Below are 57,671 nucleotides of genomic sequence, written 5' to 3'. Positions count from 1 at the left end.
AGTAAAATCCAAATAATTAAGTCCATATTCAGGGAATTTTCCTTTTTCTATATTTTCGTAAAGTTCAACGGCGTTTATTAATTCAGTTCTCCAATTTTCTGAATATTGTTCCCAAGTAAAATACGTGTTTTCCATTTGTGCTTTAGCACTAAAAATGTTTAAAATTAAAAATATGAATATTGTTGTGTGTTTCATTTTTCAGCTTGTGCCTAACGGTCTTGTGTATGATTTCGTTGCGTGTTTCTGCAACTAATTTACTAAAAAATAACTGGCTTTAATTCAGCGCGAGGATTTTCCGAAAGGAAAATCAGAAGCAATGAATTATACACGTTGTTAGGCAAAGTATTTTATTTTTTGTGATAAACTTTTATTGAATCGTTTCTAACTGTCAGTATGTAACTCATTACTTTTATATTTTCTCCATCTTTGTCTTTAATAGTTGCTACATAAGTGTCCTCCATTAATTTAGAATACCCAATTTCTTCTTTACAGTTTTCAAAGACTTCATTTATAAATTTCTTATGTTCGTTACTTCCAATTAAGTATAGAGTTTCATTATCAGAAGCAATTTTTTTCAAGTGATTTTTATAAACTCTTTCTCCATCACGATTTATTACAATACTTCTCCCAATAATTCTAATTCCAAATTTGCAATAAGTACCTGAAAAATCATTTACAATATCTTCGCGTAACTTTCTATTTGCGTAGCGATAAAGAAAATTAACTAACTCTGTAACCTCTTTATGAATGTTTTGAGCATCCCTTTTTTTTGCAAAGACTTTTTCTCCTAAAAACGTCAATTCTTGAACTAATACTGGATAAAATATACCGACATCATCTATGTCTGAATACTTTTCAAAAAAGTCAGAAATTTTTTTGTTATCCATTTTGTCTTTCATAAAATCCTGTACAAACTGGTCAAGAATTTCCGATTTTTCCTCTTTTAGCAAATCGTAGCAAGCAAATAAATCCATTGATTCACGTTGATACTTCGCAATGTAAGATTTCGCTTTTTTTAAAAAGGCATATGATATAAACGCCATTGAAGCCTTAACTATATTCTCGTTTTGGTGTTCGCCTTTTTTTAAGCGAAGAATTAATTCACCGTTTTGTATAAATTGTGTTTCGGTTTGTTCACTAACATCAATCCATTCGACATTAATTTTTTTAATGTCAAGATGTTTTGTTCGATGGGAAACTTTCTTTAAATAGTCATTTATTTTACCTTGTAAATCATATTTAACATAGGTTTTATCAAATTTGTTTGAAACGTATTTTAAGAATTTACTTATTAGAGCAATTAGTTTTTCGAATTTTTCTGGGTTTCTTAAATAGTAAATGAAAAGCCCTACTAAAGTCAAGGTCGAGATTGTCCAAAGTGAGAAATTGAAGTCGAAGTAAAAGTTGAAATCCACTTTGTTAAAGATTTTTTTCATTTATATGTTCTGATAAAGATTTGATTGCTTCTGGTGAGTCGCAAACGACTTTTATAGTTCCTTCTTCAGGGAAGATAGAATGTAAATTGTCAAGTGTAATTATTTCTTTAGTGAATTTACATTTTATTTCACCTTGTTTGATTTTTTCTAAAAGATTTAGACTTTTTAGCAAAGCTATCAAATCATCATCGTGTACTGCATTCAATTTTGCTTTCATCGTTTCGTTTATATTTTGCCTAACGTGTTTGTGTATGATTAGTTACGTTTGAGCCTTGCGACTAGTTAGGCTTGCCGAGACAGCCTGAAAGGTAGGCAAACGCGATGGAAAAGGAGCAAGGCTTAGTTACAACGTTTCCAATTAGCAACTAAGTTAATTAATTCCGTAGAATTTCCGCGTAGGAAATTCGCAGTAATTAATTATACACGTTGTTGGCTAACGTTTATCGTGAGAGTTGTTCTTTATACAACATTTTGATAATTTCATTTTGTAATTGAGAATCGACCAACTGTTCAGGAAAAAACAAATACTTCAAGCCTAAGTTCCGATATTCACAACTTAAAATCCCGTAATCTTCATTAAATAAAATAAAATTGTTCACGACTTTTTTTGATTCCTTTAATTCATATAAATCAAAATTCAATTCTGATAATTTTTTGCTATTAAGAAAATTAGCTATTGTTTTTTCGTATTCATTTTCACCATAAAATAGTGTATTGGTCTTTATGTTGAAATAAGAGTTCTCATTTTGAAAGGAATCAGGAAGACTTATGTAATTATAGATAACTAAATCGTCTTTATTTAAAACGTTTAGTTTGAAAGGAATTTTATTAGTAAGCATTTCTGCATCAACAGAATCTTCTGCATGTACATAAAAAATTCGCATACTTTCCATCTGAGTAGAATTAGTTTGCTTTTCAAAATATTCTGAATCAGTTTTTGTTCCGATAATAGAAACTCCAGCAAGAGTAATTACAACGAAAGCAATTATTGCAATTGAAACGACTATTAATAATATGTTTAGTGCTTTTTTCAAATGTTTGCCAACGTGTTTGTATATGGTTTGTTGCGTGGTTAAGAAACTAAGTTAACAAATAAAAACCGAATAGAAAATCCGCAAGGATTTTCGTAAGTAGGCTAGAACTAGCAATAAATTATATACGGTGTTAGCAAATGTTTTTTATTCCTTTTTCCGAACTTTGCTTAAATCGTCATAAACAATTGGAAAGTCTTTTTCGTTCCCAATAAGCCAAGGCCATAATGGATTTATTCTATTGGTTTCTTTATGTGCATCGTAGAAAAACCTTATTACTAACTCACTACTTTTACAAATATCATTAATATTATTCTTGAAATAAAGTTTAAAAAAATCAGCTCTTTCAACTGACTTTTGGTGAATAATTGCATTTCTATATTGTTCTAATTTTTTGAAATTATTGAATATAGATTTATTTTTAATTGATTTTGTATTGTATGTATCAGGTAATATAGTTGATACTTTCTCTACTAAAGGTGTCCACCTTTCAATGGCTTTCTTTTCATAAATAACACCTGCTTTATCTTTAGAATGATATAAATAATTGTGAGGAATTGAAATATTTGCAAAAGCTTCAATTGCAGTATATGAGAATACAATTGCAGTTTCTACTTCTTCAATATAGTCACAATAATATTTTGACTTGTCTTTTAAAAAATTTACTCTTTCTTTTTTGTCAACAATTGAAATATTGTTCTTTGGTTTGTCAGGGTTCAAATTTTCCTTATAAATGGCAAGAGCTCTTTTCAATGCTTTATCCGAAATAGATAGAAGTAAAGCAATATTGTTTGGTATAAAATATTCTAAACTATGTTTTGAGTTTAATTTTATTTCATCAGTTTCTTGTACAATAAAATGCATATCGAAATCTGAATTATCCTTTGGGTCTTTTACAGCAATTGGCTTATTAATTCGATATTCAAAAATGTCATAATCCTCTGGTCGAAATGCCATAATATAATTAGCTCCGACATCACTTTCTTTTACTTGATATGTGATTTTTTTCTTAGTCATATTTTTCAGAGTGAGTTTTTTAAATATTTGCTAACGGTTTTGTATATGATGCGTTGCGTTGGTTTAGCACGTAATTTAGCAAATAAAAACCGAATAGAAAATCCGTGAGGATTTTCGTAAGTAGGCTCTCACTAGCAATGGATTATATACGTTGTTGTAAGCAGTTTTTTATTGTCTATATATCGCTGCTAAAATCAAAGGAATGGTTATTAAAACAGAAATAATAGCTGGCTTTACCCAACTTCTTTTTCGATATTGAAATTCCTTCCCAATGAATTTATTCCAAAAATATTCGATTAAAATTCCTGCTCCTCCAAAATTAAATAATAAAGCAAGATTTGTTTTTACATTCAGTGACTCAATAATTACAATAGACACAACTGTATATAAAATTCCAAAAATCAAAACCTGAATTCGACCTTTAGAATTTCCAGTTTGTTTCATATTATACATCAGCAAAACTGCTCCAAAAATTGTTGAAAATATAGCTGAAAAAAGAAAAATTACTTTTTTAGAATGAAGTTCAGGTGCATTTGGGTCGTCAGTTATATTATTTTTCTTTTTGACTTCTTCTATAATTTTTTTTCGAGCGACTTCCTTTTTCTCCTTTTCGATTTTAATTTCGTTTTCAACAGATTTCAATTCAGGTGTTTTTCCGTTTCTTTTTTTCAATATTTGAATTGAAGCTGCAATAGCTTGTTCGTTATAGCTTTTTTTGTTTTCTAAAATGTATTCTAATTCCGAGACAGTTTTATGTTGGAATTTTTCAATAAATCTATTTTCGCTCATTATTTGATTTGGTTCAATTTTGTTGGTCAAATTGCTTACAACGGTCTCGTATAACCGTCAGTTACGGCTAAATTAGTGTTAATTTTCGGTTAAGCACTGACGTTAGCAATTCCGAGTGGATTCGGACGCAGTCGAATCCGCCGTAATTGCGGTTATACATTGTTGGCAAACGTTATTTTTTATTTATGATTTGTTTTATTGCTTTTATTCCACAAACATTTATTTTCCACCAATATTTTTGAGTTTTTATTCCGTCTTTCAATTCATAATCTACGATTTCTTTAAAGATTACTATTGATGTTCTTCCATCAATTGTATAAATCAGAGTCGGAATGTTATTTTCTATAAGTGTTTTGTCAAATATTTTGTTGAATTGCGATTTGTTTGACAAGCAATAAGTTTCATCGCTTAAGTCATAAGGTTTAAAAAAGAAATTGTCCTCAATCAAGTCAGATAAATCAGATTTCACATTTTCGTTTTCAGATGGCGAATATGAAAATTCCAGATTATAATTTCTCATATCTTTCTTTTTGTCAAACTCAAACATTTTGTTCAATTCGGAATTAGTCAGAAATTCGATAATTTCAATATCTTCATAAAATTCAGTCAAAAACTTTATTTCATTTTTGACTTTGTTTTTCCTCTTTAATAACTCTATTTTTCTTTCTCTATCGCTGTTCATTCTAATGTTTGCCAACGGTCAAGTATAAGAATAGTAGCGGATTAAAAAACACTAACTTTTCGGTTAAACACAGACCTTATTTATATTTATTTACTTTCGTTTTAGCGATAAAACCGCTATTATTTTTATACATTGTTGTAAGCTGGCTTTCCACGTCCTGCTTGGTTTTCCATAGTTTTAATGCTTGTTCCGAAAGTATGCGCTGGCAAGACATACTCTTTTGCAATTTTTGGCGTAGCATTGGCTGGTGCGAATTGCAAATGTGTATGGCTTTTAGCGTTGGACTATATATTTTCATTTTTTTTCGTTTTCCACCATTGTCTTAATTCAATCATTTTCGGTTCGCCAATGTTTATAAGTCCTTTTCCTGATTCAAGTTTTTTGATTTCAGTTTCCAATTTATATTTACTGCTTGGTGTTCCAACAAAGTTACTAATGGCTTTATAGTCCTTATTTTGAACATTCAAACAAATAGGAAGTTTTACTTGTGAAGCAAAATCAAAGTCTTTTGTTTTGTAGTCTTCAACTCCTTGTGAAAGCATAACGATTATAACGCCTTTTGACCTTAATAATCTCAAAAGTTCCTCAAGTGCTTTTCTAGCATTTTTATTCTTTAAGTATATATGAGCTTCATCAATTACAATTACATAACGTAATGGAAAAATATGGTCTTTTGGTTCGCAATCATTTGTAGAACTAAAATAAGAATTGAAATATCTCAATAATAAAAATACAACTAGCTGTCTTAAAGTGTCAGATAAAGCAGGTGGCAGATTAAGATATAAACTTTTATCTAAAATGTTTGGATTATTCGGGTTACAATTAAATATGTTTGTGGACAAATCACGAATGATTGAATATAATGTGTCTTGCCTAATATTGTTTTCCTCATAGTAATTTTCTAATTCCTCAAATAATTCTAAAATAGTAGGATATCCACCATTTTTACTGTCTAATAAATCATTAATTAGAGTAATTAAAATATTCTCTTGGCTAACTCCCATTCTCGGAACGAAAGTAGATATTGTATCAACAAAAGCCCTTATGCTAAAAGGTCTCTGTCTTTCGTCAAGATTTATAGATAAAAATGGGTTAAACTCAATACCGCCATCATTTACAATATCAACAAACTCACATTTAGTAGCATCTAGAAAAGGCTTTAATTGTTCTGGGTTTCCTTCTCCTTTGTAATCAAAGAAGATAAACTTCAGTTCATTATTAGTGTTTTTAGAAATTTGATATAAAATATCTTTCATTAATTGCGTTTTACCAGAACCAGCCATTCCAGCAATTGCTATATTTCTATTGTCAAACTCTCTTAAATCATTAATTCTTATAACAACATTTTCGCTTTCTACTGTTTGACCTAATTCAAAAGTTAAAAGGTCTTCAAACTCTTTGACATCAATGTTTTTTGATGAAATGTTTGTTTTAACAACGTTTTTCCTTAAATCCAGTCCACTTTTAACAACTTTTAAAAGAATATCAATGTGGTCACCTTTAGATATGTTGGCTTTTTCAATTTTACCATTCCAAATTTCTAATCCGTGATTTAGATGAAGCTTAAATAGTTTTATAAATTCATCTTCAAATGTATTTCTGCCATAATGTTGGTCAAGAATAGATTTAAAAATTATTGTATTTGAACCATTCCCTATAACAGTTCCAAAAATTGCTTTATCATCTCTAAATTCTTTACCATCAGAGCTTGGAATAATATCATTTTCAATGTCAAATATTTTGCCTGATAGCAAACTATTAGAAAATGCAATACGAGGGACTATACCGTCATTCTTAAAATTGTATAAGGTTTTTAGCTTATATAATAATTCGTCATTTTCTTTGCTTATTTTAATTCTCATAACCTTGGAAATAACCTGTTTTTAAATTTGTGTTTGCCCCATCATTAAATAATAAATAGGATTTAGAAATATTTGCTGAAATGTCTTTATGCCTTTTAGGTGTAATCTCGCTATTTGTAGAGAATAATACAACTTGTTCAGAAAGTGCAGGATAGTATTTTTTAGTGATATTATCTCTATGTTCTTCATCAAGTCTTCCAAGTGGCGTATCGATAAATATTGGTAAACTCTGTATAGATTCGTTCAAAATCGCTTTTATTAAGCACGAAATATAAATTTGTTTTTCACCGGAAGATAAACTCTCTTTTCTAATTTCATTATCGTCTTGGTCCAAAAGAGTTATTTTCATTCCTTGGCCAGATGCCAAAATGGTGACTTTTACATCTTCAATAAATTTGCTGCTATTTTCTTCACTTCCAAGTTTGTGCATTAATATTTTTAGCTCGCTTAAAATTGTTTTTTCAAGACTGTCTTTATGTTTGTTTTTCTGTTCTTCGAGGAATGAATTTAAGACGTCAATGTACTTTTGACTTTCTTTAATCTTAATTTTGTTTTGGGCATTAACATCAACTTTTTTAACTAAAACAGATAATTGTTGGTTTAGTCGTACTATGTCACCTTTAAGTTTGTTTATTTGTTGATTATTCTCTCCAATTTTTCTATTATTTTCTGTGATGTTGTAATCTGCTGTTTCTTTTTTTGATGAATAGTCTAAAATCAATTCATCTTCCATATCAGCATCAACTTTGCTCAACGTTTTGTTTAATTCTGCAAGTTTGATTCTTGTCTTGTTGAATTCTTCAATTGTTGTTTCGAATAAGTCTTTTGATTGAGAACTTACAAGATTAATTGCATCATAGATTAAGCTTTTTTCAGAATTGTTTAAATCGTGTTCAAATTCTAAATCCTGATAATATCCATTAGAGGCAAACAATTCTGAACCTAAATTTTTGGCCTTATCGTAATAAAAAAGCTTGTCCTTGAATGACATAGTAGAATTTTCAGGTTCAGGTGGTTTATTAAAAAGTAGTTCAATAAAATTCTCTATTTTTTCAGAATTTTCTTTTGAGGAATTTTGGGATATTGTGTTTTTATCTTGAATTTCAAGATGTTCACTTACTTCTTCAAGTTTACCTGTTAAAATAGCTAACGGAATTATCTCGCTTAATTCATTAAATCTTTCAGATAGTTCAAATTCCTTTGCTTTTAACTTATTTATTTCTGATAAAATTGAATCTCTATCAAATGTTGAATTGCCTTGTTTACTGTGTTGCGATATAAGATTATCGTATTGTCTTATGGTTTTCTTTAAATCATCAATCTCTTTTAGTTTTTCAGCATTTTCTTCTTCAAGCTTTTCAATATCTATTTCAGAGAGTTCAATTGCTTTTTCTTTATCAACTATTTGTTCTTGTAAATTTTTGGTTGCTCCTTCTTTTTTCAAGGTATTAATGTAAAACTCTATATCTTCAATTAGAGTGTCGTATGTATCAAGACCTAATATTTTTCCTAATGCATCATTTATAAAACTACCTTCTTCCTTAATAGATAAGTTTGCTATTTCAGAGATTTTTTCTGCATCAAAAAACACAAATTTTGCAGCATCTATTGGAATTATATAATCATTGATGAAATTAATTTTATCAGCTTCATCATCAAATATTTCCATATTCGAATTAGTATCTGAAATAGAAAGTGTTTCATTCATACTAGTAACATTAAATGTTCTAGTTATAATAACACTAGCAGAGTTTGAATTTAATTTACTCAATTCGGGTAATTCTATTTCTGAAACTTTAATACTAACCGAAAATGTATCTTTATTTTCTCTTTTTGCTGTCCAATTTATAGACTGTTGCATAAAAGATGAATAGTTTTTTTCTTTTTGGATTTCCTTTTTAAAGTTATCATCAATTTGTGAAATTTTTTCACCATAAAGACACCAAACTATTGATAATAGGAAATTTGTTTTACCATAACCATTTCTACCACCTATCACAACAATATTTTGGTCGGTATCAGTTGTTAAATCAATATTTACAGCATTGTAATATTGTCTGAAATTGTTAATTTTTATATTTGAGAATTTCATTTTATTGCGTTTTCAATAACATCATTAATTTTTTGCTGATGGTAATTATTTCTTTTCAGCAACTTCTTTGTTTTAACTGAATCTAATAATGTTTCAATAGATTCATAATTAACTTCCTTATCATTGCAAATCTCTTTGAGTCTTTGATTTTGCAATAGTTTAGTTTCTTTAATTTTCATATTTTATATTTTGAAGAAGTTTAGCAACTTCAATAAATTTATTTTGTTCTTTGCTGTCAAGTTCGTTTTTATCAAATAGCTTTCTCTGTTTGTAAAAGAATTGATATAAATTTTCCTCACCATTTTTATTAGCTGAAGGCAATCTATGATTATTCGTAACAAATGAGATTAATTCTTGATACTTCTCATTTGAGTTCAATCTTCGTCTACCATTAATACTTGGATATTTCGCTAATAAGCTGTTTAGCTTATCCTCTTTATTTTCAGTTAGTTTACCCTTGTTTTGCTTACTTTTTTGAACATTAAGCCAACGATAAAGTTTTATTTCTTTTTCAGGCACACCATTTGAAAATGGTAGCCTTTTTTCTATTGAGACAAAATTTTGAAGCATTTCAAACCTTTCTTCCCAAGTTTTCTTATCGGTTTTCTGGACTTCCGATATTCTCTTAAAGTCAGATTCGTATTTTTTTGTTGTTAATCCTATATGCGAACCTTTAAAAAATATGTACAATCCAGATTCATCAAGTTTTAAATTTTGAAGAATGCTATATTGATTTGATTTTGGACGATATTTTAAAACGTGTTCTGTTATGTGTGAAATATGTTTCGGTACAGAAAATTGCATTAAATATTCTTCAACAATATCTCGTATTGTACCTCCTTTGAAATTGTCCAATTCACTTTCCCATTTTTTCAAACCAAATACACTTTTTCTACCAATTGGCACAAAACCATTTTTCCGTTTCATTGAAACTCTGATTTTTGCTTCTTCAGTGTCATAGTTGGGATGCAGTTCTACAACCTTTTCAAAAATCTCTTTAACCTTTGAAGGTTTTCCTAAATGGTCAAGTGCTTCAAAAGCATATTCGTGTGCTTGTCGAGTAGTGTTTCTTTTGAAATTTATGCTTTCATCTAAATCAAGATATATTTCAAATTCTTCATTAATTATTTTCTCACAGATTGGTAATAATAAGTCTAAAATATCAATATTGTTGTTTGATAGAAACTTTGATAAATAGCTTTTGAAATTAAAGAAATACGATTCTTCAATTCTATCGCTTAACCTGTTTGAAATATCATTACTAAAAGAAGTGAAATCAAATTCCGAGGATAATTCTTTTTCTACTAAATAGAAGTTATTCCAATTGTGTCTGTTACGTGAATTAAAATATTTTGGTTGTAAAACATCTTCATAATTCCCAACTACAGAAAAACTATCTTTTAGATATGCAGAAAGTATGAAAGTGATAAATTCTCTAGAAAAATTAGTGTTATTTGATTGGTTGATTTTATTTAAAATATCTGTGTTTATTTCAATATAAATTGATTCAACATCTATGCTATATTTTTGAAATAAATCGTCATTAAAATTAGAAATAAAAAGTAGCTTATCAAATAAAGCTTCAAGACAAAGTTTTCTTATCTGTCTTACTCTTTCTCTTGAAAGGTCAACCTGTTCAGCTATTTCGTCAAGCGTAAGTTCTTTTTGATTATTGAATAATTTCAAAGCTAGTTTAACTATAACCGTTTGAGTTTCGTCAAAAAATGCATTTTGATTTAAGAGAAATTTTGTAAGTTGAAAAATAGATTCTGATTCTAATATTTCACTTGGAACCAATGGAATATCAAAAGTACGTTGTATTAAAAATTTATTTTTTAATGCAATTAAATACTTTTCATCTCTTGTTTGGTTTACTTCAAATATGAAATCTTTAATAATTGAAATATAAATTTCTATTTCAGGAACACATTTAGCACCTACGTTTTTTATATTTTGAACATTGAAACTTTCAGAGAGTAAAACTTTTTCTGTAAAGTTTTTAACCTTTAGATTGTTTTTTAAATGTAAAGAGATTGCATTCTTACTCCTTACGGATAAGCTATTAGTATTTACGAAAATAAAGCTATTTATTACCTCTCTTTGAACTCTAGTTAAGTTTGTAATTATGCTTTTTAGAGGATTTTCTTTTTTGACTTCTATCTCTTTATTTTCAAAATTGTCATCTGGATATTTATTACATATCTCAATTAGTTCTTCATTTGATTTCCTACCACAATTTCGAAGTTTTTCGAAGGATTTATTTTTGTAGTAATATTTCTTTAAATCAGAGATAGAGTTTAATTCGTTGTATTTGCAAACGTGGTAAGACCTAACACTTATTTCTTCTTTTTTATAGATTTCGTCAATTGTCATTTTTTTGCAAATCAGTTTTTCTAATAAGATTCTAAAATACAGTTATTTTACTTATTCATTTTACGGTTTACCTCATTTTTTTCGAGCGTTGGCTAAAAACAGCTCTTTTGGTTTTTTCTGTGTTGGCTTTTGTTGCGGCAAAAAACCAAATGTGCTGTTTGTGCGGCTGGCTTTTCAGCTTGCTTACAACGGTTTTGTATATGATGCGTTGCGTTGGTTTAGCACGTAATTTAGCAAATAAAAACCGAATAGAAAATCCGTGAGGATTTTCGTAAGTAGGCTCTCACTAGCAATGGATTATATACGTTGTTGTAAGCAGTTTTTTATTGTCTATATATCGCTGCTAAAATCAAAGGAATGGTTATTAAAACAGAAATAATAGCTGGCTTTACCCAACTTCTTTTTCGATATTGAAATTCCTTCCCAATGAATTTATTCCAAAAATATTCGATTAAAATTCCTGCTCCTCCAAAATTAAATAATAAAGCAAGATTTGTTTTTACATTCAGTGACTCAATAATTACAATAGACACAACTGTATATAAAATTCCAAAAATCAAAACCTGAATTCGACCTTTAGAATTTCCAGTTTGTTTCATATTATACATCAGCAAAACTGCTCCAAAAATTGTTGAAAATATAGCTGAAAAAAGAAAAATTACTTTTTTAGAATGAAGTTCAGGTGCATTTGGGTCGTCAGTTATATTATTTTTCTTTTTGACTTCTTCTATAATTTTTTTTCGAGCGACTTCCTTTTTCTCCTTTTCGATTTTAATTTCGTTTTCAACAGATTTCAATTCAGGTGTTTTTCCGTTTCTTTTTTTCAATATTTGAATTGAAGCTGCAATAGCTTGTTCGTTATAGCTTTTTTTGTTTTCTAAAATGTATTCTAATTCCGAGACAGTTTTATGTTGGAATTTTTCAATAAATCTATTTTCGCTCATTATTTGATTTGGTTCAATTTTGTTGGTCAAATTGCTTACAACGGTTTTGTGTAAGCGTCAGTAACAGGAAAATGCGCGAGTATTTTCCGCTGACGCACTAAAGATAGCAAAACGAGTTGAATTTCCGATTAGGAAATTCATTATCTTTCCTTTGTTTGTTATCTGCCTATTAATCATTAGTTTATATAATGTTTCAAGTTCTTTTTTGTTGCTAAACTGCCTTTATTTGCTTATATTTGTTGCCGTATTGTTGCCCATACAACACTCATAAAACGCATAGTCTAACACAGTAAATATAAGTAAAATGAAAGTTACTTTACGCCAACGTAGAAAAGGGAAACGAATTAGTTTATATCTTGATTATTACGAAAACGGAAATCGTAAGTACGAGTACTTGAAATTATATTTAACGCCAGAACCCGACAAAGGGTCCTTAACTAAAGCACAGAAATTAGAAAACAAGAAAATCTTACAACTTGCTGAAAGCATCAGAGCCAAAAGACATTTAGAGGTGCAGAATAATATTTATGGTTTTGAAAATAAAGAAAAGAAACAAGGAAATTTTTTCGTGTATTTAGAACAATGGATTGAAAGACGTTCAGAAAGTAAAGGCAATTTAGGTGTATGGAATAGCACACTAAAACATTTAAAAGATTATCACCCAACAGGTATTTCTTTTGAAAGAATAGATGAAGAATGGGTAGAAGGTTTTAAAGAGTATTTAGACAAAAAAGCACTTTCCAGAAGTAAAAGACCATTAAGCCAAAACACAAAATCAGCATATTTTAAAAAACTTTTAGCGGTATTACGACAAGCTGTTAAAGAAAAGGTAATACAATACAATCCTGCTATTTCAGTTGAAAACTTTAAAGAAGAAGATACACATATGGAATTTTTAACTTTAGAAGAAGTAAGAAAGCTTTTTAACACAGATAGCCGACATCCACAATTAAAAAATGCGTTTCTTTTTTCCTGCCTTACAGGTTTGCGTTGGTCAGATATTACAAAACTTCAATGGTCTGAAATCCAATATTCAGAAACCTATGGAAATTTTATTAGATTTAAGCAAAAGAAAACTAAAGGAGCTGAAACCTTACCAATTTCCGAACAAGCATTTGAATTGTTAGGAGAAAAAGGCGAATCGACTAAAAAAGTTTTCGAGAATATTAATAACGTTCAGAGAAATTATGACCTACTAAAAGAATGGGTTGGTGAGGCAGAAATTAAGAAGAATATCACGTTCCATTGTGCGCGTCATTCTTTTGCAACATTACAACTGACTTTGGGTACTGATATTTATACAGTATCAAAAATGTTAGGTCATAAGAATTTGAAAACAACTCAAATTTACGCTAAAGTAATTGATGACAAAAAGAAACAAGCAGCTTACAGAATAAACCTTAACCCAAATGGCTAAAGACCTATTTATCGACTTACTGTATGTGGAAAAGGTTACTGATGATAAAAGAACCGAAAACCAATTTAAAGAGCTTTTAAAAGGCTTTAAAAAGCAATACCTCAATACAACGCCTAAATATGAAATCGACTTCAAAAAGGCGTATTCTAACAAGCGTAAATACTATTTAAAATTAATAGAAAACGAGTACATCAAAAATTTTAATCAAATTAATGATGTACTTGATGCAAACTCAACAGCTGATCATTTGTCTTTTCTATATGATAATGCTCACCGTAAATTTTTAAATTATTTAACCCAGATTAAAAATTACATTTCAGATAATGTTATTGATGAAAGTTTGTCTTTAAAGCCAATTCAAAATGATAAATCTGATGAAGCCTATATCATTTCATTTTTAAAAGCAAATGCGATGATGCTTTTTATGGAACTTCAAGAACGATTTTCAGAATTAAGTGATGCTGAAATTTATACAATAGAAGAACTGCACGAAGTATTTTTTAATGAAGAACCACCACAAGAGTTAATTGTAAAATCCTATTCCGGTGCAGAAATAAAAACGGTCAGGAAACAAGTAAAACAAAGTTCAATTTTCAACGCTATACAAGGTGATTTTAGAGAGGAAAACAATGATGTCTTATCCTATAACGAACTTATTAATAAGATTAAACAAAGAGAATTTGCAAAATTAGAGGAGCTATTAAATGAAAAAGGCATTATAGATGATGAATATAACTTCATAAAGGATAGAGGTAATAAAATATTACTTGCAGCTTTTATGGTTAAGTTAACAGAAACTAAATATTTTAATGAAAGAATATTTTTTGACAGTAAACCATCTAAAAAAATAGAGCCTAAACACATTTATAAATTCTTTGCTTATCGGTATGGACCAAGTAGTAATGCAGGTAAAGAATACCGTAGATTTTTAGGTACTGAAAAAAGAGCCTATCAAAAATTAGTTGAAGCCAATTTTTGGCTTGACCAAATCAAATAAAACTTCACTTTTTAAAAGTGGTATTTTCTCTACTTAATACCAAATAGATAATACCAAAAACGGCGTAAAACATTGTTTTACAATGGTTTAATAATACCATTTTTTCTCTTTTCTGTTATACCAAACACCTTTTTCAATATTTGTTATGTCCTTGACAATCAAGGGTGACTTTTGCGCAGAAGTCCATTTTTAAATTAAAATTTATAATAAGATGGACGTTAAAATATTTGAACGTTTAGAACGCATCGAAAAGTTGTTAGTAGAACAACAAACGTTGCAAAAGCAAGTATTGAATTTCAATGAAACTTGTCAGTATTTAGAACTATCACAATCGCACTTGTATAAACTTACAAGTACGGGAGCCATTCCACACTATAAACCGAATGGTAAAAAAATCTATTTCCAACGTCAGGAGTTAGACCAATGGTTACTTCGTAACCGTATGGATTCCCAAGATGAAATTGAGCAACAGGCAGCTAATTACTTAATCAAAAAAGGAAGGATTTAGTTATGACTGAAATCATCGATTTACTCTTGGCACTCTCACAAGAGATTAAGGAATTAAAGGCACGTATCGAATTAATAAGAGCTACGAGAGCAGAACGCTTAAAAGATACGTGGATTGATAATCAGGACGTAATGCAAACGCTACATATTAGCCAACGGACATTGCAAACATTCCGTTCAAATGGTACGATTCCATATAGCAAGATTCAAGGCAAGTTTTATTACAAAGTATCTGATATAGAGGAACTATTACAAAGCAATTATTATAACCCAAATTTTAAATGCGATGGAAATAAGTAAAGAAAGCATCTTAAAGAAAACGCATTATGGGTTAAATATTTACGCTTATGTATTAAGGCAGTATTATCCTAAATCAACAGTCCTTTCCTTAAAAGGAAGGGACTGCGGGATAACCCGAAATCCTTTTAACGGTGGTAAATCAACATTACAAATTAATGTTGTTGAAAATAAAGCAATGCATTACGACACAGAATTAACCGATTTTAAAGGCGATGTATTCGATTTTGCATCCTATCATTTTAAACTTATCGAAGAAGAAGAATTGTTACTTAAAATTAATGAGGTAATGAATCTAAATTTTGAAGTTAAAAAGGAAGATGAATTATCCTGGTTAGATGCACCCGATGATACTTGGTATGCTTACAGCAGTTTTTATAAAGCACCAATTAGAAATGTGTTTCCAACTGAAAAAGTAAGATTACATCAAATATTTGAGCGTATTACAAGCGATAAGTATAAAAGTATCACAGAGCAATTTAGAGCGATTAAAGACCCTAAAGAAGCACGGAAATTTAAAGCAAATCATTTTGATTATGTAACATTTTCAGGTGTGTTTTCTAAACGTAATGATGATAGTTTAATTGAGCATTCATCATTATTAACAATCGATTTTGACCATTTAGAGAATCTTGAAGAACTAAAACAACAATTATTAAACGATGAATATTTTGATACCGAATTGTTGTTTACATCACCTTCAGGAGAAGGTTTAAAATGGATAATTAGAATCGATATATCAAAAGTGTCACACAGCGAATATTTTATTGCGGTGGCCAATTACATAAAACAAACATATAATATTGAGGTTGACCAATCGGGTAAAGACATTTCCAGAGCGTGTTTTTTATCCCACGATCCATTGGCATACCTACATAAAAGACATCAAAAGATATGACAAAAATATTCAACCCGAAAGATTGGTTAGCTGTTCCAGAGCAAAAAGAAGTACCTAAAAAACCAATCAACAACAACCCAACAACGGTTGTTGCAAATGATATTGAAACATATATCAACGCTTTAGAACAATCAAGTATCGATATTACTGATACTTATGAAAAGTGGCGTGATATTGGTTTTGCTATTTCAGAGGAATACGGAGAAGCTGGACGTGATTACTATCATAGAATTAGCAAAAATTATTCAGGTTACGACCATAAAGAATGTGACGAACAATATAACAAGTGTTTACAAGCAAAAGGGCACGGTATAAGCATAGCAACCTTATACCACTATTTGCATCAAGCAGGTATTAAACCAAAACAGCAACAACAAGTTGTTGAAGTGTTGCAACAGCCAGAGGAAGTAAAACAACCGTTGCCAACAATACCAACAACGGTTTACAACAATATTCCAACATTTTTGCAACAAGTGGTACAACCATCAAGCAGTAATGAAGAACGTGATATTTTGTTGTTGGGAGCATTAACAGCGTTTAGTGCTTGTTTTCCTAAATTGTTTGGTGTGTACGACCAACGTAAAGTGTTTAGCAACTTGTATTTATTTGTTACAGCACCAGCTTCAGCAGGAAAAGGGAGATTAAACCAAATTAAAAATTTGGTAAATCCTGTTCACAAAGAAAAGCGCGAACAATCCAAAACCCTAAAACAACAGCATCAAGTTGAAATGGCTACTTATAATATGAATAAGGGCAAAAGTGAAACTATGGAAAAACCGAGTAAACCACCTGAAAGAATGCTGTTTATTCCGGCTAACAATAGTGTAACAGGTGTTTATCAATTAATATCGGATAATGAAGGTAGAGGGTTAATTTTTGAAACCGAAGGAGATACTTTAGCACAAGCTTTTAAAAGTGATTACGGTAATTATTCCGATGGTTTTCGTAAAGCATTCCACCACGAAACCATTAGTTACTATCGTAGAACGGACAGAGAGTATGTAGATATTGAAAGACCTTGTTTGTCAACGGTGTTGTCTGGTACACCAAAGCAGATTCAGGCATTGGTTCCAAGTGCTGAAAATGGCTTGTTTAGTCGTTTTATGTTTTATTATATGAATATCAAACCTACTTGGAAGAACGTTTTTCAAACTGATACAACCAATGGTTTAGATGAATATTACGACCAATTAGGAAAAGAATTTTTTGGGTTATACAAAACCCTAAAAAACAATCCTGATATTGAAGTAAGGCTAACAACCGAGCAACAACAAAAGTTTAATGTGTTTTTTGAGAAGCTTCAAACCAAATACCTCAATCTTCAACCCGATGACTATATAGCAACTGTTAGACGTTTGGGGTTAATAGCATTTAGAATTATAATGTTGTTTTCTGTATTTCGCATTATGGAAGATGGTGATGTAAACCAAGTAAGATATTGTGAGGATATAGATTTTGAAAATACATTGGAAATGATAAGCGTATTAGTAAAGCACAGTAGTAAGGTGTTTAACGATTTACCTATCGAACAAAAAGAAGTAAAAAGAGCCAATCGTAAAGAACGTTTTTTAGAAGCACTACCTTATCAATTTTCAAGACAAGATTACCTAAATATAGCCGACAAAAACAAGATTCCTCATAAAACAGCAGAAGGCTATATTACTAAATTTGTTGATGCTGGTCTAATACATAGGGAAGCACATAACAATTATACAAATCCCACAAAAGCACAATAAGGATTTTGAGGATTTTAAGGAAACGAGGATTTATAAAAATACTTTATATCCTCAAATCCTTAACTTCCTCATTTCCTGTTTAAAATTGTTAATATCTTTTTGTTAGTTCTTATTTTCTTTTTCTTACATTAGACAAATATTGACAAGTCAAAATATCCCCAAAATGACGTTTGGAGAATACATCAGAGAAATACGAGAAGAAAAGCAATTATTATTAAGAGAAGTTGCTTCTCAAATGAATATTGATACGGCACTTTTAAGTAAAATTGAACGTGGTACTCGTTTAGCTCGTAAAGAACAAGTTGAAGCATTAGCTAAAGCATTAAAGCAAAACAAAAGCGAATTACTTCAATATTGGTTAGCAGATAAAATTGTCTTTATGTTAAAAGAAGAAAAAAACATTACGGAAATCCTCAAAATTGTAGAACAAAAAATTAATAGATTGAGCAAGAAGTAGAATTAATAAACCCAAGTCTTATGAGTCAGGAACTATATTTTAATATCATAACATTTGATTTACCAGACAAACCAATAACTTTTTATTTAAGTAAAGAGAAAATTGGAAATGCGCAAAAGTTGTATAAAACAAAGTTTCCAACCAATATAGAAGATTTGTTTCCTGGTATAAAAGAAGAAAATCCTGATTTTATCTACACATCATTTATTTATGAAAAGGAAGGTTATTTGCCTTTAAAACTCAATCTAAAAGAACAACCAACCGACTTAATAAAGCATTACTATAATTGGCGAATCAAAAAATTCTTTAAAAGCATAAAAAAACTTGTTGGTCAAAACTTTGTGAATGATAATCAAATTTGGATAGGTAATAGATCATATCAAAATAAAAGTTTTGCACAGTATTATAAGTTTACTGTCAAAGTACAAATTAAAGAAGTTAGTGTATATGGTGAGTTAGTTATTTCTTATGATGGTATGGCTAAAGTGTTTAAAAAACCTATTTCTGAAATTATAAAACATACCTCAACAACAAATCTTAATAAAGTTGTATATAAAATGAGGTTATTAAAATATCATAAGGAAAAGGAATTTATTGATGATAATACAAAGGCTTATGCCATTTTGAATAATGATTTACGAACAGCATTTAATATTCAACCAGAACCTAAAGATGATTCCAATAAATACATAAGTTATAAACACAAAATCGATAAGTTTATTCAACATTTCATTTTAAGTGAAGAATTTAAGAAAGTTATCCCTGTTAATAATGACGATTACTTACCTGTAGAAATAAATCGAATAGGTGAAGTTACTGATGAAAGCAATGATTTAGTGTTTCAAAATGGTGTTGGTAGAAACCCCAAAATAGATTTTAAAAATTTAAAGCCTTTAAACCCTTGTCAGTTAGATAATGTGCATTTCTTCTTTATACATCATACAAGTTATACTAAAGAAGTAGAAAAGCTTCAAGAGTTATTAGAAGATGGTACAAGTTGGTATAAAGGTTTAAATATTTATGCAGGTGTTTTAGCACATTTCGATAATAATGTCAATATAGTATTTGATGATTTAGAAAATCCATTACCTCAAATTTCAAAAGGCATAAAAGATTTTAAATCTGACCCTAATATTAATTATGTTGCTATTTATTTAAGTCCTTTTAACAAGCACGAACCTAATCTTGAAAAAAGGTTAGTGTATTATAAGGTTAAAGAACAGCTTTTATATAAAAGAATTATATCTCAAGTAATAGAGTTTGATAGATTTAGAAGAAATCAACATAAGTTCATATACGATTTAACAAACATTTCATTAGCCTTATTAGCAAAATTAGATGGTACACCTTGGCAACTAAATGTTAAACCTAAAAATGAATTAGTTATAGGTGTAGGTGCATTTAAAAATACCGAAGAAAATATACGATATGTAGCAAGTGCATTCAGTTTTAAAAATAATGGAAGGTTTAATGAATTTCATTATTTCAGTAAATCAGATACAAAGGGATTAGCTGGAGCAATTAGTGAAGCAATATGGCAATATGTTCCAACCAACAAAACACCTGAAAAAATAGTTATTCACTTTTATAAGGATATGAAGGATGAGGAAATACAACCTGTATTGGAAATGATGGATAAACTTAAATTGCCTTGTCCTCTATTTGTTCTAAATATCAATAAAACAAAATCAGAAGATATAATAGCTTTTGACCAAAATTGGAATGGTGAGTTAATTCCAATGAGTGGTACATATATAAATATTGGTCCCAAAGGAGTATATAAATATTTACTCTTTAATAATTTGAGGTATAACAATACTGTAAAATATCCAAGTAATTCAAGTTACTCATTTCCAATAAAACTTAAAATATCAAGTCCAACACCAGAGGCTTTAAATGATAGTAAAATGATTAGAAAACTAATTGAACAAGTATATCAATTTAGTAGACTGTATTGGAAATCATTAAGACAACAAAATGTACCTATAACTATAAAATACCCTGAAATGGTGGCAGAAATAGCACCTCGATTTAATAGCAAGGAAATACCACCTTTCGGACAAGAAACATTATGGTTTTTGTAATAAAATATAATTTCAGTTAAGCAATATGCCAAACACAAAACACGCCATAATCCGATATCAAGCATTAGATAAATGTTTCAGAAATAAATCTAAAAGGTATTTTATTGATGATTTAGTAAATGCTTGTCAATCTGCTATTGAAAACTTTACAGGAAAAGCAGAAGGTGTTCAGAAAAGGCAAGTATATGACGATATAGCTTTTATGATGAGTGAGAACGGTTATAACGCACCCATTGAAAAGGATAAAATGGGTAGAAAGGTATATTATTACTACAGTGATGTAAATTTCTCTATCAATAATCAACCACTAACCGAATCAGAAGCATTAGAATTAAAGGAAACATTAATAACATTAAACAGGTTTAAAGGCTTACCTCAATTTGAATGGATTGAAAATATAACAACCAGATTAGAAGCATCCTTTCAATTTGGTGAACAGGCTAACGAAATTATTGAGTTCGATCAGAATGAATTTTTAAAGGGTAAAGAATTTATTAATACGCTATACCACGCCATTATTAATAAAACGGTTTTATTAGTTACTTACAAGAGTTTTAAATCAGAATTAAACACCATTATAGAGTTTCATCCGTATTACTTAAAGCAGTATAATAACCGTTGGTTTTCATTTGGTAAAAACCCAAATTTTGATAACATTACTAATTTGGCATTAGACCGTATAATTAATATTGAAATATCAGATAAGGAATATGCAAAAACCCGTATCGATTTTAAAGAATACTTTGAAGATATAATCGGTGTAACTTTTGACGAAAATCAAACCCCTATTGAAATAACCATAAGAATTGAAAAATCATTATGGCCATATATTAAAACAAAACCATTACACGGTTCTCAAAAAATTAAGCAAGAGCAACAAGACCATATTGATATAAGCTTACAGCTCATTCCAAATTACGAATTAGAAAGTATGCTATTACAATACGGTGAAAGACTAACAGTATTAGAACCCGAAACATTAAGGAAGTCTTTAAAAGAAAGAACTAAAATGATGATGGGTAACTATAACAGTGTAGATACAATGCACTAATAAGAACAATATTTGAAAAAATGAATAAACAAACAAAAGGTATTGCCTTTAAAAATTTCAGACGTTTCCAAAATTTCCCAATGCTTCAATTAGGAAATATTACCTATATGGTAGGACGAAACAATTCAGGTAAATCTACAATGGTAAAAGCATTACTATTAATTACCGATTACTTACAAAATCAGTTGTCAGATAGTTTTTCTTTTGATAATGTAGTTCTTGAAGATGCTAATATTGTAACCTTTGGTAGAGCTAAAAACAATATATCTAAAGAGCCTACCATTACATTTGAATATGAATTGGATGAATTTGATATTCAAATCATTATATCCGGACAAGATGAAAACACGAAAGCAAAAGTAAATGTATTAAGTGTTAATGATGCTAAAACGGGTATTAACTTAAATATCAATTATTCAAAAGGTAATATTACGGTAAGTAAAGAGCTTATTGAAGATGAAAAAGTTGATGATAATAAAATTGACGTAATCAAACAACTTGAAGATTCAGTGTCTGAATTACAGGAGGAATTAGACGCTATAACAGATAAAACTTCTAAAGAGTCAATTGAATTAATGACAGCTTATAGAAAGGCAAGTGAAAAGCTTAAAGACGCTAAAAAATTACTTCCAAAAGAAAACAAGTTAAAGGGTGATAAGCAGTATACCTTAACATATCCTTTATCCGATGTATTACCATATGACAATAATGATGATAATCTTTTAAGAGCCACCATCGAAAAATTTATAAGACATAACGAAGTACTATCAACCAAGAGTAAAAAGGAAATTAAGAATTTTGATGATGTATTAGAGTTAAAAAGAAATAGTGGTCACTTAACAGATTTTTCTAATAACATAACACAATCAATAAACAGACAATACTTTTATTTTATAGGTGCAAACCCATCTAAACAATCAGCACTTTTTTATTTAAGAGACAAGAACAATGCACTTGCTCAAGCCATTCATAATTTTTATCAGTTAACAGCTGGAGAAAAAAATAATGAGGAGACAAGGTTTATCAAAGAATGGATGCAAGTATTTGAAGTTGGTGTAGATTTCACTATTAATATGCAAGCAGGAGAAGCTTATGAATTTAAAATCTTTGAAAAGGATTCTCAAATAGCAGTATCACTTTCAGATAAGGGTATGGGGTCTTTACAAGCAATGACACTCATTTTAAAAATAGCAAGTTTAATTCGTTCAAGTAAAAAGAATAAAAAGTTTTTCACTGTTTTAGTTGAAGAGCCCGAATTAAATCTACACCCTGCTTTACAGTCCAAATTATCAGATTTTTTCCACTATGTAAACAAAGAATATAAATTCAACTTTATCATAGAAACACATTCTGAATATATTGTTAGGCGCTCTCAACTATTAGCTTTAGAGAATGATTATTTATCTAATCAAGAACTGAATCCTAACCCTTTTTCAATTTTTTACTTCCATAAAGAAGACGGACCTTATCAAATGGAATATAATAGTCAAGGAAAATTTAATAGAGATTTTGGTCCTGGTTTTTATGACGAAGCTGGAAGTCTAACACTAAAAATGATTAAAGAACTTCGTAAAAATAAAGCACAATGATAACACTCTATATTGAACCCAATAAAATAGAGGAATTTGCTTTGTTTGAAGAAGAAATGCCTCATTGGAATAAAATTATTAAAAGTGGTATTCATCTATGTTTAAATATTTCCGATGAAGAACTTGATGCTAAAATTACTGATGAGTTAGACCCACTTTATATTGCCTATAATAGTTCAGGTACAATGAAGCTTCCTGTTGCTTTAGGTGGTTATATAGAACAGGTTAAAAAAGATTTGTCTCAAACAATAGAAAAACCTAATGGTATTTTTGTTTTAGATATTGATAATGATGCAGCTATAGATGTTCAAAATAAGATGGGAATGGCTGTTTTTTCAAGCGCAAATGTTCCAGAAGATTTATTTTCTAAAACTTTTTTTATAGAACTTGATAAAAATGCTGAAATAAAAGATGGATGGCAAGGCATCATCCATTTTAACAAACCACTTTCTAACAGTCTTGTAATTTGTGATAATTATTTCTTTACAAATGAAGATAATGGCTTGAATAGAGGTTTAAGTAATTTGGTTCCTTTTATAAATGCGTATTTACCAGACCAATTAGAAATTGAATATCATATCACTGTCGTTGCACCTAATAGTAAAGAGAAATCTAACGATTGGTGGATAAAAGAATATGGTAAGTTAGTATTAGCTATTAAACAATTACGAGAATACCCAATAAATATTGAACTTGTTTTAGCGAAATCAGAAATTCATAAAAGAAGAATTGTAAGTAACTATGTAGTCAATAAATCAGACAAGGGTTTTGATGTCTTTTATTCAAATAATTTAGAGAAAGTTAAAGAAGAGAACGATTTTGAATATTTAGAGATATTCTCAAATTTAGATAATTCAGGCACAAAACATTTTCAATCAGCAATAAAATTGATAGATCAGATAAGTAAGCATTGTAATGGTATTGCGGGTTATGTAGCAGTAAATAAAAACCAAATAGATAGAAGTCTTTTTGGGTGTAATGGAGATAAAACAATTAAAAATAGACTATTAAATTAATTAAAAATATATGTGCACTAAAAATGCACACATTATTCCCATATTTGCAATGTCAAACAAAATAAAAGACAACAAACACTAAAAATGAGCAACCAAAATAATAAAGTAGAAGTAGGATTTATTTGGCAGATTACAGACGATGTATTGCGTGATGCCTTCAAAAAAAATGAGATTGGCGATGTTGTATTACCATTTGTAGTTATCCGTAGGTTAGATTGTATTTTACAACCTGTGAATGCAAAAGTACGTGAGACCTTCGAAAAATTTCACGACAAACTATCATCAGAAAAATTAATTCCTGTATTGCGTAAAGCGGCAGGTGGATTAAAATTTTATAATACGTCTAAACATACCTTACAATCTTTAAAAGACGAACCGCAATACATAGAAATCAACTTTAACAACTACTTGCAAAGTTTTAACCCAGAAGTACAAGAAATTTTAGAGAGTTTCCAATTCGATAAAATTGTGTCACGATTGGTTAAAAACAAATTACTCTATGAAATGATTGATGCTATCTGTAAAATTGATTTACATACAGAGGCTATCGACAATCACGGTATGGGTTATGTGTTCGAGGAGTTAATTCGTATTTCAAACGAGCAATCTAACGAAACCGCAGGAGAGCATTTTACACCTCGTGATGTGATTGAAATTATGAATAATTTCTTGTTTGCAGGTGAAAAAGAAAAGCTATCGCAACCAGGTATCATTCGTACCATTTTTGACCCTGCCTGTGGTACTGGTGGTATGGTAAATTTGGGTAAAAAGTTTATTCTCGATAAGGTATGTGCCGATAGCAATCATAAACCAACATTGGTAACTTACGGACAAGAAATTAACGAACAATCGTATGCCATAGCGAAATCCGAAGCCTTAATTACTGGAGAAGATGCTAATAATATTAAACACGGTAACTCATTTAGCGAAGACCGTTTTCAAGGGAAATCCTTTCATTATATGATGGCAAATCCACCGTACGGCGTTACGTGGAAAAAAGACCGAAAATTTATAGAGAATGAAGCCTTAAACCCTTCTGGTCGTTTCTATGCAGGTACACCACGAGTAAGTGATGGGCAATTACTGTTCTTACAACATATGTTATCTAAAATGGAGCGTGAAGGTTCACGTATTGGTGTAGTTACCAATGGTTCACCTTTATTTACAGGTTCTGCGGGTAGTGGCGAGAGCGATATTCGTCGTTGGATTATAGAAAACGATTGGCTAGAATGTATCGTAGCATTACCTAAAGATTTGTTTTATAACACTGGTATTAACACGTACATCTGGTTTTTAACCAATAATAAAGCACCAAATCGTAAAGGGAAAGTGCAGTTGATAAATGGTGATGCTAAAGAAACCATAATTACAGAAGGTAATGGTAAAGACAAAGAAAAACACCTATTCTGCCAACCCAATAAAAAGAGTTTGGGTAACAAACGAAACGAAATCACATCGCAACACATTGCGCAGTTATTGGAAATGTACCAAAACTTCGAGGAAAACGAACACTCTAAAATATTCGATAATGAATACTTTGGTTACTACCAATTAACGGTAGAACAGCCTAAAGTAGATACTAAAGGAAATATTGTTAAAGACAGTAAAGGCAATCCAAAACCCGATACCAAAAAACGTGATAATGAAAGCGTTCCCCTTACAGAAGATGTAGAAACCTATTTTGAAACAGAAGTAAAACCACACGTACCTAATGCCTGGATAGACTACGATAAAACCCGTATTGGTTACGAAATTAACTTTACCAAGTATTTTTACAACTACACACCTTTACGACCTGCGAGTGAAATTAAAACTGAAATTATAACCTTGGAAAATGACATTGCTAACTTATTAAAAGACTTGATTAGCTAATGGAAAAGGCATACGAGAAATATAAGGACAGTGATGTAGAATGGATTGGTGAGATTCCAGAAAGTTGGGAAATAGGTAGATTGTATTATTTTACTGAATCAATTGGAAGTGGTTCAACACCAAAAAGTGATAACTTAAAATATTACAATGGAGATATAAGTTGGTTAAATACAGGTGACTTAAATGATGGAGAAGTACTTGACTCTTCAAAATATATCACTCAATTAGCATTAAATGATTATTCTGCTTTAAAAATATTTCCAAAGAACTCGGTTGTAATTGCATTATACGGAGCGACAATAGGTAAATTAGGAATTATCAAAAAGAATATGGCAACTAATCAAGCGTGTTGTGTAATTAACCCTGATGAATCTCTTAACAGCCAGTTCCTGTTTTATTTTCTTTTAGCAAGTAGAAATTTTTTGTTGAGTCTTGCTTATGGTGGTGGTCAACCTAATATCAGTCAAGATATTATAAAAAAACTTCATATTCCCTTTGTTGGAATAAAAGAACAAACGCAAATCGCAGCCTATCTCGATTACCATACCCAATTAATAGATACCTTAATTAGCAAAAAAGAAACCCTTATACAAAAACTACAGGAGCAACGACAAGCCATTATTAACGAAGCAGTAACTAAAGGCTTAAACAAAAATGTAGAATTAAAAGATAGTGGCATTGAGTGGTTAGGTGAAATTCCAAAGCATTGGGAAGTGGTGAAATTGAAATTTCTCGGTGAATCAATTACGGGTATCACTTATAGTCCAAATGATGTTTCCGAAAAGGGTACTTTAGTTTTAAGGTCATCAAATATTCAAAAAGGAAAGCTAGACCTTCAAGATACTGTTTACGTCAATAAGAAGATTGCAGATAAATATATTTCACAAAAAGGAGATATTCTTTTGTGTTCAAGAAACGGAAGCAGAAATCTTATAGGGAAAAATATCATTTTGGATGAGCGAGTAGAAAATGAAACTTGGGGAGCATTTATGACAGTTTATCGTTCTAATTTTAATGATTTTATCTATTATTTTTTTAATTCAGATATTTTTTCTGCATTATCAAGTCTTTTTCTTTCTTCTACAATAAATCAATTGACAATTGGTGTATTAAATAATATGCAAATTGCATTTCCTAAAAAGCAAAAAGAAAGAGAACAAATAGTGCATTATTTAAAGCAGGAAACTGAAGAAACAAACACAACTATTTATAAAATTCAAACTTCAATCCAAAAACTCAAAGATTATCGTGAGTCTTTAATTTCAGAAGCAGTAACGGGTAAAATAGATGTAAGAGATTGGCAAAAACCAAATAGCTAATTATGGAAGCAAAGTATATATATCTTATTGTAGGTCTAATTATAGGTGCTGTTATAGCTTACCTATGGTTAAAGCAGCAGTTTTCAGCACAAAATGCAACCTTAAAAGCACAAACAACGCACGCTCAAGATGAGCAAACAGTCTTACAAAAAGAAGTAGATGCTTTAAGTGAAGAAAATAGTACGCTCAAAAATGAGATAAGTAACCTTAAAACAACTATTGCCGAAAAAAAAGTAGCATTGGATGGTTTAGAAAAAGACCTTAACAAACTACAATTGCAATTCAACAAGTTGGAAGAAGGTTTTAATGCTAAAACAGAGTCTTATAATGCCTTAAATAGCCAATTGGCAACTGCCAATGCAGATAATAAGTCGTTAAAAGAAAAATTAGTATCTCAAAAAGAGGAAATGGATGCAATGGGTAAAAAATTCAATGCAGAATTTAAAAACATTGCTAGTGAAATATTAAAAGATAACACAAAGTCCTTTTCAGAAGTGAACGAAGCTAAAATTAATGAGTTACTAAAACCTTTAAATAAGGATATAGCAGCATTTAAAACCAAAGTAGAAGAGGTTTATGATAAAGAAGCAAAAGAACGTTTTTCATTAGGTGAAAAAGTAAAAGAATTAGCAGAGAAAAGCGATAAAATTAGTCAAGATGCTATCAATTTAACCAATGCACTAAAAGGCGAAGTAAAAACACAAGGGCGTTGGGGAGAAATGATTTTGGAGAATATTTTAGAGATTTCTGGACTTGCTAAAGGGCAAGAGTATTTTATGGAGCATCAGTTATTTGGTCCAGATGGTAAAGCCTTACGTTCAGAGGTGGAAGGTAAAAAAATGCGTCCTGATGCTTTAATTAAATATCCTGATGAACGCAATGTTATCATAGATTCTAAAGTATCATTAAATGCATTTACACGTTATTTTGAGGCAACCACACCAGAACAACAATCAGAAGCTATAGAAGAGCACGTAAAAGCAATTAAAAACCACATCATAGGTTTAAGTGCTAAAGGCTATGACGATTACGACAAAGCACTCGATTTTGTGATGATGTTTATCCCAAGCGAACCTGCCTACATTGCAGCGATGCAGTCAGATCCAAACTTATGGAATTATGCTTACGATAAGCGTATCCTATTAATGAATCCAACCAATTTAATAACGGCTTTAAAATTAATAGTGGATTTATGGAAACGGGAGTACCAAAACCAAAATGCCATAGAAATTGCAGGTAGAGGCGAAAAACTATATAAAAAATTTGTTGGCTTTGTAGAGAATATGGAAAAAGTGGGAGATAATATTGATAGAGCAAAATCAGCCTATGATGATGCTTATGGTCAATTAAGTACAGGTAGAGACAATTTAGTAACTCAAGCAACTAAATTAAAGGAGCTTGGTAACTTTCAACCTAAAAAAGATATTAATCAAACCCTTATTGATAGTGCGCAACAAAACGGACAAGAATAATTATGGCAGGAGGAACTAAAGAAATACATTTTGAAGACCATATAGTAAACTATTTAACTCAAGAGGTTAAAGAGTATAATTTGGTAAACAAAAATAAGTATGACAAAAAATTATGCATCATACCAGAAGATGTATTGGCATTTATAAAAGAAAGTCAACCCAAGAAATACCAAAACATACAAACCCATTTAGGGGTAACTACAGATACTAAAATTGTAGAAGCTGTTGCCAAAAGTTTACGCAATAACAAAACCTTAAAAACCTTACGCAGTAAATTACGTATTTCTGGTGAACGTTTAGATTTGGTATATTTTCAACCTGCTAATAACAAAACACCAGAACACGAAACTTGGTATAAACAAAATCGTTTATCTGTCATTAGGCAACTAGCTTATTCTACTAAAAATAATAACGAGTTAGACCTATGTTTCTTTATTAATGGTATTCCAGTAGCTACAGCTGAATTAAAAAATGCTCTTACAGGGCAAAACCACCACAATGCTATTAAACAGTATATGCAAGACCGAGACCCTAATGGGGAACCCTTGTTAGAGTTTCAGCGTTGTTTGGTACACTTTGCTATCGGTACAGAAAAAGTGTTTATGACCACCAAATTGGATGGTAAATCAACATTCTTTTTACCATTCAATCAAGGGTTAAGAAATCACAACCCCAATGGTTTTGCCACAGCCTATGTTTGGGAAGATATTTTACGTAAAGATTCAGTATTGGATTTAGCACAAAACTTTGTCAATCTACAAGAAGATGTTGAAAAAGTTTACGATGCTAAAAAGAAAGCTATTGTAGAAAAAAAATCTACCAAATTATTGTTTCCAAGATTTCATCAATTAAAAGCGGTTAGGCGTTTATTAGACCAATTAAAAATTGATGGCACAGGCACTAACTATTTAATACAACATTCAGCAGGTTCAGGTAAATCCAATACCATTACTTGGTTAGCATATCGTTTGGCTAATTTCTACCAAAACTATACAGACCAAACAGCCTTATTCGATTCTATTTTTGTATTAACGGATAGACGTGTATTAAATACTCAAATTCAAGAAAACATCAGGCAGATAGATAACATACCAGGTATGGTTGCTTATTTAGATGAAAAAACAACGGCGAAAGATTTAAAAAGAGAAATAGAACACGGTACGCGAATCATTATTACTACCATTCAGAAATTCCCTGTAATTTCAGATGAAGTATCTCAAAAGTTAGATAAGAAATATGCAGTAATTATTGATGAAGCGCATAGTTCACAGTCTGGGGAAACTTCAAGGCATATGCGTAAAGCATTAAGTTTAGAAGAAGCAGCAGAAAAAGATACACCTGAAAAGGATTTAGATGAGGTAATAGCAGATGAAATTAGTAAAAAAGGGCAACAACCTAATATTTCACAATTTGCCTTTACCGCAACCCCAAAACCTAAAACCATTGAGTTATTTGGTACAGTACAACCAGATGGTGGTAAGGAACCTTTTGATGTGTACTCAATGGAACAAGCTATTAAAGAAGGTTTCATTTTAGATGTACTAGAAAACTATATGTCATTTAAACGCTATTACAAATTAATTAAGCGTAGCGATATAGAAGATAAAGAATACGAAAAGAAAAAAACAGTACGTGTTTTAGGTAATTATGTCGATTTACAAGACCACGCAATTGAAAAGAAGGCACGTATTATTTTAGAACATTTTGCAGCCGAAACTCAAAATAAAATTCAAGGAAAAGCAAGAGGGATGCTCGTTACTAAATCTCGTTTACACGCTGTAAGATTTAAGCGAAAGTTTGATGATATAATGCGTGAAATGAAGTTGCCATATGAAGCTTTAGTAGCTTTTTCAGGTACTGTAAAAGATGATGAAACTGGTGAGGAATACACCGAAAATAAAATGAATGATTTAGGTGGTAAAATAGCAATAGTAGATGCATTAAAATTACCTAAATATAGATTGTTAATTGTAGCAAATAAATATCAAACAGGGTTCGATGAACCAATGATGCACACAATGTTTGTTGACAAAAAATTAGGAGGCACAAGCACAGTACAAACCTTATCGCGTTTAAATAGAAAAGCACGTGGTAAAGAAGCTACAATGGTATTAGATTTTGTAAACGACCCAGAAGATGTACAAGCCGATTTTCAGCAGTATTATGGAAAAAACTTTATTCAGGAAGAAAACTTAACAGACCCTAATGCTATTTATGATAGCTTAAATCAAGTGGAAAGTTTTGAAGTGTACTATCCTCAAGAAGTAGAAGCTTTTGCCAATATATTCTTTAGTCCAAAAGATGACTTTGAAAAGTTACAGCCTATTTTAGAGGAGATAGCAAGTCGTTTTGTAGATGATTTAGAAGAGGAAGACCAAGCTGCTTTTAAAAGTGCAGCGAGTTCTTTTGTGAAACTGTATCGTTTTTTAAGCCAAATCATCACATTTACCGATGTAGAATTAGAAAAAGTATATGTGTTTTTAACAGCTTTAATTAAAAAGTTGCCTTATGCCAAAACATCTTTGCCATTAGATGTAGTAAACGATGTAGAGTTAGATAGTTATAAAATTCAACATAAATACACAACCCAATTAAAGTTAGAATCAGCAGATGGTGAACAAGAAGGAATGAAACCAAGTGGAGCTATGGGTGGTAACGAAGATGAATTAGATTTTTTAACAAAAATAATAAAGGTTTTAAATGAAACCTATGGTATAGAATTGACTGATGAAGACAAAGTCGAGTTTAAAAAAATGAAAGAAAACATATATTCTAACCAAGAGTTAATGTCTTTCTTTAATAAAGGAAACTCAAAGGATAATATCAAAGATAAGTTTAGTGAAGAAGTAGATTCAGAATTATTAAACTTCATTGATAAGAAGTTGGATTTTTACAATAAAATGACAGAAGATAAGATTAACGCCTTATTCAAAACAATGTGGTTTAACGAATTATATGATGCTCGTGTTAGAGGCATTGGTAAATAAAATTAAAATTTAAAAAATGAGAAATCCTAATTGGTCAAGAATACACGAGCTTTTCGATGAATTTATCAATTCATTTATAATCAATAAAAACAGTATTTTAACGGATGACACGAATATACTTTCTATTGAAACTATAAACAGTATTCAAGGTAGGTTTATTGAAAATTACAATGATGAAAAGGACTTAAAATTTCAAGAAAAGTTAGCAAGTCAATTTGAAGGAGCATCATATAATGAAAAACTTGTTTTTGCACACGCCGAATGGTTATGGTCTTATTCGGTGAATGACTTGCAAACAGCAACAAAGAAAAATTACACAAAAACAATAACCGGTTTAGAGGATTTAAAGATAAAAGATGAACCATATAAATACGGTTTTGGTAGTGCTGGTCAATTTCATAAAACCAATAAATATTGGGAAATAGCATTTAATATAGAATTGATTAAAACACTTATTGAAAAACAATCTGAAGGTGCAGATTTAGAAGAATTAAAAAAATGGGTAGAAGCTATTTGCTTATATCTTAAATACTATCAAGAGAAAGAGAAATATCCTGTAGATGCAAAATTCAGAGAAAGATTTCAAGATAAGGCTCTTACGATGTATAATATATTAACATATTGTGCTTTCCCAGATCGTTACGAAAGAATTGCTTCTAATGGCCATAAAGCTCAAATCTACCATACATTTAGGTCACTTATTAAGGATGAAGAGGGTGAAAACACCAATGCTGATGAATGTATTTTATTAATAAGAGAAAAGCTAAATAAATGGAGAAATAATGGTTTTGACTTCTACGAAAATGACCTAAAAAAGCTATGGAATTATAGTGCAAGTGATATACCTTATGATGAATTACAAGCAATATTATACAAAAAAGCGATTGTTTTATATGGCCCACCAGGCACAAGTAAAACCCATTCTGCAAATACAATAGCAAATGCACTTATAAAAGAAAGCTATCTAAAAAATAAAGGGAATCTTGATACCTTCTTTTCAAATAGTGAATCCATTGTTAATAATAGAATACATAGACTTCAATTACACGCAAATTATACATACGAAGATTTTGTTGCAGGTATGCAATTAGTTGAAGACCAAACCAAACCCCAAAAAGGCAAACTATTTGAGTATTGCAATTTAGCAAAAAACGATAGTGACAATCTACCTCACGTTTTGATATTAGATGAAATAAATCGTGTTGATTTATCAAGAGTCTTTGGGGAAGTTTTTTCAGCAATGGAAAATAGAAATGAAGATATTGTAACAGCAGTTGGTAACTTTAAATTAAACATACCAGATAATTTATACATTATTGGTACAATGAATGAAATTGACTTTTCTTTAGAGCAAATAGATTTCGCTTTAAGACGTCGTTTTTTATGGTTCCCTTACGGTTACAATGCTGGTATCTTACAAGATATTGTTTATTTAAAAAATGAAAAACAAAAGGCAGGCTTATCACATAGAGATATTGAACGATTAATAAATGCTGCAAATGCTTTAAATATTGCCATATCTAATGCTGATGAATTAGGAAAACAGTTTGAAATTGGTCATACATTTTTTGCTGAAATAGTTGATATATATTCGTCTTTTAAAGCTATCAACAATAAAACAAATAGAATTAAAGATAAATTATTCAGAGCCAATGGTCCTGCATCTATTCTTTGGGATATTTCTATTCAACCGATTTTAGAAGCTTATTTAGGTAACGTTGAAGAAGATGAAAAGAAAAAAACGATTAATGATTTAAACAACACCTTCTTTAAAGCATCACTTGATTAATACTAATAAGCATATAATTCATTTAAAAGAAAGCACTTGTATTGATAATGAGTTGTCTTATGATATAATTCAATTTGTTAACTCTCAAGTTGTTTCTAAAAATTCATTTTTCCATTTTTCTGATAAAGAAAGAGATGCTGAACCTGTTTTTAATTATTATAATAATCAATGGTGGGTGAATAGATTTGTAGGAGAAATTTCATTTACATTTCAAGAGGAAGAATATCAAATTATTATTAAACCAAGATTTGGTGAATTATTTTTATTTGAATTATTAGAAGTCATTTTTAATTTCAAATTCGCAAAGAGTAAACAATCATTAAGTAAATCTGACACCACAGATGATTACATAAAACGTATAATAGCTAAAATTTGGTTATCTAAATTAATACAGGCAAATAAGTATGGTTTACCTCGTACAAATAAGAAAAGAGTTTTTTCTGGAGCACAAATAAAGGGTAAGTTAGAAGTTAGAGATAGTATATTACCTTATAAAAACAATAATAAGTTAATATCGTCAAGTTATGAAAAAACGATTAACCCAGATATAGCATCATTGTTATATGAAACATTTAAAAAACTATCAAAAAGTTACGGTTTACCACAAATAAATAAACTACCAAAAAACGCAATTCAAATTATACATCAACTAGAATTAGCGAGAGATAAATCTTTAAATCGCCAATCATTCTACGATACTTCTAAATTGCCAAAAATATACCAATCATTCAAAGAAGTATTAGATTTATCAATATCCATTTTAGTCAACAAAACAATGAATAATCAAGCTTCAAATAAGCACGGTTACGCATTCTTTTTAGATATGGCCGAAATTTGGGAAATGTATTTGTTAAAAATATTCCAAGTAAAGTTTAATCTTGAAGGTTGGCAAGTAGAATCTGAAACAATACAATCCTATAAAGGAAGCTTTTATTCACGTAAATTAATTCCAGATATTGTATTAACCAAAGGTAATAAAGTAGCTGTTTTTGATGCTAAATATAAACTTATGAAAGGTCATTATTTAGATGTTGATAGATCAGATTTCTTTCAGATTCATACTTATAAGGCATATTACAATAAGAGGAATCAATTAGTAATTTCAGGTTTATTATATCCTATTACTTCAAATAATATCAAAAAAGAACCTGTAAATAGCATTTTGAATGATTATACAAAGTTTTTAATTAGTGGTATTAATATTGAAGATATAGAGAGTACGGAAGATTCATTGTTTAAGTTTAATCAATCTTCAAATGAACTTCTATCATTTATTGATTGTGAAATTAATAATTGAAATAATAAGTCCCCACAAAACAAAACCCAGTTTTTTCGTACCTCAAAACCCTCTGTCTTTTGTTTTGTTCCGCTATCCAACGCGCTTGTAGTTTTTGGTTGCCAACCCACACACAGCACATTGCTTATTTTGTCTAATCAACTATTGATTTTAATTGGTACAACAAAAAAGCAAAGAGCTGTTGCCAACGCGCACACCAAAAACTACCCCAAGCTATGTTTACATAATACAAGTTATAGTAGCAAACGGCACTTTTCAAAGGTTTGCTATCGCAGTGTTAATGCATTTTGTAGCTATAACTGGTATTATGTAAAATATCCGCTATTCCAACGCGCACATCAGAACATATAACCACATTTTGAACAAACATTAAACATCTGAATATTTTGAGGGTTACGTTAATTGATAATAATATTCGTTATCTCATTCAAGCTGCACAAAACCATCGTTAAGTCCAAGTATTCCTTACCTCAAGTCTTTGTTTGTTTCATTTCGTTAACAAATTTAAAAGTCCACTTTTCCCCACCACCCAAGTCAGCGGTTATAAAAAAACAGGTTTATAATATGCAGTAATACGCCATAGCATATTGCTTTTTTTCGTGCCTCAAAAAAACAAAAAGCTATTGCCTAAAAGTCCTGTATAAGTAGCTTGTTTAAATGCTGTTTTATCAAACAACTATTTAAAACGCTACCCATACAAACGCTTCACCCCACGCTCAAATTGGAAATAACCTATTTTTTTAAGAGTTTATGCCCCAAAAAGTGTTGTTCAATTAATTAAATACATTTCAAGATGATTACAAAAACAATCCAAATTACAGAAGTCACAATTGATGAATTAGCCGATAAGGTAGCTGATAAATTATTACTTAAAATTGAAGATTATCTTAAAGAACTATCAAAATCAAAAAATGATGAATTACTAACAAGACAAGAAGTAGCTGATTATTTAAGGATAAGTTTAGTAACAATACATTCTTGGAATAAACACGGTATTTTAAATCCAATTCGTATGGGCAACAGAATCTTATACAAAAAAAAAGATATTTTAGATGTTTTAGAAGAACAGTCAATAAATAAAAAAAGGTAGCAAATATATGTGGCTACCACAGCCAACGCGCAAGGCTATAAAGGTCAAGCCCTACGGGTTTTGAATAAAACTTTTTTCAAAAGCATTTTTCAAAATGATTAAACATTTAACCTCAAAAAACTTTTATCCAAAAACCTTGACAGCCTTATCCACGCCACAAGAGCATTAGGCTTTCTTTTTTTATTGTTTTTCTTTTAAAAAATTAATGGTGCGAAGCGTAGCGAAGCAATTTTAAATTGGATAGCTATGTCAACTTTTGAACTGAAAACACACCAAATCGGAAGAACCTACTCGCAACCTCATTTTTTTATTCTGAACAAAGGGCAAAACAGCGGAAAGCCTTTGATAAATCCCTGTCCTAATTGCTTTGTGGTAACTGTGCCAACCGAAGAAGAAAAAAACACCCTTTATCATTTATCGATGATGCTACAAATAGGCGGTTTCTATGCAAATCATCTAAAAGGTAGTGTTATTCCATTCATTTCAATAGATGATTGTAGAAAAACCTTAAATAATAGTTACACCTTATTGTTAAGTGATGAATTTGAGTTACAAAAGCATATTAATATAGTGTCAGCAATTTGTAAAAAAGAAGCTGAACTTCAAAAAGTAATTTCAAAAATGGCAGATTTAAAAGTGTCATATATACAAAATCTATTTTCTAAAAAGCATAATCGGGCAACAAAGGGCAACAAAAACCGAATCAATCTATTAGCATAGTATTTGCCATATATTACTTGTGTTGGTTAAAGACCGTACCAAGTCCGTACCAACTTCGAACAAGTATTAATTTTAAATTTTATATACAATGGGTGTTATTTCACAAGGAATCCTGGGCGGTGTATCAGGTAAAGTAGGAAACGTAGTTGGTGCTTCTTGGAAAGGTATTGACTATTTGAGAATTAAGCCTTCAAATGTGGCAAATCCACGAACAGAAGGACAAGTTAACCAAAGAAACAAGTTTACTGTTACTTTGGAGTATCTTCAACCGAATTTAGGTTTTATCAAGAAAGGGTATAAATCTTATGCGGTACAAAAAACAGAGTTTAATGCAGCAATGTCATATGTATTGAATAATGCTATTACAGGAGCTGCACCAAACTTTACTGTAGATTATTCTTTAGCTTTATTAAGTAGAGGTAATCTATCTGGAGCATTGAACCCTGCAACAGATTTAGCAACTGCGGGGCAAGTAGAATTTACTTGGGATGATAACTCTGCTGAAGGTAATGCAAATGCAACTGATAAAGCAATGATTTTAGTTTATAATCCAAGTAAAAAAGAATCAATGTATATTCTTGATGGTGCTGATAGAACTGTAGGATCTCAAATCATTACAATTCCAAGTACCTACGCAGGGGATACTGTTGAGCTTTTTATGGCATTTATTACTGCTGATGGTAGTACTGTGTCAAATAGCGTTTATTTAGGCTCTGGAACAGCTAATTAACGGTTGATGTTTAAATTATAAAACCGTTCTACACGAACGGTTTTATTTTATCGTTTAATAAGTTCTTAATTTTATCTATTATTTCTTTCCTTTGATTAGTTCTTATAATCAAATATTTGTTGCCTTATTGTTGCCTTTTTAGCTTAAACCCCTTTTAAATAAGGGTTTTTTAATTTCCGATAGGAAATTCAGCCGTTATTGCGCTTACACGTTGTTACCCAACGTTTTTTATAAATATATTTTATCTCCTTTCGGATTTTCTTTAGTTGTCCATCTTCTATATTCGTTGGTGTATTTTCCACGAAATCTGTCCATAGAAGCTTTAAATTGTCCAATAATTAAAATCGCATCACTATTTGTCGGTAATGTTTCTTCATCTAGTAAATCTAGAAAGTCAATCGTTGGCTCATTTTTAAGACCTTCTTTAATTTTAATTAAAAGTCTATTTACATTTTTTACCTTAAATGCATTTAAAGGCTCATCAGGTTTCTTTTTAGAGAATTCTTTCATTTCAAGATAAACAGATTCCAATAACTGGTTTAACATTTTGAAATGTTCAACTTCAGCTTCTGTTGGTAAATATTTTTTAGCCATTATTTTTTGATGTTTTTTGGTGGATAAGTTTCACGTTTGTTAGATTTTTTCCAATAATAGTAAATTTTAGCAATTCCTCCACTAGAAGTCCATTCTACGTGTGAGTATATATTCTTTTCTCTAAAACTTTCCATACAGTTAAGGTATTGCGAAAGCACTAATGTAACATCACTATTACTCGGAATTTCTTCTTCTAAAAAAGCCTCAAAATCATCAAATGGTTTATATTTCTTTCCAAGAATTTTATTACTGCTTTTAAGTACTTGATTAACTAATTTTAGTTTAAAGTTATTTAGTGCATCATTATATGATTTTTTGGATAATGTCGATACTTCAACGTGAAGTCCTTCTAACTGATTTAAGGTTTTTTCAAATATGTCTATTTCTTCTTCTGTCATAACTTCTAGGATGGGCAAGCCCTTATAAATTCAATATATTTTTTCTTAATTACTTCAATAGGATTTCTTTGTTTACTAATGAAGACTTGTGTCATTAATTTTAAATCAGAATCGTCCAAAATTAAAATACATCTTCTTTGACCTGACCAAAGGTCTATTGTATTTTTAAAAACTTTTTTTGGCGGTGGTTTTCTAGTAATAATTATTCCAAATCGACCAAATTGGTCATTTAAATATCTGTTTAGTTGAAAAATATGTTCTCTACTAACCTCCGCAACATTTTTTAATTCAAATACTATTTGCTTGGAATCATAATCGTTATAAATTTCTTTTAGAAAATCAGTCGAAGTGTTATTATAGAAAATCAAATCTCTTATTAATACTCCTGAATCAGTTCTGCTTTGTTCTTGTGCAAAATCTAAATGTGGATATAGTAATGAGGCTAAAAGTTGGCAAGTGTTATCTTCAAACTTTCTATCTGCATTATCTGTCTTTCCAGTAGGTAGTTTTGTTATGGTAGAAATTTTTCTTTTAGCGGAAGTTATAGGTATTTGATTAAAAAGTGGGTCATTTTTACAATCCTCACTTTGTTTTTCCTTTATTGCAGTATAAGCTTTTACTATATCATAATTATGTCGATTAAAATTCAAAAGCTTGATTCTGTCTGGAAATTCATCTCCTTTATTATGAATATTATTAACGTAATAATTTTTAAAATAATCGTCTGGATTTATCCAAGGAATATGTTTCAACCATCTTTTTGGTGTAAATAGAATTGGTTCTTTTGTAATTGGGTTAATGGGTAAATGTGTTTCCTCTTTTCCAAATTCTAATTTCTTTGGATTATAAATATTATTAAGTGTTACTTTTTCAATTGGTATTCCATATTTTTCGCATTGTTCAATTGTGAAATCAACCAAAAAGGATTGAATAAAATTACAAGAAATATCACTAACTCTATCTTTAGAGAAATTTTCAACTAACAATTGTAATTCCTCAAAATGGACAAATCCATTTTTTTGAATTTGTGGAATTGAATTAAATTGATTTAAAATTTTAGCAGATAATTTTTCTCCAATTCTTTTGCCTTTTTTTGTTTTTGAATTCCCAAGTCCAACTTCATCACATTCTGAAGTTCTGATTAATAATTCAATCGCTTCTTTTTCTTTTCCTTTATTGAATAAATGACCAATATGGTTAAAACTATTTGTAATTAAAAGATGCAAAGAAGTATCTTGAAGTGATGGCGATTTCCACATCAAAAATGGGTCAACGTATAAAGGAATATCTTCATCAATAAATGGAATTGCAAAATCGACCTCTTCTTGTGTTATTGGAATATTAAAAAAGTCATTAAGTCTTGGTCGTATTATGCTCATTTTCTAATGTTGGGTAACGTGTTCGTGTATGGTTTCGTTGCGTCTGCACTAAGGTAGTAAATAAACAGAAACCTATTGTTCAGAAGCGACAGAAATTCCGATAGGAATTTCCAAGCAATGAACTATACACGTTGTTGGCAATAGTTTTTTTAATCAAATTGTTTATTTCTTGTTCCGAAAACATAATTTCCTAAAATTATAATCAAACCAATTCCGATTATTAAAGTCAGATAATAATTAAGACCGATATTCACTACATAACAGAATAAAGAAAGAGTTCCGAAAAGATAAAATACTGTCATAATTCTACTTATTAGATTCAGTTTTGGCTTTAAGTCCGTTATTTTTTTAATAATCCGATTTCCCATTTGAAAGTACAAATAGTGAATTCCAAAAATAGCTCCAAGAATAACATAGAAGATATTTTTTTCTAGTCCTTTTATATCAATATTCAACAATCTCAATGTCGAAAGCACATTGAAAAAAAATAGAATAGAAAGACAAAATAAAGTTGACCATTCAGGAATAGATTTGTTCGTTCTCGAAATTGATAAATAAATATTCATGTAAATTATTTCGTAAAAGTTCATTTCTCAAATTATTGCCAACGACTGCGGATATGTTTCGTTGCGTTTGTGAAGGGATTTAAAGCTTGCTTTAAAATACCGAGAACAAGTAAGCGACGAACAAAGAAAAGAACCCTTGCGAAGCAATGAAATATATACATTGTTAACTACTGTAACAATCTTTGGTTATCCACTAGTTTCGATGACAAGTTAAGAAGATTGTAGAAATAAAATAAATATTAATGATAAATAAATTGAATTATGAAAACAAAAACTAAACTAAAAATAAATATGATTTTGTTAATTATCAATCTTTTAGTGCTTGCCACACAACTATTCCTATATTTATGAGAGCAAATAAAACGTTAAGCCAAGTAGCAATCATATTTTTGCTTTCATTTTTCTTGTTTATTTTAGCAACTCTTTTATTTAGCTTATTCGCTTCAATATTTGATTTAGCTAATCTAACTTCTAAATCTAATAGTTTTGTTTCTTTTTCTCTTTGTTTAACATTTTCTTGTTTCTTAATAATAAGATTTTTTTTAATTAATCTAAAACCACCATCATCTAAAAATAATTGTGTTAACCCATTAGGTTCTATTGGCTTATTACGAGCTTTGTGTAATCGATTAAACACTTTAGAATTTATAGATTCCATTTCATCTATAAGATTATTTATTTGGTCTGTATTGAGTTCTGGAAACAAATCTCTTTTAATTAAAGAAGCATTGCATCGAGAATTTACATTCTCTTTTCTTAAAATAAATTCAAGAATTAAATCATATTTTTCAGCATCCATATTTAAAATATTAAGTCAAGGCGTAGCCTTGCTGGGTTCTTTTTTTTGTTATCCGCAGTCGTTAGCTACAATTAGCGGAACAAGTGAAATTATGACTTGTCATTGTTTCGTTCTGCGTATGCGATACCGAAGCGAACATTGTGTTAAGAAACCGTATTTTTTTAGCGCAGCGAATCAGAAAAAATCGAGTTTCAGCAATGGAGCTGAGGTTGAGTTTATTGTAGCTAACGGTTTTGTGTATGATTTCGTTGCGTATTTCAGCAACTAATTTAGCAAATACAAACCGAATAGAAAATCCGCGAGGATTTTCGTAAGTAAGCCTAAACTAGCAATGAATTATACACAATGTTAGCTACAGTTTTTACTTTTCGTATTTGATTTTCCTTGTCAAGACCTGATATTTTTTTCTTTTTCCGTTTACTATTTTGTAAATCACTTTCTTTTTCCAATTCAGATTCTTGTCGTATTGATATTCGTATTCGTAATTCTTTGACTTTATTAAATTTCCGTTTTCGTCATATTCTAAACCATCTAAATCTTTAATTGAAAAGTCAATTTTGTGTTTACTTTCAGATATTGTTTTTCCATTATCATCAAAAACTTTGGTTATAACAAAATTATTCGGATAGTCATATTCAGCGATTTCAGTTCCGTAAGAGTTGGAATTTCGGGTATTCAACTTTAGTTCGATTGGATGTCCATTTTCATTATTCTTTAGAAACGTTTCTCTTAAAAGCTGATTGTTCTGATTTCGGTCAGTAATTTTTATCATATATCCATTTTCATCGTATTCGTAAGTTGCTGTTTCAGAGCTATAACCAATAACTGGATGCCAACGTTCTATTTTTCTTTTTAAACTCCGAATTCCAGTTGAGTCAAAAATTCGGGTTAGTCGAGTTTCCAATTTACCATTTTCTCCATACCTCAATTCGGATGTTATTTTGTTCAAATGGTTTACTATGATTATATCTTTTTTGGTTTCAGTTCCGCTTTTGTTATAGAAAACTGTTGTCTTTGATATTTCCTTTACTTTAGAATCTGTTCTTAAATCAATAGGATTATCGTGACGCAAAGCAGAAAATATGCTTTGAGAATAAGATTCAAAGCAAATTAAATTGAATAGTATTATGAAAGTAGTTCTAATGTTCATTCAAATTGTAGCTAACGACTGGCGTGTATGTTTTGTTGCGTTTGTGAAGGGATTTAAAGCTTGCTTTAAAATACCGAGAACAAGTAAGCAACAAACTAAAAAATAGCCCTCATTGCTTTAGCAATGAAATATACACTGTGTTAACCGCAGTAATTAACACGTATGATTGGTCATACGCAATAGCAATTTAATAAATATATAGTTATGAAAATAACCAATAAGGATATTGCAAGATTTATTCTTTGTGAGAAAAATCGAGAACATCTCTTACGAAGTCGGTTTTGTGCCATTGAGAAAACTTGTCCGTCCAAGCCAAGAGCTTTTCGTCAACGACTTCTTCTATTTCGCTTGGTAGCGTTCCTTTACTTAGTTCTAATATTTCTAGTTGTGTTTTTAGTATTGCTCTATTGTAATAGTCATTGTATAGGTTTTTTGAAATAAAGTGAAGAATTAACTGTCCGTTATCAAAATTAAGTTTTGGATTGTTTAATTCATTTTTCAGGTCATCAAAATTCATAATATGGTTTTTAAATTGATACTATATAAAATTTTAAGTCACCAACGCAGTTGGTGCAAGGGCTATTTTTTAGTTACACGCCAGTCGTTAACCGCAATTAGCGAATCTTTAGCCTTTTGGTTAACCAAATTGCGGATTTGCGTATGTGAAACCTTGTCATTGCGTTTAAAAATTTTTAGCGTAGCGAGGCAGAAAATTTTAGCAATGATGAGGTTGAGGTTATTGCGGTTAACGTGTTTGTGTATGGTTAGTTGCGTGGTTAAGCAACTAATTTAGCAAACAAATACGAACCCGAGAAAATTCCGAAGGAATTTTCCAAGTAAGCACTTGCCAAAGCAATTAATTATACACGTTGTTAGCCATAGTATTTTTAATTTCCGAATGGACTTTTGGCGTTCATAAACGGACTTTCAAAGGTTGTCCAATCAGTTGTTTTTAATGATTTCCCATCAGTATTCATTGGTGTGAACCTAACTTTATATTTTCCTTTATTCTTATAAGTAAATGCTCCTGCACACATTCCGTGTCCAACATTTAGCTTACCATTCCATTCTTTAATGTAAAATACTTTTTTATCGTTAGTGCTCAAGTCAACAACTTCTGTCTTATACCAAATTTCAGATTCCGATTTATTTTTTACATTAAAAATTGCATTTGCCGATGGTCCACAACCATAGTGTATAACTTCGGTCTTTTCAAATTCAACATTCAAGTTAGAATCCAGGTTTTCGAGTTCTTTTTTGTCCGTCGTTTTCCAATAGACTTTTTCTCTTACCTTTTTTTCTCTGTTGTATTGCTTCATTTCTCTTCCCTCATTTTCGGTTTGGTCAGAGTATTTAAGATAGTATTTTGTATTAGGCTTTAATTCCGATGTTGGACAAAATATAGCTTGAGTTAATTGCATTTGTCCAGTATAAAATTCTTGAAGATTCAGTTCAATTAATTCTCCATTTTCACTTTCAAGGTATACTTTTCTGTTTTTAAAACTTTTTATTGTTTTTTGACTAAATGCATATCCTTGAATAATGAATCTTGAATTCAAGCCAATTTCTTTTGTTTCTGGAAAGAAATACATTGCACTCATTGAACATTCCGCAAATGCTGTTTTAATTCCGAAAGTCAATAATAAAAGAAGTATGATTTTTTTCATAATGTTAGTTTCTTAAATGACCTCAAATATCGTTCCGTTCATATTATGGCTAACAACGTGTTCGTGTATGGCTTGTTGCGTTGGCGAGAACTAAGTTAACAAAAGAAAACTAACCATTAGGAAAATCCGCAGGATTTTCCGAGTACACACAAACCAAGCAATTGGTTATACACGTTGTTGGCTGTTGGCTAATTCAGTTAATTATCCATGTCCAACAATATCTTTATCCCAATCCAACCATTTGTTATATATCAAATTTTTTAGGTTTTCCAATTCCGAGTGTTTTTCCGCAAGAGGATAAACAGATTCTTTCATTTTTTTCATTTGAGAATCCGTCAAGTTTTCATTCCATACTAATTCCGTTCCGTATTTTATTATTCCATTTATATGTTCATGACTGAGTGCTTTCTCAAATTTATTCCAATCTGATATCAACGTCTCAGTGTGTCTTTTTTTTCGTTTAGATAACCAGATAAAATATCCGATAAGTATGAGTAGAGGAGTAGAAAAAGTAATAATAAGTAATAATCCGTTATCCATGTTTTTTTTCCGAGCTTACTGCCAACGTTGATGTATATTGTTTGTTGCGTGTTTCAAGCACTAAATTTAGCAAATAAAAACCAAATAGAAAATCCGAGAGGATTTTCGTAAGTAGGCTATTACTAGCAATAAATTATATACGGTGTTAGGCAACGTATTTATTTTGCACAAGTTTTAAATTTCCCTTTAAATTCTCGCTTTATAATTTCGTCTTTTACTCCTTGTTCTTTTAGTTTTCCAGCAGAATAGTTTTGGGTCAGATAGATTGAATAATAGCCTACTATTTTTTTTGACTCAAAAGGGTTTGAATTCAGTTTTAATTCAACGCTATCCACTATAAAAGTCATTTCACTTCCATCAATTACATCGGTTGATTCGTCATATTCAGCTTTTATAATTTCCAGTTGTGAATTCAGTTCAAGAGTTATGTAATGTCCTGTAAATCCATCGTTGGCGTTGTTATTTATTATAATATTTTTTCCAGCTTTTTTTAATTCGAACATTTTATCAACCAATTCATATTCCATTTTGCAATCGTGTGGGAAATATGAATCTTCTTGGTCATATGAATTAATTTCAGATATTTCTGCTAGTCCTAATTTTTCGTTATTCGAACAACTGAAATTGAGAATAATTACAGAAATCAGTAGAATGTACTTTCGGATTGGTTTTTTCATATGTTGCCTAACGTGTTTGTGTATGGCTATTTGCGTAGGCGAGAACTAAGTTAACAAAAGAAAACGAACCAGAGGAAATTCCGATAGGAATTTCCAAGTAGGCTAGAACCAAGCAATTGGTTATACACGTTGTTGGCAAATCGTTTTTTAATTAGAGTATAATTCAAAGTTATCAAGCATAAATTCATTCAGTTTGATTTCCTCTTCACTTAAAACTCCATCTCCGTTAACAGAAACAACTACAATAGCTTTTTCTTCTGAGTATATTTTCCAGAGCCAGTCGTTGCCATCCTTTTTATATTTTCCACTAATTTTTAATCCGTTTCCGAATTGTTCTATTTTCGGTTCTGTTTGTAATTCATATCCTTGAGTAACTTCAGTTATAAATTCTGTTAGCACTTTAGCATCAACTTCTCCGTTTGATTCATATCCAGAAAGAGTCATATTTGTTTCTCCGTTCTGCGAAGTTATTGTCACAATTCCGTCTTCATCTTCGTTTACAAAATAATCTTTCGGATGAAATATGTGATATCGTTCCGTTGCTGGAATATATTTAATCATTTCAGTTTTTGACATACAGGATGAAATAAATGAAATTAATATTAATGCTATGACGAAATTTAATTTTGAGTTCAATTTTCAAATGTTTGCCAACGTGTTTGTGTATGGCTTGTTGCGTTGGCTAGAACTAAGTTAACAAAAGAAACCGAACCAGTAGGAAAATCCGCTAGGATTTTCCGAGTACACACAAACAGAGCAATTGGTTATACACGTTGTTAGCTAACGTTTTATTTTAATAATTCCACGAAAGTATTATTTGTCCAAACCTCAGTATCGATGGCGAAATAATTCCTATTCAGATTTAATTTTTCTGGAGTAGAATCTATTTTAATAAATCTTAAATCACTAATATGACCTTCGAAACTCAAATTTCCGTAATTTTTATAATCAAACTCAATTATATTTTTGTCAGTTCTAATTTCTTCATGAATTAAAGAATCATTGACTTCTTGTAAATAAGTAAATATTACATTTCTAGAATGTATTTTAGAATCAGGAACACTATCAGCAGGAGAATAGAATCGTATTGTACCTTTTAAAAAAGAGTCAGTTTTTTTTCCACTAATTTTTAACACATAATGTTTACTTCTAGAATTATCAAGTATTCCATTTTTAAAATATCTTACTTGGTTCCAAAAGGTGTCTTTTTCTTTAGAAACATAAACTTCATATTCTTCTCTAATATCTTTATCATTGTCATAATAATAGTTGACTACACGATATGTTTTTGTTGTATCTTTCTCAGTTTTAGTCTGTTCTGCTATTGGTTTGTTTTTCTCTTTTTTTTGACAACTAACAATTGTTAAAATCAGAAGTAAAATTATTATCGATTTGTTCATTTCTCAAATGTTAGCTAACGTGTTTGTATATGGTTTGTTGCGTGTTTTAAGCATCTAATTTAGCAAATACAAACCAAATAGAAAATCCGCGAGGACTTTCGTAAGCAGGCGAGAAGCCAGCAATAAATTATATACGGTGTTGGCAACAGGCTTTATTCACAATTATTATAATCTTTAACAATTTCAAATAATTGGTCAGATTTATATTCGCCATTATTAATTTTTTGAACTAATGGTTTACAGTCAGAAAAGTATCTAACAGCAGTTTTCTTGAATGACTTAAAAATATTTGCGAAAAATCTATTACTAACATATTTTTCATTACTTTTTTTTACATAATACAAGCTCTTATCGTTTTGAATAATTGTAGTACTATTTCCATTGTCCAAATACATATTTTCAACTCCTTTTTTTAGGTATAATGAAACTTTTCCTTCAATAAGAACTTGCATTAGCTTTGATTTATTCTTTTTAGTTGGTACAAAAGTATATTTAGCTATTTTACTTGAGTTTGTTTTCACAATAAAATATTCAACTTCATCTTTTTTATATTTCACTTTCTTTTTCGATTTTTTCGATTTTTTAAAGAAAATTTTATTGGTTCCGCCAACACCTCTCAAACCAATTAAGTCTTTTGTGGTTGAAGAATTCTCAAACTTAACCACTCCTTTTAGAGTATCATTATTTTTTAAAACTAATTTTCCTGAATACCATTTATTTGAAAAAGTTCCATTTTTACCTAATGATACTTGAGAAAAGCTAAAATTAGATATTAGTAAAAAAAAGATTATTAATTTCAATTTATTTTTCATGTTCGTTATTTTTTACAGCTTGTTGCCAACGTGTTTGTATAAGATTAGTTGCGTGTTTTAAGCACTAAAGTTAGCAAATAAATCACAGATAGAAAGTCCGCGAGGACTTTCGTAAGTAGGCTAAAACCAGCAATTAATTTTATACGGTGTTGGGCGTAGTTATTATTCATAAAATGCTCTTCTAATTACATTTCTCAAATCTTCTTTTGGTTTTATATGAGTTATTAAATTCAATTCCTCAATTCTATATTTTATTGAAGTCTTGCTAATTCCAAAATATTCAGACAAATAATCTATAGTTTTATAATAGTCTTTTTGATTAATTCTCTGTTCGTCTAAATATATATGATATGGACGACTAATTCCTATGCTCGAACGAAAAGCTGTTAAATGCGGAATAAATAATATTTTTGGTAGAAATAGAGCAATAGCAAATTTATTAGCTTGCCACTCAATCCAATTCCTATCATTTACTAAATCGTGTCTATCTGTAAAGAAATTATATTCAGAATCTTGAAAGTCATTATATTGTTCTTGATTAACTTTCAATTTGCTATGAAGAAAAAAATGTCCTAATTCGTGACCTAATACAAAACGAAATTTTTCAGTTTCTAATACAGATTTATCTATAAATATTTTTTTTGCTTTAAGGTCAAAAAAGCCTGATATTTTTTTTCCGTTTACTGTTTCTAAATGTTGAGTGAAATCAAATTTCAAATCATATTCATATTCTAAATGCTTAATAAAACTGTCGATATTAATACAAAAGCGTAAATCGTTATATTTTTGCAAAATTGGAAGTGCTAAATTCTCAATTTTTTCTGCTGTTAATTTTTTTAAACCTTTTACTTTCTTTAATCCTAAAGTCTTTTTGATGAAATTAAAGAAAATTTTATCTGGATTATTCTTTTCTTCTTTCTTTTCGTTTTTTTCAGTTCTGTGAAGTAGAATAGAATGGTTGTCTTCTTTATCTACTTCGATTAACATCATTCTCTTGTTTTTTGCAAAAGTTAAACCTCCTGACTGAAATTTGTTGTCAGTTATCATAACTCCTTTTACAGCACCTCCAGAAACTTGGTTAAATTTAGTATGAAATTCTTCTACGTCATCTACAGGAACATTGTGTCCTGAAGGCGAACTTTTACATTCAATAAGATATAATAAAGTGTATCTTTTCGCATTTTTTGGCCATATTTCGATAGCCAAATCAAAAATTATTTCTTTTTCTCGGTCTTTAGAATAATAACCTTTTTGCTTATAAACAACAGCAGAGCTTTTAGAAATTCCTAATTCGTCATTCTCGATTGCTTTTTGAATCAAGTCATATGATTTAGCCTCAAATTTGTCTCCGATTTTTACTGTGTTCATTGATTTTCTCGATGTCTTTTTTTAATTACGCCCAACTTGTTTATATATGGTTTGTTGCGTGGTTTAAGCACCTAATTTAGTAAATAATTACTGACAAAGAAAATCCGCGAGGATTTTCGTAAGTAGGCAATAAGCCAGCAATAAATTATATATGTTGTTGTAGCACGTTTTTTTATTTATGAAAGAACAATTAAATCTATTATTATTCCAATTATTAAAAGTCCAAGTATTTGTAAATATCCTGTTTTTATTTTTTTCTTTCCTAATATTACAGAACTTCCAATTACAATTCCTAAAATTCCCATAAAAATAAAGAGAATTAATGTCCAGTTTGGATACATAAAAGCAAATAAAATATTTGTAAAATGATATTGATATAAAAGAATTCCATAATGGTAAATCCAAAATATTGACATTAAAATCTGTAAAATTCCGTTAATTTTAGATTTGTTATTCAAGCTTTTGTTTTTAGATTCCAACCCATAATTCCACCAACTAAAATTGTTGGAATTATTCCAAATAGAATTATCCAAAATAAGGGTTTAATATAATAATCGATTAAAGCATTTTTCAACCCGTTTTCTTGTCCAATATTTTCAATTCCTTCTTGTAGAAAACCAACTGTCGAACCAAAAAATATTCCGATTAATAAGATTGATAATAGACCAATTATTCCAATTAAAATAGAATTCCAATTTTTATGGTTAATTAAATATTCCATTTTCTTTCCTATGTAATTTCCTGAAATATAAAGAGCTGTAATTCCAATTCCTAAATTTAAAGGCCAATCAGATATGATGTCAATCAAATCACTAAACTTTCCAAACATAGAAATAATTATAATTCCTGCAATTATTAGGTTTACAGTAATTCCAATATATGCTAAATTCTTTCCTTTATTCAATGTTTTCGGTTTTTCACTCAAATGTGCTACAACGGTCTAGTATAAGAATAGTAGCGGATTTTTACGCACTAACTTTTCGGTTAAATGCAGACCTTCTTTGTATTTATTTACTTTCGTTTTAGCGATTAAACCGCTATTATTTTTATACATTGTTGTAGCCAGTGCTTTATTCCACTTTTACTGATAAAAAGTTTTTATAATTCGGGTCAGACGAAAAACCAAAGGAAACAAGAACTTCTCCATCGGAATTTGTTGTTAAACATTTTCGGTCTTTTGAAATACCTGTACTTTTTTTATATACTGACCAACCTCTACTTTTTGCAGAGTACCTTGCGTTTGCACTTGTTTCACAAAACCTTCCATCAGACACTACTGTCAATCTAGGATTAACTAAATCCATAAAATCTGTATTGTAGCCAGATTCTCTTCCGTGATGTGGTGCAAGTAATATATCTGAATTTTTAATTGCTTTTTTAAATGATTCCCTTAAGAGCAATTCCTCAAATGAACATTTTTCATTATCTCCAGGTATTACAACTTTAATTCCAGCATATTCAATTACAGTTACTATACTATGATTGTTAAAATTATTATGGTTACAACTAGAAGGGGTAAAGGATTGAATATTTAATCCTCCCCAATTATCAGGATTTGATGCACTATCTGTGCTATCAGCACCTACAGGTGAATTATAACGGTCATTAATTTCACAATATTTTTTAAACTTGGGCTTATCCTTTTCTTGAACTCCATCCATTACTTCCTTGTTCGTAATATGTTTTGGTCGTCTAAAAACTTTTGGGTCCAAAAGGTCAAAATTTAAAATATCATCAATGTGGTCTAAATGAGGATGAGTCACAATTACGTAGTCAAGTTGCTTAACTCCATAATTATTTTTCAGATGTTTTAGTGGACTAAACTCTATGTTACTTCCAGAATAATCTCCCGTTCCTAAATCTATTACGATATGTCTGTCATTAGGTGTTTTTATATATGCTGAATGTCCGTGTTGAACATCCCAAAATACAACTGTACATTCTTTACTCATCTAAATTTGCTTTTATTCGTTTGGTTATAAATTTTGTCTGTTTCTTATATGATAAAACAAACAGAACAAGTAGAAAAACCAACCCTATTGTTATATTCCAATTACTCAGCCATATAAGTTTACTTTCTAGCCAATTATAAAATTTTAAAAAACCAATTGTTACTATAAGGGCGATAATTGTCCGATACATATTATTAACCTCAGATAGTAAATCAATTTTTTCATCTTTTTTAGAAGCTTTAACGAAGTCCTTATAATTCTCAAATTTGGTTATCTTCATTTTTTTCAAAATCGGTGCAATAATTAATGAACCAATTCTACTAATTATCATACCTAAAAAATAATAGACAAATGCATTAGTCAGAATATCAGTTGGTATAGTTAAGTCATATTCTTTAGTCGCCCAAAAACCAAATACAGCTCCGGGAAGTAGATAATTGAATATGTTATAAGATGATATTTTTTCGAGTATTTCTTTCATTTTGTTTTAATCTATGCAGTTCATCGCATTGGCTACAACTAAGGGGTTAAACGTAGTTCAGCTATGATAACGAAGATACAATAAAATGGATAACAATTCTATGATAAGCCTCTTCCTTATAAGATTATGGAATTGTTCATCAATTAGATGATGTTAATCATCGTAAATTGCCATTTTATTTTATTGGGAGTTAGAGAAGCTGTACCAAATTACTTTTAACCGACGATGTTACACGTTTTAGCTCGAAGCTTGCTAAAGGCGATATACTTATATTTAGTTCAAACTAGTAATTTGGTTTAACCCCTTAGATGGAACACATTTACTTTAAGGACGGGAGTGCGAAGCACGAAGTAATTAAAGTTCGCCTTTGGCGAATGTGTTCCATCGGTCTTGTGTATGAAACGTAGCGTATAAATAAACACTAACTTTTCGGATTTAGCACGAGCCGAATTTTTTATTTTTATGTTTAATTTTCTTTTATAAATATAACCAAATAAAAAATTTGGCGTACTTTGTAAATATACAAAAACCTCTCGAAAAGCCTGTAATAGCTATGTTTTATACACGTTGTTGTGCATAGTGCTTTTTCCGTTCAGCTTGTCTTTCCGATGTTTGTTATTTAGTTCTAAATTGAGCGTTGGCAAGACATACTCTTTTGCAATTTTTGGCGTAGCGTTGGCTTTAGCGAATTGCGAATGTGTATGGCTTTGAGCGTTGGCTTTCATTCTAAATTGCTCTTTCTTGATATAAGTATTCTTGAAATCCGATAAAGGTTTCTCTAATCGACTTAATATCTCCTAATTCACGTTTTGCATCTGCAATAGCTTTGTATTTCAATTCCAATAAATTCGGAAGTTTAGAATCGTCTAATTCGTCAACTCCTTCTTTTACGTATTGTTCCAACACAAAATTCAAAAACTCTTGTTGCTTTTGGTTGTAATCATTCATTTGAATTTTTGCTCTTCCTGCTCTTTCCAATCTTGGAACAAGGTCTTTGTGATAAGCAACATAACTTAACACATCAAAAAGGTCGCTATCTTCTCCGTGAATTAGGTTTCTCAAATCTTCTAATTGCGAATTTGTATATCCTTTTTCGCTTAATTCTGTGAGCAGTTTTTTACGAGTGCTTGGTAAACTCCAAAGTTGGCGTAATTCATTTTCGTTTGTAAAGAATGTAGGTAAATCGCCAAACAATTGTTCAATAAATTCTTGAGAGGAAATCGGTTTTCCTGTTGGGCTCCAAAATGAAGTTTTAACCATTGAATCTATTTCTCTCACTTTGTTATCAGAGAGTTTAACTTTTATCATTCTTCTTGGTGGCGTTTCACAAACACAAGGAATATTATCACATTCAGGACAAGGTTCAGGTTCAGGTCTTTCGCAAACACAAGGTGTTTCTCCACAAATATTGCAAGGTCTTGGTGTTCCTCCTCCTGTTGGTTGTTCAGGTTCTAACGGTTCTCCATCCCATTCTGGGTCTTGGAAATGATTGTGAGCATTAACGAAATCAAAAATTGTAAAATAATCTTTTCCATCAAAAAGTCGAGTTCCTCTACCAACTATTTGTTTAAATTCAACCATTGAATTAACTGGTCGCATTAAAACGATATTTCTAATTTCAGGTGCATCAACTCCTGTACTTAACTTCTGTGAAGTTGTTAGAATTGTTGGAATACTCTTTTCATTATCTTGAAAATCTCTTAAATGTTGCTCTCCGATTTTTCCATCATCCGCAGTTACTCTATGGCAATAATTTGTATTTCTACTTTTGGCATATTGATTAATTAAATCTCTAACTGCTGCTGCATGAATTTGAGTTGCACAGAAAACCAATGTTTTTTGGTTTTGATTTATAGAATCCATGAAGAGTTTTACTCTGTATTCTTCTCTTGCTTTAATCTCAATAATTCTATTAAAATCAGCTTCTGTATATTCTCTACCTTCTTCAATTTCGCCTTCTACTTCATCATCAGAAGTATAGGTGTAATCATCTATTGTAGTATCTATTTCTTTGACTTTAAAAGGCGTTAAGAAACCATCATTAATTCCGTCTTTTAATTTATAACTATAAACTGGCTCTCCAAAGTAATCATAGGTATCTCCATTTACATCTCTTCTTGGTGTTGCTGTTAAACCCAATTGTACAGCAGGCGAGAAGTAGTCCATTATTGCACGCCAAGAACTTTCGTCATTTGCACCACCTCTGTGGCATTCATCAATAATGATAAAGTCGAAAAAATCATTTGGATATTGACCGAAATTAAAATTAGAAACATCATAAACTACTTGTGGTTCTGCTGCTTGCAATTCCTCTTCTTCTTCAAATTCCGTTTCCGTTTTAACATTGGTCATGAAACTTTGAAAAATAGTAAAAAAGATACTTCCGTTTTTTGGAACACCACCTTTCTTTTTAATTTCGGAAGGTCGAATACGTACCTTGATATTTTCATCTATTGTATCAAATGCATTGAAAGCATTAAAAGCTTGGTCTGCTAAAATGTTTCTATCAGCCAAAAACAAAATTCTTGGTGCTCTGCTTGCATCACGTCTTAAATTCCATTTAGCATGAAATAATTTCCAAGCTATTTGAAACGCAATAGCTGTTTTTCCTGTTCCTGTTGCCAATGTTAGTAGAATTCTGTCTTTTTTTTCAGAAACAGCTTCTATTACTTTGGCGATTGCATTCTGTTGATAATATCTTGGTTGCCAAGTTCCACCTCTATCCTCAAATGGGATTGCAAAAAGGCGGTCTTTCCAATTGGCAATTTCAATTTTGTAATCTTCTTTGGGTGTTGGGTAGGTCATTTCCCAAAGCTCGTCTGGTGTTGGGTATTTAGATACATCTCCTTCTGTAGCTTCTTCTATATCTATTCCGTAAATTTTTAAACCATTTGTAGCATAACTGAAACGAATGTTGAGGCGTTCTGCATAATCTTTGGCTTGACCAACTCCATCTGTATAATATAAATCTCTTTTTTTTGCTTCTATTAAACCAATTCTTCTGTTTTTGTATTCTAAAACGTAATCAGCAAAAAGAGGTGTTGCTCTTCTGTTTTGACCAATTAAACGACCTTTGGTAATAGGAAACTCCAAACGCAAACGACTGCCTTCAACAATTCCCCAACCTGCTTCACGCAATGCTGGTTCTATTAAATCATGTTTAGTTTGTGCTTCGTTCATGTTAATTTTCTGCTAATTCATTATTTTCAATTAAAAACGGTAAACCAGAAACAGATAATTTAAGCTCTTCAATTAAAGCTGAATTTGCTTTAATATTAAGTTCTACTTGGTCTGTGATTTCTTTCATCCTATCCAAAACTTCAACTATTTGATTTTGAATTTCAATTGGTGGAATAATTAAAGGACAATCTAAAATATCCGATTTCCTCAAATTAGTCTGGTTTTCTCCATTATTGAATTTTAAATAGTGCTTGTTTCTATTTAATTGATAGTATAAAAATTTACTATTAAATCTATCTGAACGTATTGCACAAATACGTTGATTCAGAGAATATTTATCATCTTCATCAATTAAGAAGCATTTTGCAAGTGCTTTTCCATTTGGTACATCACTCATCACGAGAACTACATCATTTTCGAATAATGGAAAAATTTGATTTTGAGTAAATTTACGTACTTCTCCTTCTGTCGAAATAAATTTAGAATTTACAACTACAAAATCGCCATTGATGTCAATTGCTTTTTCATGTGCTTTACCATTAAAGAAATCACAGGATTGACCTAATGTACTTATTTCCCATTCTTCTTGCCTGTTGGAATCCAAAGCCTGTAAGTATCTCTGAAAAAAACCATCATTTAATAATTGATTTGTTTCATCATTAAGTGATGTAATCTCTTCAACAATATCATTTGGTAACCTGTCAGAAATCTCATCCGCTTTATTTGGGTTACTTATTTTTAAATCAAAACTATTCTCGTCAATTTCGGAAACGTGAGTAAACCAAGAATTGTCTGAAACTTCAAAATTGTTCTGCTTTTCTAAAAACTCTACTAAATCATTATCCGCTAAAGGTGAACGTTTACCTAAACTTCTATCAACTTTAAGTTCGTAAGTCCAAATCTTTTTTGTTGGTGAACCTTTTGTGAAAAATAAAACCACAGTTTTTTGACCAACTCCAGTAAAAGTACCTACTGGTAAATCTAATATTGTATGTAAATCACAACTTTCTAATAAATGTTTCCTTAATGAAATAGAAGCATTATCGGCATTACTTAAAAAAGTGTTTTTTATAACTATTGCAGCTCTACCACCAGCTTTTAAACTTTTAATAAAATGTTGAAGAAACAGCGAAGCTGTTTCTCCTGTTTTTATATCAAAGTTTTGTTGAACTTCTTTTCTTTCTTTTCCGCCAAATGGTGGATTTGCTAAAATTACGTGATAACGGTTTTTCTCTTGAATATCACGAATATTTTCTCCCAATGTATTTACATGAATAATATTTGGTGCTTCAATGCCATGAAGAATCATATTCATAATTCCAATTACATACGCCAAATTCTTTTTCTCTTTTCCGTAAAGCGTTTCTTCTTGTAAGGTTTTAAGATTGTCGGTTGTTTTTTCCATGCGTTCGTACATGTATTCGTACGCCTCGCATAAGAAACCACAAGAACCTGCTGCACCATCATAAATTTTTTCGCCAATTTGTGGGTCAACTACGTTAATCATAGCTCGAATTAATGGTCTTGGTGTGTAGTATTGTCCACCATTACGACCTGCATTTCCCATGTTCTTAATCTTGCTTTCGTACAAGTGACTTAATTCATGTTTATCGGTTGAAGCTCGGAAAGGCAATTCGTCTGCGTATTCTAAAATTTCACGCAAGTTGTAACCACTTTGAATTTTGTTTTTTAGTTCAGAGAAAATTTCCCCAATCTTATATTCAATGGTTTTAGGATTATCAGCTTTTTGTTTGAATTCTGCTAAATATGGAAATAAACGGTTATCTACAAACTGAACCAAGTCTGGTCCTGTCATAGCTTTGTGATGGTCTAATTTTCCGTCAGCACCTTTTGGCATTGCCCAATTTGGCCAACGATATTCTTCATCTAAAATGAATTTGTATTCTTCTCCTTTTAATTCCGCTTCGTCTGCTTTGTCCTGTTCTAATTCGTCCAAGTAGCGTAAGAACATAACCCAAGAGGTTTGTCCTATGTAATCTAATTCACTATCTGCACCTGAATCTTTGTAAAGCAGGTCGTCTATATTTTTAAATGTTTGTTCGAACATATATTTTATTTCTTCTTTTTATCGCTGTTGTCGAGCGTTGGCTAAAATAGCTCTTTTGTTTTTTTTAGCGTTGGCTTTTGCGTTGGAAAAAAAACAAATGTGCTATTTATGCGGCTGGCTTTTATAGTTCAAATTTTCAATGTTTTGTCGTTTTTCCGCATTATGCACAACGAGTTTGTGTATGATTTCGTTGCGTGTTTCAGCAACTAAATTAGCAAATACAAACCGAATAGAAAATTCCGAAGGAATTTTCCAAATAAGCACTTGCCAAAGCAATTAATTATACACGGTGTTATAAACAGGTTTTTAATTCAGTTATTTTTGCATTTCCAAATTCAGCTTCTTGCAATTGTAAAAGTTCCATTTTACATTCGTCAAGTGATAAAATTTGATAAATATTCTGGTCAGTAGTTTGGTCAAGAGTAAATATTAAGAAAAAGTTCTGTTTAATTTCTTTGACTAACCAATATCCTTCATCGTCCCAGCTTTTATTTATCAGAGCATTTTTCTTAATCGGTTTCTCAAACATAACGTCACGAAAGAAAAATTTATCACTGAATTCTATATCAATTTCTCCGTTAATTTTCTCAAACTTATTTTTAATCAAAAAGTCCTTAATTAGTTTTTTTTCAGTATTCAATTTGTGATTTAAGTTCAGAGGTCGAAATACGTGCATCATATTTTGTCCAAAGTCAATTCCAATTGAGTCTTTTCGGTAAACTTTAAAGTCAACATTTAGAGTGTCGGTTGTCATAAATAATCTTGACTTTTTCATATCAATTTTTATTTTGACAATACTGTCCGAATTTATAGTTCCGATAGTTTGATTGTCAAAGTCGATTAACACTCCTTCATTCCCAGAAGTGTACATTGAATTTGTGTCAATAACATAATTCTGATATGACATCCATATTCCGTTAACTTCTTGAGCTTCGCAAGATGTTAATCCAATAACTAAAAATATTAATTGTAGTACTTTTTTCAACTTGTTTATAACGGTCTCGTATAACCGTCAGTTACGGGATTAAAGATAATGATTTTCGGTTAAGCACTGACTTTAGCAATTCCGAGTGGATTCGGACGTAGTCG

Annotated in this window: 54 protein-coding genes (1 of these 54 running past the window's edge); 20 read left to right on the top strand and 34 right to left on the bottom strand. The window is 30.4% G+C overall.

The genetic code is table 11. The features are described from left to right. The 13 genes from BXY80_RS13630 to BXY80_RS13575 all read right to left on the bottom strand — a co-directional run. Positions 1–195, bottom strand: partial view of a tetratricopeptide repeat protein gene (locus BXY80_RS13630; RefSeq protein WP_120202880.1) — the 5' end (the start) only. The gene continues 708 nt to the left of window position 1, outside the view; the window shows 195 of its 903 coding nt (coding positions 1–195); it begins with the start codon at positions 193–195; its stop codon lies off the left edge, out of view. Between the two features lie 152 nt (positions 196–347). Next, positions 348–1,361 (bottom strand): hypothetical protein, encoded by a 1,014-nt coding sequence (locus tag BXY80_RS13625; protein ID WP_147376143.1) that lies wholly within the window; start codon positions 1,359–1,361, stop codon positions 348–350. Positions 1,362–1,419: 58 nt separating this feature from the next. Next, a complete protein-coding gene (locus tag BXY80_RS13620) occupies positions 1,420–1,653 on the bottom strand; it encodes a hypothetical protein (RefSeq protein ID WP_120202876.1) in 234 nt (77 codons plus the stop codon). Positions 1,654–1,876: 223 nt separating this feature from the next. Further along, complete coding sequence (locus tag BXY80_RS13615; RefSeq protein WP_120202875.1) at positions 1,877–2,470, bottom strand: hypothetical protein; 594 nt, start codon at positions 2,468–2,470, stop codon at positions 1,877–1,879. Positions 2,471–2,614: 144 nt separating this feature from the next. Next, entirely contained in the window at positions 2,615–3,484 is an 870-nt protein-coding gene (locus tag BXY80_RS13610; RefSeq protein ID WP_120202873.1) for a hypothetical protein, read from the bottom strand. A gap of 168 nt (positions 3,485–3,652) precedes the next feature. Next, the gene (locus BXY80_RS13605; RefSeq protein WP_120202862.1) at positions 3,653–4,273 is read right to left on the bottom strand and encodes a hypothetical protein; all 621 of its coding nucleotides are present in this window, start codon (positions 4,271–4,273) and stop codon (positions 3,653–3,655) included. Between the two features lie 172 nt (positions 4,274–4,445). Then, the gene (locus BXY80_RS13600) at positions 4,446–4,955 is read right to left on the bottom strand and encodes a hypothetical protein (RefSeq protein WP_120202871.1); all 510 of its coding nucleotides are present in this window, start codon (positions 4,953–4,955) and stop codon (positions 4,446–4,448) included. 125 nt (positions 4,956–5,080) lie between these two features. Beyond that, positions 5,081–5,215 carry a hypothetical protein gene (locus tag BXY80_RS14090; RefSeq protein WP_262603397.1) on the bottom strand — a complete coding sequence of 45 codons (135 nt, stop codon included), beginning with the start codon at positions 5,213–5,215 and terminating at the stop codon, positions 5,081–5,083. A gap of 24 nt (positions 5,216–5,239) precedes the next feature. Continuing rightward, positions 5,240–6,817, bottom strand: a complete 1,578-nt coding sequence (locus BXY80_RS13595; protein ID WP_120202869.1) for a DndE family protein — start codon at positions 6,815–6,817, stop codon at positions 5,240–5,242. Next, entirely contained in the window at positions 6,807–8,909 is a 2,103-nt protein-coding gene (gene dndD, locus BXY80_RS13590) for a DNA sulfur modification protein DndD (RefSeq protein ID WP_120202867.1), read from the bottom strand. Before dndD ends, BXY80_RS13595 begins: the two co-directional genes overlap by 11 nt. Beyond that, positions 8,906–9,088: a DNA modification system-associated small protein gene (locus BXY80_RS13585; protein WP_120202865.1), complete on the bottom strand. Its 183-nt coding sequence runs from the start codon at positions 9,086–9,088 to the stop codon at positions 8,906–8,908. Before BXY80_RS13585 ends, dndD begins: the two co-directional genes overlap by 4 nt. Further along, positions 9,078–11,282 (bottom strand): helicase associated domain-containing protein, encoded by a 2,205-nt coding sequence (locus BXY80_RS13580; RefSeq protein WP_120202863.1) that lies wholly within the window; start codon positions 11,280–11,282, stop codon positions 9,078–9,080. Before BXY80_RS13580 ends, BXY80_RS13585 begins: the two co-directional genes overlap by 11 nt. A 323-nt stretch (positions 11,283–11,605) precedes the next feature. After that, positions 11,606–12,226: a hypothetical protein gene (locus BXY80_RS13575; RefSeq protein ID WP_120202862.1), complete on the bottom strand. Its 621-nt coding sequence runs from the start codon at positions 12,224–12,226 to the stop codon at positions 11,606–11,608. Positions 12,227–12,530: 304 nt separating this feature from the next. On the opposite strand from BXY80_RS13575, the gene BXY80_RS13570 reads away from it, so the two are divergent. The 20 genes from BXY80_RS13570 (at position 12,531) to BXY80_RS13475 (ending at position 37,551) form a co-directional block, all read left to right on the top strand. Beyond that, on the top strand, positions 12,531–13,643 hold the full coding sequence (locus tag BXY80_RS13570) for a site-specific integrase (protein ID WP_211328357.1): 1,113 nt from the start codon (positions 12,531–12,533) through the stop codon (positions 13,641–13,643). Then, positions 13,636–14,640 carry a DUF6617 family protein gene (locus BXY80_RS13565; protein WP_120202857.1) on the top strand — a complete coding sequence of 335 codons (1,005 nt, stop codon included), beginning with the start codon at positions 13,636–13,638 and terminating at the stop codon, positions 14,638–14,640. Before BXY80_RS13570 ends, BXY80_RS13565 begins: the two co-directional genes overlap by 8 nt. Positions 14,641–14,851: 211 nt before the next feature. Further along, positions 14,852–15,148 carry a helix-turn-helix domain-containing protein gene (locus BXY80_RS13560; protein WP_120202855.1) on the top strand — a complete coding sequence of 99 codons (297 nt, stop codon included), beginning with the start codon at positions 14,852–14,854 and terminating at the stop codon, positions 15,146–15,148. Between the two features lie 2 nt (positions 15,149–15,150). Beyond that, positions 15,151–15,447, top strand: coding sequence for a helix-turn-helix domain-containing protein (locus BXY80_RS13555; RefSeq protein ID WP_120202853.1), 297 nt, complete (start codon positions 15,151–15,153; stop codon positions 15,445–15,447). Then, complete coding sequence (locus BXY80_RS13550) at positions 15,434–16,342, top strand: BT4734/BF3469 family protein (protein ID WP_120202852.1); 909 nt, start codon at positions 15,434–15,436, stop codon at positions 16,340–16,342. The genes BXY80_RS13555 and BXY80_RS13550 overlap by 14 nt, the downstream gene beginning before the upstream one ends. Then, the gene (locus BXY80_RS13545) at positions 16,339–18,078 is read left to right on the top strand and encodes a DUF3987 domain-containing protein (protein WP_120202850.1); all 1,740 of its coding nucleotides are present in this window, start codon (positions 16,339–16,341) and stop codon (positions 18,076–18,078) included. Before BXY80_RS13550 ends, BXY80_RS13545 begins: the two co-directional genes overlap by 4 nt. A 163-nt stretch (positions 18,079–18,241) precedes the next feature. After that, positions 18,242–18,535 (top strand): helix-turn-helix domain-containing protein, encoded by a 294-nt coding sequence (locus tag BXY80_RS13540; RefSeq protein WP_120202848.1) that lies wholly within the window; start codon positions 18,242–18,244, stop codon positions 18,533–18,535. 20 nt (positions 18,536–18,555) lie between these two features. Continuing rightward, the gene (locus tag BXY80_RS13535) at positions 18,556–20,619 is read left to right on the top strand and encodes a Piwi domain-containing protein (RefSeq protein WP_120202846.1); all 2,064 of its coding nucleotides are present in this window, start codon (positions 18,556–18,558) and stop codon (positions 20,617–20,619) included. 25 nt (positions 20,620–20,644) lie between these two features. Continuing rightward, the gene (locus BXY80_RS13530; RefSeq protein ID WP_120202844.1) at positions 20,645–21,670 is read left to right on the top strand and encodes a helix-turn-helix transcriptional regulator; all 1,026 of its coding nucleotides are present in this window, start codon (positions 20,645–20,647) and stop codon (positions 21,668–21,670) included. A gap of 20 nt (positions 21,671–21,690) precedes the next feature. Further along, positions 21,691–23,259, top strand: a complete 1,569-nt coding sequence (locus BXY80_RS13525) for an AAA family ATPase (protein WP_120202842.1) — start codon at positions 21,691–21,693, stop codon at positions 23,257–23,259. Further along, positions 23,256–24,275: a hypothetical protein gene (locus BXY80_RS13520; protein WP_120202840.1), complete on the top strand. Its 1,020-nt coding sequence runs from the start codon at positions 23,256–23,258 to the stop codon at positions 24,273–24,275. The genes BXY80_RS13525 and BXY80_RS13520 overlap by 4 nt, the downstream gene beginning before the upstream one ends. 84 nt (positions 24,276–24,359) lie before the next feature. Beyond that, positions 24,360–26,147: a type I restriction-modification system subunit M gene (locus BXY80_RS13515; protein WP_120202838.1), complete on the top strand. Its 1,788-nt coding sequence runs from the start codon at positions 24,360–24,362 to the stop codon at positions 26,145–26,147. Continuing rightward, positions 26,147–27,466 carry a restriction endonuclease subunit S gene (locus BXY80_RS13510; protein ID WP_120202836.1) on the top strand — a complete coding sequence of 440 codons (1,320 nt, stop codon included), beginning with the start codon at positions 26,147–26,149 and terminating at the stop codon, positions 27,464–27,466. The genes BXY80_RS13515 and BXY80_RS13510 overlap by 1 nt, the downstream gene beginning before the upstream one ends. 2 nt (positions 27,467–27,468) lie before the next feature. Beyond that, the gene (gene rmuC, locus BXY80_RS13505) at positions 27,469–28,938 is read left to right on the top strand and encodes a DNA recombination protein RmuC (protein WP_120202834.1); all 1,470 of its coding nucleotides are present in this window, start codon (positions 27,469–27,471) and stop codon (positions 28,936–28,938) included. Between the two features lie 2 nt (positions 28,939–28,940). After that, positions 28,941–31,925 carry a type I restriction endonuclease subunit R gene (locus BXY80_RS13500; protein WP_120202833.1) on the top strand — a complete coding sequence of 995 codons (2,985 nt, stop codon included), beginning with the start codon at positions 28,941–28,943 and terminating at the stop codon, positions 31,923–31,925. Positions 31,926–31,941: 16 nt separating this feature from the next. Then, complete coding sequence (locus tag BXY80_RS13495) at positions 31,942–33,714, top strand: AAA family ATPase (RefSeq protein WP_120202831.1); 1,773 nt, start codon at positions 31,942–31,944, stop codon at positions 33,712–33,714. Beyond that, positions 33,707–35,011 carry a 5-methylcytosine restriction system specificity protein McrC gene (locus tag BXY80_RS13490; RefSeq protein ID WP_120202829.1) on the top strand — a complete coding sequence of 435 codons (1,305 nt, stop codon included), beginning with the start codon at positions 33,707–33,709 and terminating at the stop codon, positions 35,009–35,011. The genes BXY80_RS13495 and BXY80_RS13490 overlap by 8 nt, the downstream gene beginning before the upstream one ends. A 793-nt stretch (positions 35,012–35,804) precedes the next feature. Continuing rightward, complete coding sequence (locus tag BXY80_RS13485; protein WP_120202827.1) at positions 35,805–36,101, top strand: helix-turn-helix domain-containing protein; 297 nt, start codon at positions 35,805–35,807, stop codon at positions 36,099–36,101. Positions 36,102–36,347: 246 nt separating this feature from the next. Next, positions 36,348–36,821, top strand: coding sequence for a DUF6943 family protein (locus BXY80_RS13480; RefSeq protein WP_120202825.1), 474 nt, complete (start codon positions 36,348–36,350; stop codon positions 36,819–36,821). A gap of 88 nt (positions 36,822–36,909) precedes the next feature. Further along, positions 36,910–37,551: a DUF6266 family protein gene (locus BXY80_RS13475; protein WP_120202823.1), complete on the top strand. Its 642-nt coding sequence runs from the start codon at positions 36,910–36,912 to the stop codon at positions 37,549–37,551. 228 nt (positions 37,552–37,779) lie between these two features. Here the strand turns inward: BXY80_RS13475 and BXY80_RS13470 are convergent, their stop codons facing one another. From BXY80_RS13470 to BXY80_RS13370, 21 genes are all read right to left on the bottom strand, one after another. Further along, positions 37,780–38,145 (bottom strand): hypothetical protein, encoded by a 366-nt coding sequence (locus tag BXY80_RS13470; protein WP_120202821.1) that lies wholly within the window; start codon positions 38,143–38,145, stop codon positions 37,780–37,782. Next, entirely contained in the window at positions 38,145–38,543 is a 399-nt protein-coding gene (locus BXY80_RS13465) for a hypothetical protein (protein ID WP_120202820.1), read from the bottom strand. The genes BXY80_RS13470 and BXY80_RS13465 overlap by 1 nt, the downstream gene beginning before the upstream one ends. Before the next feature lie 5 nt (positions 38,544–38,548). Then, a complete protein-coding gene (locus BXY80_RS13460; RefSeq protein WP_120202818.1) occupies positions 38,549–39,922 on the bottom strand; it encodes a hypothetical protein in 1,374 nt (457 codons plus the stop codon). An 873-nt stretch (positions 39,923–40,795) separates the two neighbouring features. Next, on the bottom strand, positions 40,796–41,287 hold the full coding sequence (locus BXY80_RS13450; RefSeq protein WP_120202814.1) for a hypothetical protein: 492 nt from the start codon (positions 41,285–41,287) through the stop codon (positions 40,796–40,798). A 361-nt stretch (positions 41,288–41,648) separates the two neighbouring features. After that, complete coding sequence (locus BXY80_RS13445; protein WP_147376142.1) at positions 41,649–42,437, bottom strand: hypothetical protein; 789 nt, start codon at positions 42,435–42,437, stop codon at positions 41,649–41,651. 235 nt (positions 42,438–42,672) lie between these two features. Next, the gene (locus BXY80_RS13440) at positions 42,673–42,954 is read right to left on the bottom strand and encodes a hypothetical protein (protein ID WP_120202810.1); all 282 of its coding nucleotides are present in this window, start codon (positions 42,952–42,954) and stop codon (positions 42,673–42,675) included. Between the two features lie 370 nt (positions 42,955–43,324). After that, positions 43,325–44,104, bottom strand: coding sequence for a hypothetical protein (locus BXY80_RS13435; protein WP_120202807.1), 780 nt, complete (start codon positions 44,102–44,104; stop codon positions 43,325–43,327). 201 nt (positions 44,105–44,305) lie between these two features. Beyond that, the gene (locus BXY80_RS13430; protein ID WP_120202805.1) at positions 44,306–44,644 is read right to left on the bottom strand and encodes a hypothetical protein; all 339 of its coding nucleotides are present in this window, start codon (positions 44,642–44,644) and stop codon (positions 44,306–44,308) included. Positions 44,645–44,802: 158 nt separating this feature from the next. Next, entirely contained in the window at positions 44,803–45,321 is a 519-nt protein-coding gene (locus tag BXY80_RS13425; protein WP_120202803.1) for a hypothetical protein, read from the bottom strand. A 147-nt stretch (positions 45,322–45,468) separates the two neighbouring features. Next, positions 45,469–45,957, bottom strand: coding sequence for a hypothetical protein (locus BXY80_RS13420; protein ID WP_147376141.1), 489 nt, complete (start codon positions 45,955–45,957; stop codon positions 45,469–45,471). Positions 45,958–46,109: 152 nt separating this feature from the next. Beyond that, positions 46,110–46,721, bottom strand: coding sequence for a hypothetical protein (locus BXY80_RS13415; RefSeq protein WP_120202799.1), 612 nt, complete (start codon positions 46,719–46,721; stop codon positions 46,110–46,112). 152 nt (positions 46,722–46,873) lie between these two features. Then, positions 46,874–47,533 (bottom strand): hypothetical protein, encoded by a 660-nt coding sequence (locus tag BXY80_RS13410; RefSeq protein WP_120202797.1) that lies wholly within the window; start codon positions 47,531–47,533, stop codon positions 46,874–46,876. A 162-nt stretch (positions 47,534–47,695) separates the two neighbouring features. Continuing rightward, positions 47,696–48,901, bottom strand: a complete 1,206-nt coding sequence (locus BXY80_RS13405; RefSeq protein WP_120202795.1) for an ImmA/IrrE family metallo-endopeptidase — start codon at positions 48,899–48,901, stop codon at positions 47,696–47,698. A 176-nt stretch (positions 48,902–49,077) separates the two neighbouring features. Further along, entirely contained in the window at positions 49,078–49,359 is a 282-nt protein-coding gene (locus tag BXY80_RS13400; RefSeq protein WP_147376140.1) for a hypothetical protein, read from the bottom strand. Continuing rightward, entirely contained in the window at positions 49,356–49,805 is a 450-nt protein-coding gene (locus BXY80_RS13395; RefSeq protein ID WP_120202791.1) for a hypothetical protein, read from the bottom strand. Before BXY80_RS13395 ends, BXY80_RS13400 begins: the two co-directional genes overlap by 4 nt. Positions 49,806–49,971: 166 nt before the next feature. Further along, positions 49,972–50,853, bottom strand: a complete 882-nt coding sequence (locus BXY80_RS13390; protein WP_120202789.1) for a ComEC/Rec2 family competence protein — start codon at positions 50,851–50,853, stop codon at positions 49,972–49,974. Next, complete coding sequence (locus tag BXY80_RS13385) at positions 50,846–51,334, bottom strand: hypothetical protein (protein ID WP_120202787.1); 489 nt, start codon at positions 51,332–51,334, stop codon at positions 50,846–50,848. Before BXY80_RS13385 ends, BXY80_RS13390 begins: the two co-directional genes overlap by 8 nt. Positions 51,335–51,885: 551 nt before the next feature. Beyond that, complete coding sequence (locus BXY80_RS13985) at positions 51,886–52,059, bottom strand: hypothetical protein (RefSeq protein ID WP_162843322.1); 174 nt, start codon at positions 52,057–52,059, stop codon at positions 51,886–51,888. 1 nt (position 52,060) lies between these two features. Continuing rightward, entirely contained in the window at positions 52,061–54,514 is a 2,454-nt protein-coding gene (hsdR, locus tag BXY80_RS13380; RefSeq protein ID WP_120202786.1) for an EcoAI/FtnUII family type I restriction enzme subunit R, read from the bottom strand. A gap of 1 nt (position 54,515) precedes the next feature. Further along, positions 54,516–56,582, bottom strand: a complete 2,067-nt coding sequence (locus BXY80_RS13375; RefSeq protein WP_162843321.1) for an N-6 DNA methylase — start codon at positions 56,580–56,582, stop codon at positions 54,516–54,518. A 292-nt stretch (positions 56,583–56,874) separates the two neighbouring features. Beyond that, entirely contained in the window at positions 56,875–57,567 is a 693-nt protein-coding gene (locus BXY80_RS13370) for a hypothetical protein (protein ID WP_120202784.1), read from the bottom strand. Positions 57,568–57,671: the final 104 nt, after the last annotated feature.

The organism is Ichthyenterobacterium magnum, assembly GCF_003610635.1.
Classification (GTDB): domain Bacteria; phylum Bacteroidota; class Bacteroidia; order Flavobacteriales; family Flavobacteriaceae; genus Ichthyenterobacterium; species Ichthyenterobacterium magnum.
The sequence above is the reverse complement of the archived record's forward strand: the minus strand, read 5'-3'. Positions and strand labels throughout refer to the sequence as shown.

Bases quoted from the DNA above. Each gene is read 5' to 3' on its own strand.
- BXY80_RS13620 (WP_120202876.1), bottom strand. From the start codon at position 1,653: ATGAAAGCAAAATTGAATGCAGTACACGATGATGATTTGATAGCTTTG.
- BXY80_RS13610 (WP_120202873.1), bottom strand. From the start codon at position 3,484: ATGACTAAGAAAAAAATCACATATCAAGTAAAAGAAAGTGATGTCGGA.
- BXY80_RS13605 (WP_120202862.1), bottom strand. From the start codon at position 4,273: ATGAGCGAAAATAGATTTATTGAAAAATTCCAACATAAAACTGTCTCG.
- BXY80_RS13600 (WP_120202871.1), bottom strand. From the start codon at position 4,955: ATGAACAGCGATAGAGAAAGAAAAATAGAGTTATTAAAGAGGAAAAAC.
- BXY80_RS13595 (WP_120202869.1), bottom strand. From the start codon at position 6,817: ATGAGAATTAAAATAAGCAAAGAAAATGACGAATTATTATATAAGCTA.
- dndD (WP_120202867.1), bottom strand. From the start codon at position 8,909: ATGAAATTCTCAAATATAAAAATTAACAATTTCAGACAATATTACAAT.
- BXY80_RS13585 (WP_120202865.1), bottom strand. From the start codon at position 9,088: ATGAAAATTAAAGAAACTAAACTATTGCAAAATCAAAGACTCAAAGAG.
- BXY80_RS13580 (WP_120202863.1), bottom strand. From the start codon at position 11,282: ATGACAATTGACGAAATCTATAAAAAAGAAGAAATAAGTGTTAGGTCT.
- BXY80_RS13575 (WP_120202862.1), bottom strand. From the start codon at position 12,226: ATGAGCGAAAATAGATTTATTGAAAAATTCCAACATAAAACTGTCTCG.
- BXY80_RS13570 (WP_211328357.1), top strand. From the start codon at position 12,531: ATGAAAGTTACTTTACGCCAACGTAGAAAAGGGAAACGAATTAGTTTA.
- BXY80_RS13565 (WP_120202857.1), top strand. From the start codon at position 13,636: ATGGCTAAAGACCTATTTATCGACTTACTGTATGTGGAAAAGGTTACT.
- BXY80_RS13560 (WP_120202855.1), top strand. From the start codon at position 14,852: ATGGACGTTAAAATATTTGAACGTTTAGAACGCATCGAAAAGTTGTTA.
- BXY80_RS13555 (WP_120202853.1), top strand. From the start codon at position 15,151: ATGACTGAAATCATCGATTTACTCTTGGCACTCTCACAAGAGATTAAG.
- BXY80_RS13550 (WP_120202852.1), top strand. From the start codon at position 15,434: ATGGAAATAAGTAAAGAAAGCATCTTAAAGAAAACGCATTATGGGTTA.
- BXY80_RS13545 (WP_120202850.1), top strand. From the start codon at position 16,339: ATGACAAAAATATTCAACCCGAAAGATTGGTTAGCTGTTCCAGAGCAA.
- BXY80_RS13540 (WP_120202848.1), top strand. From the start codon at position 18,242: ATGACGTTTGGAGAATACATCAGAGAAATACGAGAAGAAAAGCAATTA.
- BXY80_RS13535 (WP_120202846.1), top strand. From the start codon at position 18,556: ATGAGTCAGGAACTATATTTTAATATCATAACATTTGATTTACCAGAC.
- BXY80_RS13530 (WP_120202844.1), top strand. From the start codon at position 20,645: ATGCCAAACACAAAACACGCCATAATCCGATATCAAGCATTAGATAAA.
- BXY80_RS13525 (WP_120202842.1), top strand. From the start codon at position 21,691: ATGAATAAACAAACAAAAGGTATTGCCTTTAAAAATTTCAGACGTTTC.
- BXY80_RS13520 (WP_120202840.1), top strand. From the start codon at position 23,256: ATGATAACACTCTATATTGAACCCAATAAAATAGAGGAATTTGCTTTG.
- BXY80_RS13515 (WP_120202838.1), top strand. From the start codon at position 24,360: ATGAGCAACCAAAATAATAAAGTAGAAGTAGGATTTATTTGGCAGATT.
- BXY80_RS13510 (WP_120202836.1), top strand. From the start codon at position 26,147: ATGGAAAAGGCATACGAGAAATATAAGGACAGTGATGTAGAATGGATT.
- rmuC (WP_120202834.1), top strand. From the start codon at position 27,469: ATGGAAGCAAAGTATATATATCTTATTGTAGGTCTAATTATAGGTGCT.
- BXY80_RS13500 (WP_120202833.1), top strand. From the start codon at position 28,941: ATGGCAGGAGGAACTAAAGAAATACATTTTGAAGACCATATAGTAAAC.
- BXY80_RS13495 (WP_120202831.1), top strand. From the start codon at position 31,942: ATGAGAAATCCTAATTGGTCAAGAATACACGAGCTTTTCGATGAATTT.
- BXY80_RS13485 (WP_120202827.1), top strand. From the start codon at position 35,805: ATGATTACAAAAACAATCCAAATTACAGAAGTCACAATTGATGAATTA.
- BXY80_RS13480 (WP_120202825.1), top strand. From the start codon at position 36,348: ATGTCAACTTTTGAACTGAAAACACACCAAATCGGAAGAACCTACTCG.
- BXY80_RS13475 (WP_120202823.1), top strand. From the start codon at position 36,910: ATGGGTGTTATTTCACAAGGAATCCTGGGCGGTGTATCAGGTAAAGTA.
- BXY80_RS13470 (WP_120202821.1), bottom strand. From the start codon at position 38,145: ATGGCTAAAAAATATTTACCAACAGAAGCTGAAGTTGAACATTTCAAA.
- BXY80_RS13465 (WP_120202820.1), bottom strand. From the start codon at position 38,543: ATGACAGAAGAAGAAATAGACATATTTGAAAAAACCTTAAATCAGTTA.
- BXY80_RS13460 (WP_120202818.1), bottom strand. From the start codon at position 39,922: ATGAGCATAATACGACCAAGACTTAATGACTTTTTTAATATTCCAATA.
- BXY80_RS13450 (WP_120202814.1), bottom strand. From the start codon at position 41,287: ATGGATGCTGAAAAATATGATTTAATTCTTGAATTTATTTTAAGAAAA.
- BXY80_RS13445 (WP_147376142.1), bottom strand. From the start codon at position 42,437: ATGAACATTAGAACTACTTTCATAATACTATTCAATTTAATTTGCTTT.
- BXY80_RS13440 (WP_120202810.1), bottom strand. From the start codon at position 42,954: ATGAATTTTGATGACCTGAAAAATGAATTAAACAATCCAAAACTTAAT.
- BXY80_RS13435 (WP_120202807.1), bottom strand. From the start codon at position 44,104: ATGAAAAAAATCATACTTCTTTTATTATTGACTTTCGGAATTAAAACA.
- BXY80_RS13430 (WP_120202805.1), bottom strand. From the start codon at position 44,644: ATGGATAACGGATTATTACTTATTATTACTTTTTCTACTCCTCTACTC.
- BXY80_RS13425 (WP_120202803.1), bottom strand. From the start codon at position 45,321: ATGAAAAAACCAATCCGAAAGTACATTCTACTGATTTCTGTAATTATT.
- BXY80_RS13415 (WP_120202799.1), bottom strand. From the start codon at position 46,721: ATGAACAAATCGATAATAATTTTACTTCTGATTTTAACAATTGTTAGT.
- BXY80_RS13410 (WP_120202797.1), bottom strand. From the start codon at position 47,533: ATGAAAAATAAATTGAAATTAATAATCTTTTTTTTACTAATATCTAAT.
- BXY80_RS13405 (WP_120202795.1), bottom strand. From the start codon at position 48,901: ATGAACACAGTAAAAATCGGAGACAAATTTGAGGCTAAATCATATGAC.
- BXY80_RS13390 (WP_120202789.1), bottom strand. From the start codon at position 50,853: ATGAGTAAAGAATGTACAGTTGTATTTTGGGATGTTCAACACGGACAT.
- BXY80_RS13385 (WP_120202787.1), bottom strand. From the start codon at position 51,334: ATGAAAGAAATACTCGAAAAAATATCATCTTATAACATATTCAATTAT.
- BXY80_RS13985 (WP_162843322.1), bottom strand. From the start codon at position 52,059: ATGAAAGCCAACGCTCAAAGCCATACACATTCGCAATTCGCTAAAGCC.
- hsdR (WP_120202786.1), bottom strand. From the start codon at position 54,514: ATGAACGAAGCACAAACTAAACATGATTTAATAGAACCAGCATTGCGT.
- BXY80_RS13375 (WP_162843321.1), bottom strand. From the start codon at position 56,582: ATGTTCGAACAAACATTTAAAAATATAGACGACCTGCTTTACAAAGAT.